The sequence below is a fragment of the Streptomyces capparidis genome (assembly GCF_054782095.1).
The window spans coordinates 112,870-159,865 of record NZ_BAAGTD010000014.1; the positions used below are offsets into that span (position 1 = coordinate 112,870).

The 46,996-nt window shown below is 74.0% G+C and carries 31 protein-coding genes and 1 tRNA gene; 13 read left to right on the forward strand and 19 right to left on the reverse strand.

The window, feature by feature from the left end; all coding sequences use genetic code 11:
- Positions 1-580: 580 nt before the first annotated feature.
- From ACYVO2_RS14170 to ACYVO2_RS14185, 4 genes are all read right to left on the reverse strand, one after another.
- The gene (locus ACYVO2_RS14170; protein WP_461008111.1) at positions 581-1,279 is read right to left on the reverse strand and encodes an O-methyltransferase; all 699 of its coding nucleotides are present in this window, start codon (positions 1,277-1,279) and stop codon (positions 581-583) included.
- Positions 1,280-1,585: 306 nt separating this feature from the next.
- Positions 1,586-1,658: transfer RNA gene (locus ACYVO2_RS14175), tRNA-His, on the reverse strand.
- A gap of 136 nt (positions 1,659-1,794) precedes the next feature.
- Positions 1,795-2,397: an oligoribonuclease gene (orn, locus tag ACYVO2_RS14180; protein ID WP_461008112.1), complete on the reverse strand. Its 603-nt coding sequence runs from the start codon at positions 2,395-2,397 to the stop codon at positions 1,795-1,797.
- A 5-nt stretch (positions 2,398-2,402) separates the two neighbouring features.
- Entirely contained in the window at positions 2,403-3,695 is a 1,293-nt protein-coding gene (locus tag ACYVO2_RS14185) for a GlxA family transcriptional regulator (protein ID WP_461008113.1), read from the reverse strand.
- Positions 3,696-5,006: 1,311 nt separating this feature from the next.
- Here ACYVO2_RS14185 and ACYVO2_RS14190 point away from each other — a divergent pair.
- On the forward strand, positions 5,007-5,540 hold the full coding sequence (locus tag ACYVO2_RS14190) for a universal stress protein (protein ID WP_461008114.1): 534 nt from the start codon (positions 5,007-5,009) through the stop codon (positions 5,538-5,540).
- Positions 5,541-6,536: 996 nt separating this feature from the next.
- On the opposite strand, the gene ACYVO2_RS14195 is transcribed toward ACYVO2_RS14190, so the two are convergent.
- The 4 genes from ACYVO2_RS14195 to ACYVO2_RS14210 all read right to left on the reverse strand — a co-directional run bounded on the left by ACYVO2_RS14195 (position 6,537) and on the right by ACYVO2_RS14210 (position 12,517).
- The gene (locus ACYVO2_RS14195; RefSeq protein WP_461008145.1) at positions 6,537-7,700 is read right to left on the reverse strand and encodes an acyl-CoA dehydrogenase family protein; all 1,164 of its coding nucleotides are present in this window, start codon (positions 7,698-7,700) and stop codon (positions 6,537-6,539) included.
- A 2-nt stretch (positions 7,701-7,702) separates the two neighbouring features.
- Positions 7,703-8,665, reverse strand: coding sequence for a hydroxymethylglutaryl-CoA lyase (locus ACYVO2_RS14200; protein WP_461008115.1), 963 nt, complete (start codon positions 8,663-8,665; stop codon positions 7,703-7,705).
- Positions 8,662-10,728, reverse strand: a complete 2,067-nt coding sequence (locus ACYVO2_RS14205) for an acetyl/propionyl/methylcrotonyl-CoA carboxylase subunit alpha (RefSeq protein ID WP_461008146.1) — start codon at positions 10,726-10,728, stop codon at positions 8,662-8,664. The genes ACYVO2_RS14200 and ACYVO2_RS14205 overlap by 4 nt, the downstream gene beginning before the upstream one ends.
- Before the next feature lie 127 nt (positions 10,729-10,855).
- A complete protein-coding gene (locus ACYVO2_RS14210) occupies positions 10,856-12,517 on the reverse strand; it encodes a carboxyl transferase domain-containing protein (protein ID WP_461008116.1) in 1,662 nt (553 codons plus the stop codon).
- A 203-nt stretch (positions 12,518-12,720) separates the two neighbouring features.
- On the opposite strand from ACYVO2_RS14210, the gene ACYVO2_RS14215 reads away from it, so the two are divergent.
- Complete coding sequence (locus ACYVO2_RS14215) at positions 12,721-13,347, forward strand: SACE_7040 family transcriptional regulator (protein WP_461008117.1); 627 nt, start codon at positions 12,721-12,723, stop codon at positions 13,345-13,347.
- A 101-nt stretch (positions 13,348-13,448) separates the two neighbouring features.
- On the opposite strand, the gene ACYVO2_RS14220 is transcribed toward ACYVO2_RS14215, so the two are convergent.
- The gene (locus ACYVO2_RS14220; protein ID WP_461008118.1) at positions 13,449-14,255 is read right to left on the reverse strand and encodes a phosphatase; all 807 of its coding nucleotides are present in this window, start codon (positions 14,253-14,255) and stop codon (positions 13,449-13,451) included.
- A gap of 95 nt (positions 14,256-14,350) precedes the next feature.
- Positions 14,351-15,901, reverse strand: a complete 1,551-nt coding sequence (locus tag ACYVO2_RS14225) for a helix-turn-helix domain-containing protein (RefSeq protein ID WP_461008119.1) — start codon at positions 15,899-15,901, stop codon at positions 14,351-14,353.
- Positions 15,902-16,322: 421 nt separating this feature from the next.
- On the opposite strand from ACYVO2_RS14225, the gene speB reads away from it, so the two are divergent.
- Both speB and ACYVO2_RS14235 read left to right on the forward strand, forming a co-directional pair.
- The gene (speB, locus tag ACYVO2_RS14230) at positions 16,323-17,291 is read left to right on the forward strand and encodes an agmatinase (protein ID WP_461008120.1); all 969 of its coding nucleotides are present in this window, start codon (positions 16,323-16,325) and stop codon (positions 17,289-17,291) included.
- A 140-nt stretch (positions 17,292-17,431) separates the two neighbouring features.
- Positions 17,432-21,295, forward strand: coding sequence for an ABC transporter ATP-binding protein (locus ACYVO2_RS14235; RefSeq protein WP_461008121.1), 3,864 nt, complete (start codon positions 17,432-17,434; stop codon positions 21,293-21,295).
- A 121-nt stretch (positions 21,296-21,416) separates the two neighbouring features.
- Here ACYVO2_RS14235 and ACYVO2_RS14240 read toward each other — a convergent pair whose 3' ends face one another.
- The gene (locus ACYVO2_RS14240; RefSeq protein ID WP_461008122.1) at positions 21,417-23,261 is read right to left on the reverse strand and encodes a glycoside hydrolase family 3 protein; all 1,845 of its coding nucleotides are present in this window, start codon (positions 23,259-23,261) and stop codon (positions 21,417-21,419) included.
- A 496-nt stretch (positions 23,262-23,757) separates the two neighbouring features.
- On the opposite strand from ACYVO2_RS14240, the gene ACYVO2_RS14245 reads away from it, so the two are divergent.
- Positions 23,758-24,699 carry a hypothetical protein gene (locus ACYVO2_RS14245; RefSeq protein ID WP_461008123.1) on the forward strand — a complete coding sequence of 314 codons (942 nt, stop codon included), beginning with the start codon at positions 23,758-23,760 and terminating at the stop codon, positions 24,697-24,699.
- Between the two features lie 102 nt (positions 24,700-24,801).
- Here ACYVO2_RS14245 and ACYVO2_RS14250 read toward each other — a convergent pair whose 3' ends face one another.
- Positions 24,802-25,713 (reverse strand): bifunctional helix-turn-helix transcriptional regulator/GNAT family N-acetyltransferase, encoded by a 912-nt coding sequence (locus ACYVO2_RS14250; protein ID WP_461008124.1) that lies wholly within the window; start codon positions 25,711-25,713, stop codon positions 24,802-24,804.
- Between the two features lie 395 nt (positions 25,714-26,108).
- On the reverse strand, positions 26,109-27,182 hold the full coding sequence (locus tag ACYVO2_RS14255; protein WP_461008125.1) for a LacI family DNA-binding transcriptional regulator: 1,074 nt from the start codon (positions 27,180-27,182) through the stop codon (positions 26,109-26,111).
- A gap of 248 nt (positions 27,183-27,430) precedes the next feature.
- Here ACYVO2_RS14255 and ACYVO2_RS14260 point away from each other — a divergent pair, with 248 nt between their 5' ends.
- Genes ACYVO2_RS14260 through ACYVO2_RS14270 form a run of 3 tightly spaced genes read left to right on the forward strand, consistent with a single transcriptional unit; the run spans position 27,431 to position 30,621 of the window.
- Positions 27,431-28,582, forward strand: coding sequence for a Gfo/Idh/MocA family protein (locus tag ACYVO2_RS14260; protein WP_461008126.1), 1,152 nt, complete (start codon positions 27,431-27,433; stop codon positions 28,580-28,582).
- Positions 28,583-28,615: 33 nt separating this feature from the next.
- A complete protein-coding gene (locus ACYVO2_RS14265; RefSeq protein WP_461008127.1) occupies positions 28,616-29,794 on the forward strand; it encodes a dihydrodipicolinate synthase family protein in 1,179 nt (392 codons plus the stop codon).
- Positions 29,791-30,621, forward strand: a complete 831-nt coding sequence (locus ACYVO2_RS14270; protein WP_461008128.1) for a sugar phosphate isomerase/epimerase family protein — start codon at positions 29,791-29,793, stop codon at positions 30,619-30,621. Before ACYVO2_RS14265 ends, ACYVO2_RS14270 begins: the two co-directional genes overlap by 4 nt.
- Positions 30,622-30,711: 90 nt before the next feature.
- On the opposite strand, the gene ACYVO2_RS14275 is transcribed toward ACYVO2_RS14270, so the two are convergent.
- The gene (locus tag ACYVO2_RS14275) at positions 30,712-31,500 is read right to left on the reverse strand and encodes a sugar phosphate isomerase/epimerase family protein (RefSeq protein ID WP_461008129.1); all 789 of its coding nucleotides are present in this window, start codon (positions 31,498-31,500) and stop codon (positions 30,712-30,714) included.
- Positions 31,501-31,662: 162 nt separating this feature from the next.
- On the opposite strand from ACYVO2_RS14275, the gene recD2 reads away from it, so the two are divergent.
- From recD2 to ACYVO2_RS14290, 3 genes are all read left to right on the forward strand, one after another.
- Positions 31,663-33,981, forward strand: coding sequence for an SF1B family DNA helicase RecD2 (recD2, locus tag ACYVO2_RS14280; RefSeq protein ID WP_461008130.1), 2,319 nt, complete (start codon positions 31,663-31,665; stop codon positions 33,979-33,981).
- 158 nt (positions 33,982-34,139) lie between these two features.
- On the forward strand, positions 34,140-35,429 hold the full coding sequence (locus ACYVO2_RS14285) for a citrate synthase (RefSeq protein ID WP_461008131.1): 1,290 nt from the start codon (positions 34,140-34,142) through the stop codon (positions 35,427-35,429).
- Between the two features lie 734 nt (positions 35,430-36,163).
- Entirely contained in the window at positions 36,164-36,907 is a 744-nt protein-coding gene (locus ACYVO2_RS14290) for an SDR family NAD(P)-dependent oxidoreductase (RefSeq protein WP_461008132.1), read from the forward strand.
- A gap of 36 nt (positions 36,908-36,943) precedes the next feature.
- On the opposite strand, the gene ACYVO2_RS14295 is transcribed toward ACYVO2_RS14290, so the two are convergent.
- Positions 36,944-37,204 carry a heavy-metal-associated domain-containing protein gene (locus ACYVO2_RS14295; protein WP_461008133.1) on the reverse strand — a complete coding sequence of 87 codons (261 nt, stop codon included), beginning with the start codon at positions 37,202-37,204 and terminating at the stop codon, positions 36,944-36,946.
- A 306-nt stretch (positions 37,205-37,510) separates the two neighbouring features.
- On the opposite strand from ACYVO2_RS14295, the gene ACYVO2_RS14300 reads away from it, so the two are divergent.
- On the forward strand, positions 37,511-38,314 hold the full coding sequence (locus ACYVO2_RS14300) for a DedA family protein (protein ID WP_461008134.1): 804 nt from the start codon (positions 37,511-37,513) through the stop codon (positions 38,312-38,314).
- Here the strand turns inward: ACYVO2_RS14300 and ACYVO2_RS14305 are convergent.
- Positions 38,277-38,936: a TetR/AcrR family transcriptional regulator gene (locus ACYVO2_RS14305; RefSeq protein ID WP_461008135.1), complete on the reverse strand. Its 660-nt coding sequence runs from the start codon at positions 38,934-38,936 to the stop codon at positions 38,277-38,279. The two genes, ACYVO2_RS14300 and ACYVO2_RS14305, sit on opposite strands and share 38 nt — an antisense overlap.
- 179 nt (positions 38,937-39,115) lie before the next feature.
- On the opposite strand from ACYVO2_RS14305, the gene ACYVO2_RS14310 reads away from it, so the two are divergent.
- Entirely contained in the window at positions 39,116-41,419 is a 2,304-nt protein-coding gene (locus ACYVO2_RS14310; RefSeq protein ID WP_461008136.1) for an MMPL family transporter, read from the forward strand.
- 124 nt (positions 41,420-41,543) lie between these two features.
- Here ACYVO2_RS14310 and ACYVO2_RS14315 read toward each other — a convergent pair whose 3' ends face one another.
- The 3 genes from ACYVO2_RS14315 to ACYVO2_RS14325 form a co-directional block, all read right to left on the reverse strand.
- Entirely contained in the window at positions 41,544-41,753 is a 210-nt protein-coding gene (locus ACYVO2_RS14315; protein ID WP_461008137.1) for a MarR family transcriptional regulator, read from the reverse strand.
- Between the two features lie 293 nt (positions 41,754-42,046).
- Positions 42,047-45,982, reverse strand: a complete 3,936-nt coding sequence (gene hrpA, locus ACYVO2_RS14320; protein ID WP_461008138.1) for an ATP-dependent RNA helicase HrpA — start codon at positions 45,980-45,982, stop codon at positions 42,047-42,049.
- 712 nt (positions 45,983-46,694) lie between these two features.
- Positions 46,695-46,996: aldehyde dehydrogenase family protein (locus ACYVO2_RS14325; RefSeq protein ID WP_461008139.1), on the reverse strand; the 302-nt coding region annotated here is incomplete at its 5' end.

The window sequence follows — 46,996 nt, forward strand, 5'->3', positions numbered from 1 at the left end:
TCGGTTGGCCCCTTCAGAAGTCGTATAAGGACCCTCGCAAAGCCTTCACATCTTCGTGCTCGGTCCGGAATCAGCCGCTGGTATAAAACCGCGCGCCGCGCCGCCCGGGGCACCCCACCGGACGCCGACCGCTCCTCCCGGCGGACCCGGGTCGCGGACCGGGAGCGGCCGTCGCCCCGATCGCGGCGGCGGGGACGGCGGCGACGGGCGTCCGCCCGTGCCACCGCGGCGGCTCCCGGTGCCGTCCGCCGCGCGACCGACTCGCCGTCAGCGCCCGCGGGCGACGATCGCGGCGGAATCCGCATCCCCGGCGAACGCGATGCCGCCAATCTCGCCGCTCCGCCCCGCCCAGCCCGTCCGTTCCGGGCGCGGCGGCCCGTCCGGGGGAGGGGGGAGCGTGTCCGCGACCCTCGTCACGGAGGAGCCGGGCCCGCGCCTACGCCGGTTCGGCGGGGCTGCGACGGCCGCGCGCCCGCGCCTCGGCGCCGGGCGACCTGATGGCGGGCGTCGGGGCCCACCCGGCTCAACCCTCCACGGACCGCGCCGGGGGCCGCCCTGACGCCCTGTAAGCCCGTCCGCCCTACTCCCCGGACTCCCCGGACTCCCCGGGCTCCCCGGTGACGAGGGCCAGCACGAACCCGTCCCACCCCTTGCCGCCCACCGTCTGCACCGCCGTGGCGGTCAGCCGCTTCTCCGCCGCGACCAGTTCGGTGAACCGCCGCACCCCCTGCACCCTGGGGTCGTCGCTCCCCGGGTCCACGACGGCGCCCTCGCGCACCACGTTGTCCGCGACGATGACGCTGCCCGCCCGGGTGAGCCTCAGCGCCCAGGCGAGGTAGTCGGGGTTGCTGGGCTTGTCGGCGTCGATGAAGACGAAGTCGAACGGGCCCGCGCCCTCGGCGGCGAGCCGCGACAGCGTGTCCAGCGCCCTGCCGACGCGCAGGTCGACGGTGCAGGCGAGCTCGGCACGGGCGATGGTGGCGCGCGCCACCTCGGCGTGCGCGGGGTCGGCCTCCAGCGTGACCAGCCGCCCGCCCTCGGGCAGCGCCCTGGCGAGCCAGATCGTGCTGTAGCCGCCGAGCGTGCCGATCTCGAGCACCGAGCGCGCCCCGCGGATCCGTGCCAGCAGGTGCAGCAGCTTGCCCTGGTTCGGGGCGACGCTGTGCGCGGGCAGGCCGGCCGCGTCCCCGGCCCGCAGGGCCTCGTCCAGCACGGGGTCGCCCGGCACCAGCAGCTCTTCGAACCAGTTGTCGACGTCGGTCCACAGGTCCTGGTGCATGGATCCCCCGCCTCACTCGCCGCCGCGCAATGTTCCGGCAGCGAACATACCGTTTGCCGACGCGCCCGCACAGGAGTTCCCGCGCGGCGTTGTTCGGTGCGGGTGCGGGTGCGGGTGCGGGTGCGGGTGCGGGTGCGGGTGCGGGCAAGGCGGGTGCGGGGGTGCCGTCGCGGCGTGGCGCGGCGCTCGTCGGCGCCCGGCGGTGACCCCGGGCCGAAAAAGCCGATGCGGCGTTCCTGCGGACCCGACGCCCGCACATGAGTCCGGCCCCGGACAGCTCGCGCTGTCCGGGGCCGGACCTCTCGGGGTGAGCGACGGGACTCGAACCCGCGGCCACCTGGACCACAACCAGGTGCTCTACCAACTGAGCTACGCCCACCATCGCCGGTGTCGTCTCCGCACCGGCTTCGAAAACTATACAGGGAACCGGGGGGTGCTCGTCGCCAGGTTTCCCGGGCCGCGCCCTCCGGCCGGCGGGACCGGCCGAAGGGCGCGGCGGGACCCGGGGCCGCCGGTCAACCCGGAGGCAGCACGTACTTGGCCGCGGTGGCCCGGCACGTGTCGGTGTCCGGGCCGGGCTGCGGCACGAAGATCGCCTCCCGGTAGTACTTCAGCTCCGCGATCGACTCCCTGATGTCCGCGAGAGCCCGGTGGTTCCCGTTCTTCTCCGGGCTGTTGTAGTACGCCCGCGGGTACCAGCGGCGCGCCAGCTCCTTGATCGAGGACACGTCCACGATCCGGTAGTGCAGGTGCGCCTCGAGCTCCGGCATGTCCCGGGCCAGGAAGCCCCGGTCCGTGGCCACCGAGTTGCCGCACAGCGGCGCCCGGCGCGGGTCGGCCACGTGTTCGCGCACATAGCCCAGAAGCTGTGCCTCGGCCTCGGCGAGGGTGACCCCCGACTCCAGCTCCTCCAGCAGCCCGGACGCGGTGTGCATCTCGCGCACCACGTCCGGCATCTGGCGCAACGCCTCGGCGGGAGGGCGGATCACGATGTCCACCCCCTCGCCGAGCACGTTCAGCTCGGAGTCGGTGACCAGGGCGGCCACCTCCACCAGAGCGTCGTGGTGCAGGGACAGCCCTGTCATCTCGCAGTCGATCCAGACCATCCGGTCGTTCATGTGTCTCACCCTACGGCGCGATCACGCTGCCCCGGGACCACGGGGCCGCGCGCGGATCGCGCCGGGACCTGCCGGCCCTGCGGCATCGGCTCGGCCCGGCCGCGCTGCCTGCTGCCTCCCTCCTGCTGCTCGCCCCGGCCCACGGCCGAGTCCGCCCGCGCGTGCTGCTCCTGCGGGCGGGAGGCGTACATGTCCGACGGCGGCTTGCCGAGCCCCGGGCCCTCCGCGCGCTCCACCGGCTCCTCCTGCCCCCGCCGGGCCCGGTAGGCCGCCCGGTAGGAGGCGGGGGAGGAGCCGAGCTGGCGGCGGAAGTGCCCGCGCAGCGCCACCGGCGAACGGAAGCCGCAGCGCTGGGCGACCTCGTCCACCGAGTAGTCGGACGTCTCCAGCAGCCGCTGTGCCTGGAGCACCCGCTGGGTGATCAGCCACTGGAGAGGAGCGCTCCCAGTCAGCGAGCGGAACCGGCGGTCGAACGTCCTGCGGCTCATGTAGGCGCGCGCCGCGAGGGTCTCGACGTCGAACTGCTCGTTGATGTGCTCCAGCGCCCAGGCGACGACCTCCGCGAGGGGGTCGCCGCCGATCTCCTCTGGTAATGACCTGTCGAGGTAGCGCTCCTGTCCTCCCTGGCGCCGCGGCGGCACGACGAGCCTGCGGGCCAGCGCGGTCGCCGCCTCGGCGCCGTGGTCGGTGCGCACCACGTGCAGGCACAGGTCGATCCCGGCGGCCGTGCCCGCGCTGGTGAGCACGTCGCCGTCGTCCACGAACAGCTCCCTCGGGTCCACATGGACCGTCGGGTACCGCTTGGCCAGCGTGGGCGCGTACATCCAGTGCGTCGTCGCGGGGCGGCCGTCCAGCAGCCCCGCGGCGGCGAGCACGAACGCGCCCGTGCACAGCCCTATGATCCGTGCCCCCTCCTCGTGCGCCCGGCGCAGCGCGGTGAGCGCCTCCGCCGGGGGCGACTGGGAGATCGACCGCCAGGCCGGGACGACGACCGTGCCCGCGCGGGCGACGGCGTCCAGGCCGTGCGGAGCGGTGAGCTCCAGACCGCCCGTGGTGCGCAGCGGTCCTTCCTCGCCCGCGCACACCAGGAGGCGGTAGCGCGGCACCCCGGCGTCCTGGCGGTCGACGCCGAAGACGGACAGGGGAATGGAGCTCTCGAAAATGGGTCCGCCGCTGAACAGCACCACCGCGACCACCTCGCGGCGTCGGCGTGCGGAGAGCTTGCGTCCCGCGGTGCCGATCGCTGATGTCACGGGGCGGGGAGACGCAACCGCACCATCCGGTGCAAGACCGGTCATGGAGTCCTGGCTCATGGCCCTAAAGCCCCCCTCGCTTGTTCCGCCCTCCAGCGCCGGTGGGCCCGTTTATCCGGGACGCCGGCGACTGGCTCTCCAGTTCTGCATCTGTGTTCTCCCCCGACGTGTTGCCCAAGATCGAATCTACTGCGTTCGAAGAGGCTGGTGTGACAAGTTCACCACTCGCTGCAACGTCCACATGAACACGTGGCGTAAAGCATTCGATCACGAACTGTTGCATTGGTGGGGCTTCGAGGGAAGTGCGCCTTACCTCGTCTTCCGTGGTTTCTAGGGACCTGACGCCGTCCTCGTGCCGGTTGGCCAGGGCAGTACCCCTGTTCGGGCCGTGTGCGCGCGAAGGTTGCGGATGCTTGAGAAGTTGGCCGAAAAGTGACGGGTGGGGGCGGGGTTCTGTCGTTCAGCGCCGGGTGGTGCGCCTCGCCGCATGCCGTCCACCTCGGTGCGCCCCTGCCTCGGCGGCGGGCGGGGACGCCGAAGCCGGACGTGCGGGCAGGCGGTTCCGGCCGTCTCGGTGCGAGGGGGGCGGCGGGTTCACGGCGCCGGGGGCGTGGCGCGCGCCGGGTGGTGCGACGCGGGGTCCGCGCGGGGTTCGCAGCGACCGGCGCAGCAGGGCCCGGCACACCACCGCCACCAGCGCGAGACCGGCTCCCGGGGCCAGGGCTCGGGAGAGCGGCACACCGCACAGCGCGAGCGCGGCCGGCACCAGCGCGGAGGCGAACAGCCCCCACCGCACCACCTCTCCCGCGGACGCGCGGGGGCTTGCGGACGCCCGGGGCAGCGGAGCGGGCCGCGGCCGGGGGAGGGGGCGGGGCGGCGCCGGGCGGGGGCGCGGCACGGTGGGGCGGCCGGGGAGTGGGGAGTCGGGCCAAGGGGGCCGGTAACCGGACAGGGTGGCACCTTCCCTCCGTGTTCCGCCCGTCGCGCGGGGCCCTCGGCCCCGGCGCGGGGCGGCGGGCCGGACCTCGTGGACGCGCGAGAGTGTGTCCCGTGGCACAACGCGCGGACGGGCCCGAGGTCACGCCGCCCGTGCGGGCGGGACCGGACAACCAGCCCATTGCGGAATGGGCCGACCTCCGGCATGCTCCCTCCACGGCCCGGCTCGGGGCGGCGGGAAGCGCCTCGTGTCTCCGCAAAGCGGGAGGAATCGCGAGATTTGTACGCTATGCGCCTGTGCCGGGACGTTGCGTCGCCGTACCCTGGGGGTAGTAGCCCAGGTAAGGCGATTCCACGCCCTTTCATTTTCAACATTCCAGTTCCGCCGAGACATCGGCCTTGACGCCGAAGCGACCAGAGATGGCCGGTAACGAGATCCCCGAGCCCGCAGAAGGCAACAAGCCCCTCAAGCCCCTCGCCGGTCCGGCGTCGGACGCGGAGGCGGCCAGTCAGTCCCGCCCAGCCTGCGACCCCGCCTTCCAGCACGGAGTGGTGGTCGGTTTCGACGGTTCCATGTCGAGCGAGCGCGCACTCGCGTACGCGATCGGCATGGCCCGGCGGTCCGGGTCGGGCCTGGTGATCGTCCACGTCGCCAACCGTCTGCCCGCCACGGTGTGGGCGGGCTGCGAACCCCCGGTCTTCGTGGACGTCCCCGACCACCGCACGGAGGTGCTGGGCCTGGAACTGGCCTGCTCCGACTATCTGGAGGACGTGCCGTGGATCCTGGTGGAGCGCGGCGGTGACATCTGCCACGAACTGGAGGAGGTCGGCCGGGAGTACGCGGCCGACGCCATCGTGGTGGGCAGCACCCACGGCGTCATCGGCAAGATCTTCGGCTCGGTGGCGGGCCGCCTCGCCCGCAGGGCGCAACGACCGGTGGTCGTGGTCCCGTAGCGGCTCAGCGGCGAGCGCCGGGCTGACGGACGGGCGGCCCGCGGCAGCCGGGTGAGGGCGAGGTCCGAGCCCCCGCCCGCCGCGCGTGCCGGTGCGGCCTGCCGTGTGTTGTGGCGCGGCCCGTGCAGGGTCGGCGAGACGGCTTGTGAGCCTCTTGGGCGGGCTCCGGGGTGTTGGAGGCGGGGAGATGGCCTCAGAGCCCCGCTGCGGCCCGTCTGAGGGGATGGGAAGGCTTTCTGACGGGTGGTCGGCGCCCCTCGGCCCTTGCGGTGGTCGGAGTGAGGCCGACGTAGCCTGAGCGGCGGCTTCAGCGCCTGTGCGCGGGGCGGTGGCCTGGGCGGCCGGTGGACGGGTGCATGGGAGCGCGTGGAGGGCAGCCGGCCTCCTGGGGCGTCCCGCGCCGCGCTGCCGCCCCCGCCGGCGGCGTGCGCGGCACCGGGGGAGCCGACGGAGCCGATGGGCCTGCTGGTCGCCCATGGCGAGCACCGGGACGGCGCGCGACCGCTCTCCCGGGTCTCCGACCGGGCCCACGGACAGGCGGGACCCTTGCACGGGGGTGAGCGGCCCCTGTGCACCCCTGTTCGCCTCGGAGCCTGCCCGGGGCCCGCCCGGGCCTGCCCGGGGCCGGGGCCGACATCAACCAAGCCCCGCCCCGCCGATCCCCGCCCCGCCGAGCCCAACCTCGTCAGCAGCGCCCACCCGAGCCGGGGGCCAGCCCCGTCGGATCTCAGCACCCGACCGGGCCCCGGGGCGCCGGGGGCGGGCTGCTCCTCCGTTCTGTGTCCTCTGCCCCGTTGGATGCCTGTGCCCTGTTCCCCGTGCTCCGTGCTCTGGCGCAGTGCCGGCCCGCTCCGGCGCCCGCCGCAGCGGGGTGCGGGCAGCTCCGGCGCCCGCCGCAGCGGAGTGCGGGCAGCTCTGGTGCCCGCCGCAGCAGGGTGCGGGCCTCTCCGGGGTCCGCCGCCGCGGCCAGCCCTCCCCCCGGACGCGGGTGGTCGTTCAGTCCGCTGCCAGGCCCAGTTCGCGGGCGATCAGCATGCGCTGGACCTCGCTGGTGCCCTCCCCGATTTCCAGGATCTTGGAGTCCCGCCACATCCGGGCCACCGGGTACTCGTTCATGAAGCCGTAGCCGCCGTGGATCTGGGTCGCCTCGCGGGCGTTGGTGACGGCGATCTCCGAGGAGTACAGCTTCGCGAGCGCCGCCTCCTTCTTGAACGGCTCCCCGTGCAGCATCCGGGACGCCGCGTCGCGCCAGGCCAGCCGGGCCGTGTGCGCGCGCATCTCCATGTCGGCGATCTTGAATTGGATGGCCTGGTTGGCGCCGATCGGGCGGCCGAACGCCTGCCTGGTCCTGGCGTACTCCACCGACTCGTCCACACAGCCCTGGGCGAGCCCGGTGGCCAGGGCCGCGATGGCGATCCGGCCCTCGTCCAGGATCCGCAGGAACTGGGCGTAGCCGCGGCCGGGCTCACCCAGCAGGTTGGTCGCCGGGACCCGGCAGTCGGTGAAGGACAGCTCACGGGTGTCGGAGGCGTTCCACCCGACCTTGCTGTACTTCTTCGAGACGGTGAAGCCGGGCGTGCCGGTCGGCACGATGATGGACGAGATCAGCGGGCGGCCGTCGGGCTTGCGGCCGGTGACCGCGGTGACCGTGACCAGCCCGGTGATGTCCGTGCCCGAGTTGGTGATGAAACACTTCGTGCCGTTGATCACCCACTCGTCGGTCTCGGGGTCGAGGCGGGCGGTGGTCCTGGTGCCGCCCGCGTCGGAGCCGCACTCCGGCTCGGTCAGGCCGAACGCGCCGAGCATCTCGCCCGAGCACAGCTTCGGCAGCCAGGTGCGCTTCTGCTCCTCGGTGCCGAAGCGGTGGATCGGCATCGCGCCCAGCGAGACCGCGGCCTCCAGGGTGATCGCCACCGAGGAGTCCACCCTGGCCAGTTCCTCCAGGGCCAGGCAGAGCGCGAAGTAGTCGCCGCCCATGCCGCCGTACTCCTCGGGGAAGGGCAGCCCGAACAGGCCCATGCGGCCCATCTCGCGGATGATCTCGTAGGGGAACTCGTCGTGCTCGTAGTACTCGCCGATCTTGGGGGCGACCACCTCGTGGGCGAACCGCTCCACGGTGCGGCGGAGCTCCTCGTACTCGGCGTCCAGCCGGTGATCGATCGTCATGACTGCTCCTTGTGGGAGAGGGCGCGGACGGTGCGGGACGGGCTGGGCCGGCCCAACCGGTCGGCCATCCACTCGCTTGTGGCGACGAGACGGCCGAGATCGACCCCGGTGGCGATGCCCAGGCCCTGGAGCATCCACACGAGGTCTTCGGTGGCGAGGTTGCCGGTGGCGCTCTTGGCGTAGGGGCAGCCGCCGAGGCCGCCGGCGGAGGCGTCCACCGTGGTCACGCCGCGCCGGAGCGCGGCGAGGGTGTTGGACAGGGCCTGGCCGTAGGTGTCGTGGAAGTGCACCGCGATGCGGGTGACCGGCACGCCGGCGGCGGTGAGCGCGTCGATCAGGGCGGTGACGTGGCCGGGGGTGGCCACGCCGATGGTGTCGCCGAGGGACAGCTCGTCGCAGCCGAGGTCGAGCAGGCGGCGGCTGACGCCGGTGACCCGCTCCAGCGGCACCGGGCCCTCCCAGGGGTCGCCGAAGCACATGGACAGATAGCCGCGCACCCGCGCACCGGCCTCCTTGGCCCTGGCCACCACCGGCGCGAACATCGCCAGCGCCTCGTCGACCGTGCGGTTCAGGTTGGCCTTGGCGAAGGACTCGGTGGCGCTGCCGAACACGGCGATCTCGGTGGCGCCGAGGGCCAGCGCCCGCTCCAGGCCGCGCTCGTTGGGCACCAGGACGGGCAGCCGTGTCCCGGCGGCGGCCAGCGGCGTCAGCCGGGGCATCAGTTCCTCGGCGTCCGCGAGCTGGGGCACCCACTTGGGGTGGACGAAGCTGGTGGCCTCCACCGTGTCGAGTCCGGCCGCGGCGAGCCGCTCGATGAACTCGGCCTTCACCTCGACCGGAACGATGCCCTTCTCGTTCTGGAGGCCGTCGCGGGGGCCCACTTCGTGGATGCGCACCCGTGGAGGCAGCCCCTCGAGAGGGAAGGCCATGGGCAGGCCGGTGACGGGCGTGTCGGTCATCGCCGGGCCTCCTCGCCGCCGCCCCCGGACTCCGGGCCCGGGGTCCCGCCCTGCGGCGTCTGCTCGCCCTCCGCCTCCCGGGGGGTGACGACCGCGAGCAGCTCGTCCATGGCGACGGTGGCGCCCGGGGCGACGGTGATCCGGCTGACCGTGCCGTCGTGGGGCGCGGTGATGACGTGCTCCATCTTCATCGCCTCCACCACCAGCAGCCCTTGCCCCGCGGTGACCTCGTCGCCGACCGCCGCCTTGACGACGGTGACGGTGCCGGGCATGGGGGCGGTGAGGGTGTCCTCGCCCTTGGCCGCCGCTCCCCGCAGGGCGGCCTCCACCGGGTCGTAGGGGTGCAGGGCCCAGGCGTCGCCGTCCCTGCCCAGCCAGTCGCCCGTGTGGTGGAAGGTGTGGGTGACGCCGTCCCACACCAGGTGCAGCCGCCCGTCCTCGCCGCGGTCCAGGGCGGCGGGCACGGGAGCGGCGTCGCCCACCGCCACCTCGGCGGCGTTCGCCCGGCCGCGGACCCGCACCTCCACCGGCTCGCCGCCCGGCGGGCGCAGCCGGTGCACCGTCCAGGCGGGCTCGCCCAGGCGCCATCCGCTCGGCACGTCGAACGGGTCGGTCCATCCCTCGCCGGCCGGTTCCAGCGCCAGTTGCCGGGCCAGCGCCGCGGCGCCGAGCACCTCGGCGGGGACGGCGGGCTCCGCCAGCCGCTCGGCCTCGCGCTCCACCAGGCCGGTGTCCAGGTTCCCGGAGACCACGTCGGGGTGGGCGAGCAGCCGCCGCAGGAAACCGGTGTTGGTCGGCACGCCGAGGATCACCGTCTCGGCGAGCGCGGCCCGCAGGCGCCGCAGCGCGGTCGGCCGGTCGGGGCCGTACGCGACGACCTTGGACAGCATCGGGTCGTAGGCGGTGCCGACCTCCGTGCCCACGGCGAGGCCGGAGTCGGTGCGGACGTGCTCCCCCTGCGGCTCGCGCAGGGCCAGGACGGTGCCGCCGGAGGGCAGGAAGGAGCGGCCGCCGTCCCGTGCGGAGACGGTCTCGGCGCACACGCGGGCCTCCACGGCGTGCCCGGTGAGGGTGACCTGCTCCTGCCGCAGCGACAGCCGCTCGCCCGCGGCCACGCGCAACTGCCACTCCACCAGGTCCAGTCCGGTCACGTACTCGGTGACCGGGTGCTCGACCTGGAGACGGGTGTTCATCTCCATGAAGTAGTAGGCGGCCGGGTCGTCGCCGGGGACGATGAACTCCACGGTCCCCACGCCCGCGTAGCCGCACGCCTCGGCGGCCCGCACCGCCGCGGCGCCCATGGCCTGGCGGGTGGCCTCGTCCAGCAGGACGGAGGGCGCCTCCTCGATGATCTTCTGGTGGCGGCGCTGGAGGCTGCACTCGCGCTCGCCCAGGTGGACGGCGTGGCCGTGGCCGTCGGCGAGCACCTGGATCTCGATGTGGCGGGGCCGGTCGATCCACCGCTCCAGCAGCAGGGTGTCGTCGCCGAACGCGCCGCGCGCCTCGCGCCGGGCCGCCGCGATCTCCTCCGGCAGGGCGGCGGCGTCCCGCACCAGGCGCATGCCCTTGCCGCCGCCGCCCGCGGAGGGCTTGAGCAGCACCGGGGTGCCGATCTCGGCCGCGGCGTCGATCAGTTGGGCGTCGGTGAGCCCGGAGCCGCTGCTGCCGGGCACCACGGGCACCCCCGCGGCCTCGACGGTCTCCTTCGCCCGGATCTTGTCGCCCATCAGCTCGATGGCGTCGGCCGGAGGGCCGATGAAGACCAGGCCGGCCTCGGCGCAGGCGCGGGCGAAGTCCGCGTTCTCGGCGAGGAAGCCGTAGCCGGGGTGGACGGCCTGCGCGCCGGTGCGCCGCGCGGCGTCCAGCAGGCGCTCCGCCGACAGGTAGCTCTCGGCCGCCGCCGCCGGCCCGATGCGCACGGCGGTGTCGGCCTCCCGCACGTGCCTGGCACCGGCGTCCGCGTCGCTGTACACGGCGACCGAGCGGATCCCGAGCCGCCGCAGGGTGCGGCAGACCCGGACCGCGATCTCGCCGCGGTTGGCCACCAGGACGGTGTCGAACATGGCGGGCGCGCCCTGCGCGGGGGAACCGGCCGGGCGGGCGCCCTCCCGGGGCAGGGGCGCACCGGCGGCCCCGGCCGCGCCGGTGCCGTGGGTGTCGAAGGCGGTGTTGCTCATGAGTGCGTTCCCCTCACATCCGGAAGACGCCGTAGCCGGGGGCGGCCGGATCCCGCTGCGGGATCGGCGCGTTGGCGCACGCGGTCAGGGCCAGGCCCAGGACGGTACGGGTGTCCATCGGGTCGATCACACCGTCGTCCCACAGCCGGGCCGTGGCGTAGTAGGCGTTCCCCTGGGTCTCGTACTGGGCGCGGATCGGGGCCTTGAACGCCTCCTCGTCCTCCGCGGCCCACTGCTCCCCCCGGGCCTCCAACTGGTCCCGCTTGACCGTGGCGAGCACGGAGGCGGCCTGCTCGCCGCCCATCACCGAGATCTTGGCGTTGGGCCACATCCACAGGAACCGGGGGGAGTAGGCGCGTCCGCACATCGAGTAGTTGCCCGCGCCGTAGGACCCGCCGACGACCACGGTGAGCTTCGGCACCCGGGCGCAGGCCACGGCGGTGACCATCTTGGCGCCGTGCTTGGCGATGCCCCCGGCCTCGTACTGGCGGCCGACCATGAAGCCGGAGATGTTCTGGAGGAACAGCAGCGGCACGCCGCGCTGGTCGCACAGCTCTATGAAGTGGGCGCCCTTCTGGGCGGACTCGCTGAACAGGATGCCGTTGTTGGCGACGATCCCCACCGGGTGGCCGTGGATCCGGGCGAAGCCGGTGACCAGCGTCTGCCCGTACTCGGCCTTGAACTCCGCGAACCGGCTGCCGTCCACGATCCTCGCGATCACCTCCCGCACGTCGTACGGGGTGCGGGAGTCCACCGGCACCGCGCCGTACAGGCCCGCCGGGTCGACCACCGGTTCCTCGGCCGGTGCCACGTCCCAGGGGCGCGGGGCGCGCGGGGCCAGGGTGGAGACGATGCCGCGGACGACGCGCAGCGCGTGCTCGTCGTTCTCCGCGAGGTGGTCGGTGACGCCGGAGACCCGCGAGTGCACCTCGCCGCCACCGAGCTCCTCGGCGGTGACGACCTCGCCGGTGGCGGCCTTCACCAGCGGCGGGCCGCCGAGGAAGATCGTGCCCTGGTCGCGGACGATGACCGCCTCGTCGCTCATCGCCGGGACGTACGCCCCGCCCGCGGTGCAGGAGCCCAGGACGGCGGCGATCTGCGGGATGCCGCGCGCGGACATGGTGGCCTGGTTGTAGAAGATGCGGCCGAAGTGCTCGCGGTCGGGGAACACCTCGTCCTGCATGGGCAGGAACGCGCCCCCGGAGTCCACCAGGTACACGCACGGCAGCCGGTTCTCCAGGGCCACCTCCTGGGCGCGCAGGTGCTTCTTCACCGTCATCGGGTAGTAGGTGCCGCCCTTGACCGTGGCGTCGTTGGCCACGACGACGACCTCGCGGCCCGCGACCCGGCCGATTCCGGCGATCACCCCGGCGGCCGGGGCATCGCCCCCGTACAGCCCGTCGGCGGCCAGCGGGGCCAGCTCGAGGAAGGGGGAGCCGGGGTCGAGCAGGGTGTCCACCCGGTCCCTGGGCAGCAGCTTGCCGCGGGCGGTGTGCCGGGCGCGGGCCCGCTCGCCCCCGCCGAGCCGGGCGGCGGCGAGCTTGGCGCGCAGTTCGGTGACCAGGGCCGTGTGGGCCTCGGCGTTGCTCCGGTAGGAGTCGGAGGCCGGGTCCGCGGCGGTGCCGAGGACGGGGGCCCGGGCGTCCGCGGGCGCGATGACGGTCTGCTGTCCCATCGCCTGGAAGCTCCTTTGCCCCCGGAGGTGGGCCGGGGTGGTGACGGATCCGGTGGGCGGGCGGCGCCGTGGCGGTCGCCCCGGCACCCATGCGTCCACGATCGCGCACACCGGTGATCGACCCGCGTGTTAGCGATCGTTAACGTGACTCCACGTTAACGCCTGCTAACGCCGCTGTCTAGAATGGCCGGGTGTCCGATGCCATGACCGAGCGAGCAGACGGGGCCGACAGGGGCGAAGGCGCCGACAGAGCCGCCGGGTCGCGCCGGGAGCAGATCCTGCGCGAGGCGGCCAGGCTGTTCGCCTCCCGCGGCTTCCACGGCGTGGGCGTGGACGAGATAGGCGCCGCCGTCGGCATCAGCGGGCCCGGCCTGTACCGGCACTTCGCGGGCAAGGACGCGATGCTCGCCGAGCTGCTCGTCGGGATCAGCGGGCGGCTGCTCGCCGAGGGCAGGCGCCGCAGGGACAGCGCCGCGGGCGCCGCGGAGGCGCTGGACTCGCTGGTCCGCGGGCACATCGAGTTCGCGCTGGACGACCGCCCGCTGATCGTGCTGCACGACCGCGAGCTCGACCGGCTGCGGGAGTCGGACCGCAAGCTGGTGCGGCAGCTCCAGCGGCAGTACGTGGAGCTGTGGGTGGAGGTGGTCGCGCAGGTGCATCCGCGGGTGCCCCGGCCCCGGGTCCGCGCGGCCGTCCACGCCGTCTTCGGCCTGCTGAACTCCACCCCGCACAGCGCCGCCCCGCGCGGTGCCGCGCTGGACCGCGCCGCCATGGCCGATCTGCTGCACCGGCTGGCGCTGGGGGCGTTCGGGGCCGTGGCGACGGCGTGAGCGGCGAGGCCCCCCACTCGAACGGGTGACGAAGGGGCGGGCGGCCGCGGAAGACCACGCCGCTCGCCCCGACCGGCACCCCCGCGGAGCGGGAGGGCCCGCTACTCCGGCCGGCCCAGCCCCGCCGCGTCCAGCAGGTACGCCGTCATCGGCGCGTAGTGGTGCGGCGGCACGTTGTCGTCCAGCGGCACCACCGCCACCAGCGTGCCCTCCGCCTCCCCCAGGAACAGCGCCGGGTCGTTGCTGTCGGCGAAGCCCACCGCGTCCACACCGCGCTGACCCGCGCAGCCCGCCCACCCGTGGTCGGCGAAGACCAGGTCCGGCAGGGGCCGGCCGTCCCGCTCCAGGGCGTCGAGGATGGCGGTCATCGGCTCGGGGGAGTGCGTGTGCACCAGGCTGCCGCCGCGGTGCACCATGGCCACCCCGCCCACGTGCCGGATGTCCCCGCCGTCCGCGTACAGCCGCTCGGCGGGCAGGACGATCTCGCAACCCGCAGCGCGGAGCGCGTCGGCCACCGCCTGGTGGACGGGCAGCAGCCCGCCCGGGTGCCCGGTGGCGACCAGCACCCGCTGCCGGCTCTCCGCGGCCTTGCGCAGGGCCACCGCCATCCGGTCCAGCCCGTCCACCGTCAGCTCCGGGTCGATGGTGTCCTGTCCCGCCCGGTGCTCGGGGTCGGCGACCACGCCGACGCGTTCGGCCATGACCGCCAGGATCGCCCGCTCGTCGGTCCAGCGGTCGCCGAACTCCAGACCGAGCCAGAAGTGGCGGTTGCCGTCGGCCAGCTCCTGGTAGTGGGAGCGGTTGTTGTCGCGGGGCGTGGCCACGTCGCCCGCGATGCGGGTCTCGACCAGGTGGGCGATGAGCTGGGAACGGGTGGGCACGGGGGCAGGCATGGAGTCTGTCGGCATGGCGACATTGTCCAACGTGTGACGACACCGCCCGCGGAACGGCGTCGAACACGTGTCGTGGCACATGTCACGCCGGACCCGGGCGCGCCGGGGTTTCAGCCCGCGCCGTCCCCCTGCCCGGGCAGCCAGCTCAGGGCGAACCACAGCTCCATGCGCACGTCCGCGTCCCCCAGGTCGCAGTCGAGCAGGGCGCCGATCCGGGCGATCCGCTGCCGCACCGTGTTGCGGTGCACCCCGAGGGCGGCGGCGGTGTGGTCCCACCCGCCGTGCAGCGACAGCCAGGTGCGCAGCGTCTCCACCAGGGCGGGGGAGCCGGCGAGCGGGGCCAGGCGCTCCCGGGCCAGCGCCGCCGCCTCGGCGGGGGACACCAGCGCGGACACCCCGCGGTCGCCGGCGCGGTGACGGGCCACCGGCACCCCGGTGCCCAGGGCGCGCCGCAACGCCCGCTCGGCCTGCCCGTCGGCGCCGGCCAGCCCGTCGGGCGAGGCGGGGGCGCTCACCCCGAGCGTCCAGCCGGGCTGCGCGGACACCTCGGCGCCGGCGGGCAGCAGCGCGCGCAGCTCCGTGCCGTCCACGTCGACGAACGGCGTGCCGAGGGCGGCGCCCAGCGCGGTGGCCGCGGCACCGGCGTCCTGCGGCCGCGCCCCGCGCCCGCGCACCACCGTCCACGGGCCCTCGCCGAGCAGCGGCGCCGCCTCCCGCGGCGGCGTGCCGAGCAGCAGCCTGACCAGGGCGCCCGCCGCCCCCTCGGCCGCGGCCACGCCCCGCCGCGGCCCCGTGAGCAGCGACAGCAGCACCGCGGCGACCCCGGCCACCGACCGGTCCACCGCGTCCTGGCGGGACGCCGCCACACCGAGCGCCAGGCCGGAGCCGGGCAGCGCGTGGACGGCCAGGTGCCGGCCCCGGGCGTGGTCCGCCGCCGTGGCCCGACCGCCGCGCAGCTCGGCGGCCAGCGCCACCAGGTCCGCGGGCACCGGGTCGCCGGGCCTGGCCCCCGCCGTGTGCAGCTCCCGCCCCCGCTCGTCCAGCAGCACCACCCACGCGTCCAGGGTCCCCGCGAGCCTGCGCAGCACCGCGGGCACCGGGTCGGGGCCGCCCGCCGCCGTCGCCAGACCGCGCTGGGCCTCCGCCATGCGGCGCAGCTCCTGGTGCCTGGCCTCGGAAACGGCCAGCCACACCGCTCGCGCCACCGCGACGAACGGGGTGCGCGGCGGCACCTCGAGCAGCGGCAGCCCGTACCGTTCGCAGGCCGCGACCAGCGCCCGCGGGACGGTGTCGTGCAGCGGCGCCACCCCGAACCCGAGCGCCGCCGCGCCCGCCCGCGCGACCCGCGCCGCGTAGCGGTCCAGGTAGGCGTCGGTGCCCTCGACGGGGACGTGCACGCCCGCGGTGAGCAGCAGCTCCCCGCCCAGCAGGTACGGGGCCGGGTCCTCCAGCTCGCTGGTGTGCACCCAGTGGACGGGCACCCCGGCGGCGTCGGGCCCGGCGAGCTGCCGCAGCCCCAGCCCTCCGCGGGCGGCGCCCTCCGCTCGGCCGCTCCCGGCGCAGGGGCCGTCCAGCAGCGACGCCAGGGGCACGGCAGGGGTGGCGGACGCGGGGTCGCGCCCGGTGTGCACGGCGCCACCACCGGTGGTGGGATCGGTCATGGGCATTCCGTGCGGTCAGGGGCGGCGGACGGGCCCGGACCGGATGGTTCCTCCACCGCGAGCCGGGCCAAGTGGATGAAACGTACACTTCTTCGACCTCCGTGGGCCACCTACAGTCGATCCGTCCCCCCGCCTCCCCTGCTCCGGAGGCCGGATGGCCCTCGACCGCGCCGTGGTCGCCGCGCCTCCGGCCGGGACGCCCGCCACGGGCCGGTGGCGCATCCGCCGCGCCCGGCCCACCGGCGCGTCCACCGCGGGGCGAGGGGGCGTCCCGCGGACGCGCCGTGCGGCGGCGCCCGCGCCGACACCGAGAGGACGGCGGGCGGACGAAGAAGACCAGCAGGCGGACGAACGGACGGCGGTGCCCGGGACGGAGCGCCGCCCCCGGCGCCGCCCCGAGCCGCACCGAAAGGCAGCCACGATGACCACCACCGAGCCGCGCGGCCCCGTCGACTCCTCCCGGATCCCGCGCTACGCCGGTCCCGCCACCTTCGCCCGGCTGCCCCGCCTCGACGAGGTGGGCACGGCGGACGTCGCCGTGGTCGGGGTGCCGTTCGACGCCGGGGTCTCCTACCGGCCCGGGGCACGCTTCGGCGGCAACGCGATACGCGAGGCGTCCCGCCTGCTGCGCCCCTACAACCCGGCGCAGGACGCCTCCCCGTTCGCGCTCGCCCAGGTCGCCGACGCCGGGGACGTGGCCGCCAACCCGTTCGACATCGGCGAGGCCGTGGAGACCATCGAGGCCGCGGCCGGCGAGCTGCTGGACACGGGCGCCCGGCTGATGACCCTCGGCGGCGACCACACCGTCGCCCTGCCGCTGCTGCGGGCCGTCGCCCGCAGGCACGGTCCGGTGGCGCTGCTGCACTTCGACGCCCACCTGGACACCTGGGACACCTACTTCGGCGCCGAGTACACCCACGGCACCCCCTTCCGGCGGGCCTTCGAGGAGGGGCTGCTGGACACCGAGGCGCTCTCCCACGTGGGCATCCGCGGCCCGCTGTACGGCAGGAAGGATCTGGACGAGGACGAGAGGATGGGCTTCGGCATCGTCACCAGCGCGGACGTGATGCGGCGCGGTGTGGACGAGGTCGCGGCGCAACTGCGCGAGCGCGTCGGCGACCGGCCGCTGTACATCTCCATCGACATCGACGTCCTGGACCCGGCGCACGCCCCCGGCACGGGCACCCCGGAGGCGGGCGGGCTCACCTCCCGCGAGCTGCTGGAGATCCTGCGCGGGCTCGCGTCCTGCCGCCTGGTCTCCGCGGACGTGGTGGAGGTCGCCCCGGCGTACGACCACGCCGAGATCACCTCGGTCGCCGCGTCCCACACCGCGTACGAGCTGACCACGATCATGTCGCGGCAGATCGCCGCCGCGCGGGCGGAGGGCTGACCGCGCCGGACGCCTCGGCCGCGCACCGGAGGCGACCTGGCCGCCGGGTCGCCGACCGCACCCGGCGCCCCGGCGGGAATCAAAGATCCGTTCGGTGGGTTGCAGTCCGTTGACGGCTGAAAGCTTTCCGGAGGTAGCGGGTGTCTGATCAGGGCCAGGGCTGGTTGCGGCGGCTTTCCCGCCACTGTTGGCGCTACCGGCGCAATGTGCTGCTCGCTTTCGGCGCCTCGCTCGCCGGGATGGCCGTCACCGCGCTGGTGCCGCTCATCCCCAAGCTGATCATCGACGACGTGATCGTGGACGGCTCCCGTCCGCTCGCGCCGTGGGCGGTGCTGCTGGTCGTCGCCGCGCTGGCCGTCTACGGGCTGACGTACGTGCGCCGCTACTACGGCGGGCGGCTCGCCCTCGACGTCCAGCACGACCTGCGGACGGACATGTTCCGCTCGCTGACCCGCCTGGACGGCGCCCGGCAGGACGAGATCGACACCGGCCAGGTCGTCGGCCGGGCCACCTCCGACCTCCAGCTCATCCAGGGCCTGCTGTTCATGCTGCCGATGACGATCGGCAACGTGCTGCTGTTCGTCCTCTCCCTGGTGGTCATGCTGACGCTCTCGCCGCTGCTGACCCTGGTCGCCCTCGCCGTCGCGCCCGCGCTGTGGTTCATCGCCGACCGCAGCCGCACCCGCCTGTACCCCGCCACCTGGTACGCCCAGGGCCAGGCCGCCGCCGTCGCCGGGATCGTGGACGGCGCCGTGACCGGGGTCCGGGTGGTGAAGGGCTTCGGCCAGGAAGAGCAGGAGATGGCCAAGCTGCGGCGGGTCAGCCGCAAGCTGTTCGCCGCCCGGATGCGGACCGTCCGGCTCAACAGCCACTACAACCCCGCCCTCCAGGCCGTGCCGTCCCTGGGCCAGGTGGGCATGCTGGCGCTCGGCGGCTGGATGGCCACGCGCGGCCAGATCACCCTGGGCACCTTCGTCGCCTTCTCCACCTACCTGGCCCAGCTCACCGGCCCGGTGCGGATGCTCACCATGATCCTCACCGTCGGCCAGCAGGCCAGGGCGGGCGTGGAGCGCGTCTACGAGCTGATCGACACTGAGCCGCTGATCCGCGAGCGCCCCGACGCCCGCGCGCTGCCCGAGGACGCTCCGGCCACCGTCGAGTTCGACGACGTGACGTTCGGGTACGACGCCGAGCAGCCCGTGATCAAGGGGCTCAGTCTCCGCATCGACCAGGGTGAGACGCTCGCCGTGGTCGGCACCTCCGGCTCCGGCAAGTCCACCCTGTCGCTGCTGCTGCCCCGGTACTACGACGCGGCCTCCGGCTCCGTGCGGGTCGGCGGGCACGACGTGCGGGAGCTGACGTTCGACTCGCTGCGGTCCGCGATCGGCATCGTGCCCGAGGACAGCTTCCTGTTCTCCGACACGGTGCGGGCCAACATCCTCTACGGGCGGCCCGACGCCACCGAGGAGCAACTGCTCGCCGCCGCCCGCGCCGCCCGCGCCGACGGGTTCATCCGCGAGCTGCCCGACGGGTACGACACCGTCGTCGGCGAGCAGGGCCTGACGCTGTCCGGCGGGCAGCGGCAGCGCATGGCCCTGGCCCGGGCGATCCTCACCGACCCCCGCCTGCTCGTGCTCGACGACGCCACCTCCGCCGTGGACGCGCGGGTGGAGGCGGAGATCCACGAGGCGCTGCGCACGGTGATGTGCGGACGGACCACCCTGCTCATCGCCCACCGGCGCTCGACGCTGCTGCTGGCCGACCGCATCGCCGTGCTCGACGCGGGACGCCTGGTGGACCTCGGCACCCACGAGGAGCTGGAGGAGCGGTGCCCGCTGTACCGGCGGCTGCTCACCGACCCCGAGGCGCTCGCCGGAGAGGTGAGGAAGGCCGACCCGGCGGGCCTCGCCCTGCGGGACGGGAACGGCGACGGAAAGGGCGCGCCCGTGGACGGGGCGCGGATACGCGCCCTGGTGGACGGGCACGCGCGCGACGGCGGCACCGGGACCGGGGGGCCCGCCGCCTCCGGCGGCGGAATCACTCCCGAGCTGTGGCGGCGCGACCTGCACCAGCCGGACGGCCAGCGGCCCGCGGCCGGGACCGCCGCGGGCCCGGCCCCCGGCGGAGGCATGGCCGCGGCCATGTCCGGGATGCCGGCGACGCCGGAGCTGCTGACCAAGGTGGCGGCGCTGCCACCGGCGACCGACACGCCGAAGGTGGACGAGGAGGCCGCGCTCACGCCCGACCCGGAGTTCGGCCTGCGTCGCATCCTGCGCGACTTCCGCCGTCCGCTGCTGGCCGGCCTGGCGCTCGTCCTGGTGGACGCCTCCGCCGGGCTGCTGCTGCCCGTGCTGATCCGGCACGGCATCGACGAGGGCGTGCAGCGCCTCGCCCTCGGCGCGGTGTGGGTGGCCTCCCTCGCCGCGCTCGCGATCGTCCTCATCCAGTGGGCCGCGCAGGTCGGCGAGACCCGGATGACCGGCAGGACCGGCGAGCGCATCCTGTACACGCTGCGGGTGAAGATCTTCGCGCAGTTGCAGCGCCTCGGCCTGGACTACTACGAGCGCGAGCTGACCGGCCGGGTGATGACCCGGATGACCACCGATGTGGACGCGCTCTCGACATTCCTCCAGACCGGCCTGGTCACGGCGGTGGTCAGCCTCTTCACCTTCTTCGGCATCTTCGTGGCCCTGCTGGTCATCGACGTGGAGCTGGCCCTGCTGGTCTTCGCGACGCTGCCGTTCCTGATCGTCGGGACGTACGTGTTCCGGCGGAAGGCGTCGCGCGCGTACGAGCTGGCCAGGGAGCGGGTGGCGGTCGTCAACGCCGGGCTCCAGGAGAACGTCGCCGGGCTGCGCGTGGTGCAGGCGTTCCGCCGTGAGCGGGGCAGCCTGGCCGTGTTCGAGGCCGGCAGCGACGACTACCGCCGGGCCCGGGTGCGCGGTCAGTGGTACATCTCCGTCTACTTCCCCTTCGTGCAGTTGCTGTCCTCGGTGGCGGCGGCGCTGGTGCTGATCGTCGGCGCCGGCCGGGTCGGCGACGGGACGCTGACCGCGGGCGCCCTGGTGGCGTACCTGCTGTACATCGACCTGTTCTTCGCTCCCGTGCAGCAGCTCTCCCAGGTGTTCGACGGCTACCAGCAGGCCGCGGTCTCCCTGGGCCGGATCCGCGAGCTGCTGCGGCTGCCGACCGGCACCCCGCAGGCGGAGCGGCCCGTCCCGGTCACCCGGCTGCGGGGCGAGGTGGTGTTCGACGACGTCCACTTCAGCTACCGCGGCGAGGACGGCACGCTTACCGAGCAGGAGGCGCTGTCCGGGATCAGCCTGCGCATCCCCGCCGGGCAGACCGTGGCGTTCGTCGGCGAGACCGGCGCGGGCAAGTCCACGCTGGTCAAGCTGGTGGCCCGGTTCTACGACGCGACCGCGGGCGCCGTGCGGGTGGACGGCACGGACGTGCGCGAGCTGGACCTGACCGGGTACCGGCAGCGCCTGGGGGTGGTGCCCCAGGAGCCGTACCTGTTCCCGGGGACGATCCGGGACGCCATCGCGTACGGCCGCCCGGACGCCACCGACGAGGAGGTGGAGGCCGCCGCCCGCGCGGTGGGCGCCCACGCGATGATCGCCTCGCTGGACGGCGGCTACCTGCACCGCGTCGCCGAGCGGGGACGCAACCTCTCCGCCGGCCAGCGGCAGCTCGTGGCCCTGGCCCGCGCCGAGCTGGTCGACCCCGATCTGCTGCTGCTGGACGAGGCCACGGCCGCCCTTGACCTGGCCACGGAGGGTCTGGTCAACCAGGCCACCGAGCGCCTCGCCGGACGCCGCACCACGCTGGTGGTGGCGCACCGCCTCACCACCGCGGCCCGAGCGGACCGGGTGGTGGTGATGGACCACGGGCGCGTCGTGGAGGACGGCACCCACGAGCAGTTGCTGGCCATGGACGGGCGCTACGCGCAGTTGTGGCGCACCTTCACCGGCGAGGCCGAGCAGGCCACGGCGATAGCCTGACCGGGCCCCGCGGCCGGCACCCCGGTCCCGGCCGGCTCACCCCGCCCGGGCTCGCCGTGCCCGGGTCCGCTCCGGCCCGCCCCGATCGGCTCCGGCCGGCCGGGGCGGGCCGGCTCTCGGCTCAGTAGCCGAGCCCGTGCCCCATCGGGTACAGCACCGCCGCCGGGTCGTCCGCCCGCGGCACGGGGACCGGCAGCCTGCCGGACGGCGAGACCTCGCCCGCGATCACCCGCGCGGCGGCCCGTATCGCCACGTCCGTCCACGAGTAGGTGGCCAGGCCGGCGCGGACCTGAGGCAGATGCGCCACGTCGTACGGGTTGCGGATCGCCACCTGGACGACCGGGGTGCCGGTGGCCGCCAGCGCCCGGACCAGCGCGCCCTGCGGCGACGTCGCCGTGACGTTGGCCGTGGTGACCACGACCACGTCGTGGGACCCGGCAGCGGCCACCGCCTTGTCGATCACCGCCTGGCCGGGCGAGGTGCCCGTGGACAGCGCGGTGGCCGGGTGGCCTAGGTCGGTCAGCGCCCGGGCCAGGACGGTGGTCGGCGGGCCGCCCGTGCCGGACGGTGCCGCCGGGTCCGCGCCGACCACGAGGACGCCGCGCGGGGTGGCGCCCAGCGGCAGCAGTCCGCCCTCGTTGCGCAGCAGGGTGGTGGTGCGCTCGGTGATCCGGTCGGCGGCGGCCAGGTGCCGCGGGGTGCCCACCGCCCGGTCCACGCCCTTGGGCGTGACGTAGGGGTCCCGGAACAGGCCCCGGCGGAGCTTCAGCTCCACGATGCGCACCAGGGACTCGTCCAGGCGCTCCTCGGTGAGCTCGCCGCTCTTGACCGCGTCCAGCACGGCGTGCCACGCCAGGTCCAGGTCCGGCGGGTTGAGGAGCTGGTCGCAGCCCGCCCTGAGGGCGAGCACCGGGACGCGGTCGTCGCCGTACTTCTGCCGCACTCCGGCCATGGCCAGGGAGTCCGTGACGACCACGCCGTCGTAGCCGAGCCGCTCGCGCAGCACTCCGGTGAGGATGGGCCGGGACAGCGTCGCCGGGTCGCCCGAGTCGTCCAGGGCGGGGACCACGATGTGCGCCGTCATGATGCTGTCGATGTGCTGGGCCACGGCCGCGCGGAACGGCGGGGCGTCCACCCGCTCCCACTCGCTGAGCGTGTGCTTGATGACGGGCAGCCCGTAGTGGCTGTCGGTGTCCGTGTCGCCGTGGCCGGGGAAGTGCTTGGCGCAGGAGACCACGCCCGCGCGCTGGTAGCCGCTCACCTGCGCGGCGACGAGGCGGGCCACGGCCTGCGGGTCGGCGCCGAAGGAGCGGATGTTGATCACCGGGTTGGCCGGGTTGACGTTCACGTCGGCGACCGGGGCGTAGTTCTGGTTCACCCCCATGGCGGCCAGCTCGGTGCCGGCGACCTGCGCCGCGGTCCGGGCGTCCCGCGCGCTGCCGCCCGCGCCCAGTGCCATGCTGCCGGGGAACAGCGTGGCGGGCGCCCCTATCCGGGCCACCGAGCCGTGCTCCTGGTCCACCGAGATCAGCAGGGGGACCGGGGTGGGCTGGGCCAGGCCCGCCTTCTGGATGCCGTTGGACAGCTCGGCGATCTGGTGCGGGTCGCGCGTGTTGTGCGCCCAGGCGAAGTAGATGATGCCGCCGACGTGGTACTTGGCGACCAGCTCGGCCGCGTTGGCCACGCCGATCTCCTTCTGGTTCGCCGCGACGTCCTCGGGCGCGGGGTCGGCGGCGGAGGTGCCGTAGACCCGCATCACGAACAGTTGGCCGACCTTCTCCTCCAGGCTCATGCGGCGCACGATCGCCGCCGCTCTGGTGCGATGGCCGCTCCGCGTCCGCGCCGGTGCGGCGGAGGCGGCCGAGGCGAAGGCCGCAGAACCCGAGGCGAGCGCCGCGGAGGCGACGGCACCGGCGGTGAGGAGGGCGCGGCGGCTGGGCCCGCGGAGTCGGGAGGTGTCGTGCACTGGTGCTCCTTCCGGCCATGAGGAGGAGTACGCCCGGTGCGAATCGTCGGTGGTCCCGATGCGCAGGCGTTCTGAAGGAAACTTCCAAGACCGCCGATGGGTCCGGCGTTGCTCGAAAGTATTTTCCGTCACTTTTTCCGCGTCAATGCCCTGTGGAAAACCTCGCCCGGAAGCCCTCGGGGGCCATCCGCCCGGCCCACCGCCTGCCCACCGCCCGGCGCGCCCGCCACCGCCCCGTCCGGCCTCGCGCCCCGTCCCGCTCACCCGAGCGCGCAGGCGACGGCGCCTGACGGTCCCCGCCCGCCCCGAGGGGCCCGCCGTCCGCCGTCCCCCGGCGCGACCGCTCGCCGGAAAGCCGTGTGACCAGGGACAGGCGCCGGAGTGTGCCGTGGTGGCGGGCGCCGCGTTCCTGCGTCCGGGTGCCGCCTCGTGCCGTTCGCTCCTCCCACGCCTGCCAGCGCTTACCGTGCGACAGGTGGGTGATCACCCGGAAGGCATGGCCATGTTGAACACCGAGGAGTGCCAGGACCAGGAGGCCGTCGTCCCGCCGCGCCGGCCGTGGGCCGGGGGAGCGCAGTGGCGGGCGGCCGGGGTGCTGACGGCGCTGTTCTGCGCGGTGTGGGCGTACATGTCGCTGCGCGCGACCGGCCTGGAGCGCACCGCGCTGTGCTTCGTCGGGCTGCCCGCCTCCCTCGCCATGGTCGTCGGCATCCTCGTGCCGCAGCGCCGCGCCGTGCTGACCACGGCCGTCGCGGTCACCTGCGGGCTCGCCGTCGCCGGGCCGGTGTTCAACGAGAGTGCGGCGTCGCTGCTCCTGGTGGCGCCGCTGGCGTACGTCGTCGCGCTGGCGGTGGCCCTCTGCTCGGGCACGCCGCGGGGGCGGGTGCTGGTGGTGGTGGCGCTGCTGGGTCTGTGTGCGGAGGGAGTCGTCGCCTCGCTGCCGCGCGACGGGTCGGTGACGGTGACCCGGGTGGTGCGGGTCGCCCCCGAGGAGATGCACCGGGTGCTGGCGGGGGCGCCCGAGTTCTCCGCGCGCCCCCCGCTGTTCCTCCGGCTCGGGTTCCCGCTGCCGCGTCAGGTGACGGTGGACGGGGCGAGCGGCGCGCTGGCGGTCGGGGACGAGCGCGTGGTGTCGTTCACCTCGCGGATGCCGCTGGGGATCGGCGTGCAACCCGAGCCCCGCGTCCTGCGGCTGCGAGTGACGGAGCGCGAGGAGCGCCGAGTGGTGTTCCAGGTGGTGCGGGACACCGCTCTGCACCGCTGGGTGCGCCTGCGCTACACCGAGGTGAGCTGGCGCGCCTCGGCCGCCGGCCACTCGGAGGTCGAGTGGAAGCTGGGCTACCGCAGGACGTTCGACCCGGCCTGGTACTTCGGCCCGCTCCAGGGATACGGCGCGGAGCGGGCCGCCGACTACCTGGCGGACGCGTTCCGGCCGTGACGGGCAGGGGCCCGAGGGGGCGAGGGGCGCGGCCGGGGAGCGGGCGTCCCCGGCCGGTCGTCACCCGGTGGCCGTGGCGGGTCGGCCGTCTCGGGGCGGCCGTCACAGGGTGAGCGACCACTCCTGCGCGGTCAGCCGCCTGCCGAACGCCTCGTGCGGATAGCTGTGGGTCATGACGAACCCGGCCCGTCGGTAAAGGTGATGGGCGGCGTCCAGCCCCTGGAACGTCCACAGCCGCATCGCGCGGTATCCGGCGCCGCGGGCGAAGCCGAGGCACTCCTCCAGCAGCCGCGAACCGATGCCCAACCCGCGCGCCTTCGGCTCCACCAGGAAGAACCGCAGCTTGGCGACGCCCTCCTCCGTGCCGCGGGTGCAGAAGACGCAGCCGGCGGGCTCGCCGTCCACCTCGGCGATCCAGCCCCGCTCCCGCCGCGGGTCCCGCCCGCGGGCGTAGGTGCCGACGTCCGCGGCCACGCCCGCCTCGAAGTCGCTGTCGCAGCCGTGCTCCGCCGCGTACAGCGCGCCGTGCCGCTGGACCACCCAGCCCAGGTCCCCGGGGCCCGGCTCGCGCAGCAGGTAGGAGCGCGGACGGGAGCGGCCCTCCAGCATCTCCCGGACGGTGCGCATCCCGGCCGCGAGGCGCTCCTGGTCGGCGGGGCTCAGACGGGCGACGAGCGCGCCCACGGCCTCGTTCGACCGCTCGGTGAGCATCCGGGCCTCGGCCCGCCCGTCCTCGGTCGCGGTGACGACCTGCTGGCGCGCGTCCTTGGCCGAGCGCTCCCGGGTGACCAGCCCCCGCTCCTCGAAGCGGGCGAGGATCCGGCTGAGGTATCCGGCGTCCAGGGACAGCGCCGCGCGCAGCTCGGTCACCTCCACCCCCTCGTGCTGGGCCAGCTCGTACAGGAGCCTGGCCTCGGTGAGGGAGTAGGGGGTGCCCAGGTACGTCTGGTAGTCGAGGGCGCCGATGACGCCCGTGTAGAAGCGGCTGAACTCTCGAACATCGTGAACGATCATTGCCCACCTCAAGTTGTTCTTTGACTCAGTCAAAGGTATGGGTGAGGGTGGGTCAGGGGAAAGGGGGCGTCCATCATTCGGGCGCCCGGCCCGGGTGCCGGCCGGACGTCCGCGGATGCCGTCGGCCGCCTGGGAGCGCGGGCAGGCGTCCCTCGCGTGAGGGATGCGAAGCGTATGGGGTTCCGGAGCGCGCTGCGGCGTACGAGCGCACGGACCGCGGCCGGATGCTTCCGGTGGCGAGCCGTGAGCCCGCGTGCCCGCGGTGAGAGCCCGTGCGCCCCCGGCATGCCCGTGCGCCGCCGGGCGGGCCGGTGCGCCGCCGGGTGGGCGGATGCGCGCGGGCGCCTCAGCCCCGGCGGTCCGCGCCCCGCGTGACGCCCCCGCGCGCCGGGGCGTCAGGCCCGCGCGGGTGGCGCCGTCGAGTCGCGCACCACCAGTTCCGCCTCGATGGTGACGACGCCGTCCGCCGGAGGCTGCTCGGCGCCCAGCACCAGGCGCCCGGCCCGCGCGCCGGCGTCGTACAGCGGCAGCCGCACGGTGGTCAGCGACGGCACGGCGTCCACGCTGAACGGCAGGTCGTCGAAGCCCGCCACCGAGATGTCATCGGGGACGCGCAGCCCGCGCTCGCGAAGCGCCGCGCACACGCCGAGCGCCGTGGTGTCGTTCGCGGCGGCGATCGCGGTCAGCCCGGGGGCGGCGTCCAGCAGGGCGAGCGTCGCCTGGTGGCCCGCCGTGCGGTCGTAGCCGCCGTGGACGATCAGCCGCTCGTCGCGGTCGGCGTCCGGGTGGGCGGCGAGGGCCGCGCGGTGACCCTCGATGCGGTGGCGGGTGGTGGTGCGGTTCGCGGGGCCGCCGATGTAGCCGATGCGGCGGTGGCCGAGCGCCAGCAGGTGCTCGGTCAGGGCCCGTGCGCCGTCCCGGTTGGCGAACGCGACCGTGGCCGTCGAGGTGCCGGTCACGCCGTCGGAGCCCACTCCCTCGGGTCCGCCCGGGGAGGGCAGGGGCGGGCGGCCGCAGAGCACCACACGGGTGCCCGCCGCGGCGAGCTTGCCGAGCCGGGTGGTGACCGCGTGGATGTGCTCGGGGTCCTCGATGGCGCCGCCGGTGAGGACCACGCCGGCCGCGCGCTGCCGCTGGAGCAGGGTGAGGTAGTTCAGCTCCCGCTCGGGCGAGCCGCCGGTGTTGCAGACGACGGCGAGCTTGTCCTCGCCGGTCTGGCTCTGGATACCGCTCGCCATGAGGCCGAAGAACGGGTCGGCGACATCGTTGACCAGCACGCCGATCAGGTCGGACGTGCTCGCGGCGAGGGCGCGCGCGTTGCCGTTCACCACGTATTCCAGGTCGCGCACGGCGCGCAGGACGCGCTCGCGGGTGTCCGGCGCTACGGGGTAGTTGCCGTTGAGGACGCGGGAGACCGTGGCCGCGGAGACTCCGGCCCGGTGCGCTACGTCGGCCAGGGTTGCTGCCACTGCCCTACCTGCCCTTTCCTCCGGTCGTTCGGCTGAGGTCATGCTCTCACCCCGGCGGGTCGTGACGGGAGGCACTTGTGGGAGGTGTGCACGGACGGTTACCTTTACCACCGTAGTAAGCGCTTTCTTCGCCCATTTCGAACGCCGTCATTCCGGTGGGGTGCATTTCGGGCGCACGTTGGTCGCGTGTCATGCCGGAGAAGGCGCGGGGTCGGGTCGTACTGGGCTAGTGGTGAAGGGGAAAGCCCGTGAATCGGAGAACAGTCGGAATTGCCATGAACGGCGTGACCGGGCGCATGGGCTATCGCCAGCACCTGGTCCGCTCCATCCTCGCCATCAGGGAGCAGGGGGGACTGGACCTCGGGGACGGCAACGTGCTCTGGCCCGAGCCGGTGCTCGTGGGCCGCAGCGAGGCCAAGCTGAGGGCGATGGCGGAGCGGCACGGCCTCACCCGCTGGACGACCAGCCTGGACGAGGCTCTCACCGACCCGGACGTGGAGATCTACTTCGACGCCCAGGTCACCTCCGCGCGTGAGCCCGCCGTCCGGCAGGCCGTCGCCGCGGGCAAGCACATCTACTGCGAGAAGCCCACCGCCACGGACCTGGACGGCGCGCTGGAGCTCGCCCGGCTGGCCCGCGACGCCGGGGTGAAGAACGGGGTGGTGCAGGACAAGCTGTTCCTGCCGGGGCTGCGCAAGCTCAAGCGGCTGATCGAGGGCGGCTTCTTCGGCCGGATCCTCTCCGTGCGCGGCGAATTCGGCTACTGGGTGTTCGAGGGCGACTGGCAGCAGGCGCAGCGCCCGTCGTGGAACTACCGCGCGGAGGACGGCGGCGGCATCACCGTCGACATGTTCCCCCACTGGGAGTACGTGCTGCACGACCTGTTCGGGCCCGTCAGGTCGGTGCAGGCGCTGGTCACCACGCATGTGCCGGTCCGCTGGGACGAGCAGGGCAAGCCGTACGACGCCACGGCCGACGACGCCGCCTACGGCGTGTTCGAGCTCGAGGGCGGCACCGTCGCGCAGATCAACTCCTCCTGGGCGGTGCGGGTGAACCGGGACGAGCTGGTGGAGTTCCAGGTGGACGGCACCCACGGCAGCGCGGTGGCGGGGCTGCGCGAGTGCCGGGTGCAGCACCGTTCGGCCACGCCCAAGCCCGTGTGGAACCCGGACCTGCCCGCCACCGAGCGGTTCCGCGAGCAGTGGGCGCAGGTGCCCGACAACGAGGAGTTCGACAACGGTTTCAAGGCGCAGTGGGAGCTGTTCCTGCGGCATGTGGTCCTGGACGAGCCGTGGGCCTGGGATCTGCTGGCCGGAGCCCGGGGAGTGCAGTTGGCCCGGCTCGGCCTGGAGTCCTCCGCGACGGGCCGCCGCCTCGACGTGCCCGAGCTGGCGCTCTGAGCACCGGACCGATCTGGCGAGGGGAGCGGAACGATGATCAGACTGCCCAATGACGGCGGCGGGTTCGACGACTACCAGCCGAGCGGACGGACGCCGGCGCGTCCCGGGGAGGAGGCCGGCGCGCCGCGCAGCCGCAAGGTGTTCGCGGCGGCGCACGTGGTCGCGGACCCGCTGGGCGACGTGGCGTTCGGGGGTGGTGCGCCGGGGGCGCGCGCCGCCGTCGACTGGGACGCCACGCTGGCCTTCCGGCGTCACCTGTGGGAGCACGGCCTGGCCGTGGCCGAGGCGATGGACACGGCGCAGCGCGGCATGGGCCTGGACTGGGCCGGCGCGGCCGAGCTGATCCGGCGCTCGTGCGCGGAGGCGGCGGCGGTGGGGGCGCGGGACGCGATCGCGTGCGGCGTCGGCACCGACCAGTTGACCTCCGCGAGCGACCTGCGCCAGGTGCGCCAGGCGTACGAGGAGCAACTCGCCGTGGTGGAGGAGGCGGGCGCGCAGGCCATCCTCATGGCCAGCCGCCAGCTCGCCGCCGTGGCGCGCGGGCCCGAGGACTACGCCGAGATCTACGGCGAGTTGCTGCGCCAGGCTGCCGAACCGGTGATCCTGCACTGGCTCGGCCCCATGTTCGACCCGGCGCTCGAGGGTTACTGGGGCAGCGGGGACCTGGACGAGGCGACGAAAACGTTTCTTCAGATCATCTCGGACCACCCGGACAAGGTGGACGGGGTGAAGATCTCGCTCCTCGACGCGGGGCGCGAGGTGGACCTGCGGCGGCGGCTGCCGCGCGGGGTGCGCTGCTACACCGGCGACGACTTCCACTACCCGGAGCTGATCGAGGGCGACGAGCGCGGCTTCAGCCACGCCCTGCTCGGCGTCTTCGACCCGCTCGCCTCCGTCGCCGCCGCCGCGGTGCGCGAGCTGGACCGCGGGGACGCGGCGGCCTTCCGGCGACTGCTCGACCCGACCGTGGAGCTGGCCAGGCACCTGTTCGGGGCGCCCACCCGGTACTACAAGACGGGCGTGGTCTTCCTCGCCTGGCTGGCCGGGCACCAGGAGCACTTCCGGATGGTGGGCGGCCTGGAGAGCGCCCGTTCGGTGCCGCACCTGGCCCGCGCCTACCGGCTCGCGGACGAGCTCGGCCTGTTCCCCGACCCGCAGCTCGCCGAGCGGCGGATGCGGGCGCTGCTGGCGGTGGCGGGGGTGGACGCGTGAGCGCGCAGGACCTCGCCCGGCTCAGCCTGAACCAGGAGACCATCAAGCAGTGGTCGCTGCCCGAGCTGGCCGACGGCTGCGCGGCCGCCGGGGTGCCCGGGGTCGGCCTCTGGCGGGAGCCGGTGCGCTCCTACGGGCTGGAGCGCACGGCGAAGCTCGTCCGCGACGCCGGACTGACCGTCACCAGCCTGTGCCGGGGCGGCTTCTTCACCGCGGCCGACCCCGCGGAGCGGGCCAGGGCCCTGGACGACAACCGGGCCGCCATCGACGAGGCCGCCACCCTCGGCACGCAGACGCTGGTGCTGGTCAGCGGCGGCCTCCCGGAGGGCAGCCGGGACCTGGCCGGGGCGCGGGAGCGGGTCGCCGACGCGCTCGCCGAGCTGGCCCCGTACGCCGCCGAGCGCGGGGTGCGGCTCGCCGTGGAGCCGCTGCACCCGATGTTCGCCTCGGACCGCTGCGTCGTCTCCACGCTGGCGCAGGCCCTCGACCTGGCCGAGCGGTTCCCCGCCGACCGGGTGGGCGTGGTCGTGGACACCTACCACCTGTGGTGGGACGACACGGTGGGCGACCTGATCGCCCGGGCGGGCGACCGGATCGCTGCCTTCCAGCTCGCGGACTGGGTCACTCCGCTGCCCGAGGGCGTCCTGCTGGGCCGGGGGCAGCTCGGCGACGGGTCGGTGGACTTCCGGTGGTTCCGCGAGCGGGTGGAACGGACGGGCTACCGGGGGCCGGTCGAGGTGGAGATCTTCAGCCCGGCGTTGTGGGAGCGCGACGGTGCGGAGGTCCTCGCGGAGATCGTGGACCGGTACCGGCGCCTGGTGCTCTGACGGGCCGGGCACGGGGGCGGGGGCGCGCCGCACGGGGCGCCCCCGCCCCCTCAGCCCGCCCGGTGCTCCCCGGGCCCGCCCCGTGGGCGCTCAGGGCATCAGCGACCGCAGATACCTCGCCCCGTCCGGCAGCAGCTCCGGGAACGCGGCCGCCTCCGGGTACCAGGCCGCCTCGTACTCCCAGCACACCCAGCCCTCGAACCCGCCCGAGCCCAGCGCCGCCACGCAGTCGCCGAGCGGCAGCACTCCGGCGCCGAGCGGCAGCGGCGTGGTGTCGTCCCGGCCGGCTATGTCCTTGACCTGGACGTATCCGAGGTAGGGAGCCGCGGCGGTGAAGGAGTCCTGCGGCGCCTCGCCCGCGCGCCAGGTGTGCATCACATCCCAGATCACGCCCGCGCCCTCGTACCCCAGCCGGGCCAGGACCCGGGCGGCGTCGGCGGCGCGCGGGTGCGAGTCGTGCGTCTCGAGCAGCACCCGCACCCCGAGGTCCGCGGCGAACGGGGCCACCTCGGCCAGACGGCGCACCGCGTTGTCGTCGGCCTTCGCCGCGGGCAGGTCGCCCCCGCCGGGGAAGACCCGCACGAACGCCGCGCCGATGTCCGCGGCCAGCCGGACGTGCTCGCGTATCTCCGCCACCAGTGACGCGTCGTCACCCTCGGCGGCGACGCGGGTGTACGAGGCGATCGTGAGCGGCACCAGGCCGGCCCCGGCGAACCGCCCGGCGACGGCGGACCGCGCCGCGGTGTCGAGACCGGTGGTGACGGGCTCGCCCTCGCTCGCCCGCAACTCGACGCCCTGGAACCCGCTGTCGGCGGCCAGCCGCAGTACCTGCTCCAGGGCCATCCCGGGCACGCCGAGGGTGGAGAACGCGAGCTTCATGCCGCGAATCTAGCTCCGGCCCCGGCGGGCTGGGAAGGGATCTTCCGGTTGTCCACAGGCCCGCCCGGCCGGGCCCGCGGGGTTTTCCACAGGCCGGAACGGGCTGTCGTGCGCGGGAGGTAACGTCGGACCACCAGTCGCCGGAACGAGGGGGGAGCGGCGATGCGACCAGCCGGCAGCCGCGGCGCGGACACGCCGGGCCGGGATCCCGGGTCCGCCCGGACGCCCGCCCAGGGCCCGCCCGACGGCGGGCAGGCGGGCGGGGCCCAGCCGGTGCGCCTGTCCGTGCTGGAGGGCGTCCTGGAGCGGATCACGTACGCCAACGAGGAGACGGGGTACACCGTCGCCCGCGTGGACACCGGCCGCGGCGGGGGCGACCTGCTCACGGTGGTCGGCGCGTTGCTCGGCGCCCAGCCGGGCGAGTCCCTGCGGCTGCACGGCCGCTGGACGTCGCACCCGCAGTACGGCAAGCAGTTCTCGGTGGAGAACTACACCACGGTGTTGCCCGCCACCGTCCAGGGCATCCGGCGGTACCTCGGCTCGGGCCTGATCAAGGGCATCGGGCCCCGCATCGCCGAGCGGATCGTGGACCACTTCGGCACCGACACCCTGGAGATCATCGAGAAGGAGCCGGAGCGGCTCGTCGAGGTCCCCGGCCTCGGCCCCAAGCGCACCAGGATGATCGGCGCGGCGTGGGAGGAGCAGAAGGCCATCAAGGAGGTGATGGTCTTCCTCCAGGGCGTCGGCGTCTCCACCTCCCTGGCCGTGCGCATCTACAAGAGCTACGGCGACTCCTCGACCTCCGTGGTGCGCAACGAGCCCTACCGGCTGGCCGCCGACGTGTGGGGCATCGGCTTCCTCACCGCGGACAGGATCGCCCAGGCCGTCGGCATACCGCACGACAGCCCGCAGCGGGTGAAGGCCGGATTGCAGTACGCGCTGTCGCAGTCCACCGACAGCGGGCACTGCTACCTGCCCGAGGAGAAGCTGATCGCGGACTCGGTCAAGCTCCTCCAGGTGGACACCGGCCTGGTCATCGAGTGCCTGGCCGAGCTGGTGGCGGAGGAGGGCGTGATCCGCGAGACCGTCCCCGACCGGGACGGGCAGCCGGTGAACGCCGTGTACCTGGTGCCCTTCCACCGGGCGGAGCTCTCCCTGGCCGGGCAGTTGCTGCGGCTGCTGCGGGCCGAGCACGACCGCATGCCCGCCTTCGCCGACGTGGACTGGGACCGCGCGCTGGCCTGGCTGCGCTCGCAGACCGGCGCCGACCTCGCCCCGGAGCAGGAGGCGGCGGTGCGCCTGGCGCTGACGCGCAGGGTCGCGGTGCTCACCGGGGGCCCGGGGTGCGGCAAGTCCTTCACGGTCCGGTCCATCGTCACCCTGGCGCGCGCCAAGCACGCCAAGGTGGTGCTCGCCGCTCCCACCGGGCGGGCGGCCAAGCGGCTGTCGGAGCTCACCGGCTGCGACGCCTCGACGGTGCACCGCCTGCTGGAGCTCAAGCCCGGGGGCGACGCCGCCTACGACCGGGAACGGCCGCTGGACGCCGACCTGGTCGTGGTCGACGAGGCCTCCATGCTGGACCTGCTGCTGGCGAACAAGCTGGTCAAGGCGGTGCCGCCGGGGGCGCACCTGGTGTTCGTCGGGGATGTGGACCAGCTCCCGAGCGTCGGGGCGGGCGAGGTCCTGCGGGACCTGCTCGCCGACGGCAGCCCGGTGCCCTCGGTGCGGCTGACGAGGATCTTCCGCCAGGCCCAGCAGTCCGGGGTGGTCACCAACGCGCACCGGATCAACGCGGGCCTGCCGCCGGTCACCGAGGGCCTGTCCGACTTCTTCCTCTTCGTGGAGGACGACACGGAGGAGGCGGGCAGGCTTACGGTGGATGTGGCGGCTCGTCGCATTCCCGCGAGGTTCGGCCTGGACCCGCGGCGGGACGTGCAGGTGCTCGCCCCGATGCACCGGGGCCCCGCGGGTGCCGGTGCGCTCAACGGGCTGCTGCAACAGGCGGTCACCCCGGCCCGCCCCGACGTTCCGGAGCGGCGGTTCGGCGGCCGCGTCTTCCGGGTCGGCGACAAAGTGACGCAGATCCGCAACAACTACGACAAGGGCCAAAACGGCGTCTTCAACGGCACGGTCGGCATCGTGACCGCGCTCGACACGGAGAACCAGAGGCTCACCGTCCGCACCGACGAGGACGAGGAGGTGCCCTACGACTTCGACGAACTGGACGAGCTGGCGCACGCCTACGCCGTCACCATCCACCGCTCCCAGGGGAGCGAGTACCCGGCGGTCGTGATTCCGGTCACCACAGGGGCCTGGATGATGCTTCAGCGAAATCTGCTGTATACGGCCGTAACCCGGGCGAAACGGCTGGTCGTGCTGGTCGGCTCGCGGCGGGCGCTCGGCCAGGCGGTCCGCACCGTCTCCGCAGGTCGGCGCTGTACCGCCCTGGACCACCGGCTCTCCGGCGCCCTGCGGGGCTGAGAGCGGACCGCTTGGACGGCGGCGTAGTCAAGTGGGCACTGGGTGCCAGCAAACCTTGGTTTTGGCGACCCCGGGTGCACACTTCGCTGCCAAATGGGGGAAGGTAGTAATCAGTCAGGGCACCTCGACAATGAGGCATACCGTCGGTGAGGGATCACGTGAGCGACAACTCTGTAGTACTTCGGTACGGGGACGGCGAGTACACCTATCCGGTGGTCGAGAGCACGGTCGGTGACACGGGCTTCGACATCGGCAAGCTGCGGGCGCAGACGGGCCTGGTCACACTGGACAGCGGCTACGGCAACACCGCCGCCTACAAGTCCGCGATCACGTACCTCGACGGCGAGGAGGGCATCCTCCGCTACCGGGGCTACCCGATCGAGCAGATCGCCGAGCGCGGCACCTTCCTGGAGACCGCCTACCTGCTCATCAACGGCGAGCTGCCGACCGTGGACCAGCTCGCGGCGTTCCAGAACGAGATCACCCAGCACACCCTGCTGCACGAGGACGTCAAACGCTTCTACGACGGGTTCCCGCGGGACGCCCACCCGATGGCGATGCTGTCCTCCGTCGTCAGCGCTCTGTCCACCTTCTACCAGGACAGCCACAACCCCTTCGACGAGGAGCAGCGCCACCTGTCGACGGTCCGGCTGCTCGCCAAGCTGCCGACGATCGCCGCCTACGCGTACAAGAAGGCCGTGGGCCACCCGTTCGTCTACCCGCGCAACGACCTGGGCTACGTCGAGAACTTCCTGCGCATGACCTTCTCGGTGCCCGCCCAGGACTACGAGCTCGACCCGGTCGTGGTCGGCGCGCTCGACAAGCTCCTCATCCTGCACGCCGACCACGAGCAGAACTGCTCCACCTCCACCGTCCGCCTCGTCGGCTCCAGCCAGGCCAACCTGTTCGCGTCGATCTCCGCGGGCATCAACGCGCTGTGGGGACCCCTGCACGGCGGCGCCAACCAGGCCGTGCTGGAGATGCTCCAGGGCATCAAGGCCTCCGGCGGCGACGTGGACGCGTTCATCCGCAAGGTGAAGAACCGCGAGGACGGCGCGAAGCTGATGGGCTTCGGTCACCGCGTCTACAAGAACTTCGACCCCCGGGCGAAGATCATCAAGGCCGCCGCGCACGACGTGCTCTCCGCCCTCGGCAAGACCGACGAGCTGCTCGACATCGCGCTCGCCCTGGAGGAGCACGCGCTGGCCGACGACTACTTCGTCGAGCGCAAGCTCTACCCGAACGTGGACTTCTACACCGGCCTGATCTACCGGGCCATGGGCTTCCCGACCACCATGTTCACCGTGCTGTTCGCGCTCGGCCGGCTCCCCGGCTGGATCGCCCACTGGCACGAGATGATCAAGGAGCCGGGCAGCCGGATCGGCCGTCCGCGCCAGGTGTACACCGGCATCGAGTACCGGGACTACGTGTCCGTCGAGGCGCGCTGACCTTCCGGGCCGCCGGGCCCTCGTCCGGCGGCCCTTTCGGCCTGCCCCCTCGGTGGGGCGGGGCCGTCTCGCGCGTGTCCTGCCCGTGCCTGTGCGCCCGTCGTGGGCCGCCGCACGGCCGGTCATCGCCCTCGGGCGCCCGTCCCGTGATTCCCGCGGCGGAGCCGCCCTGCGCGCGGCCCGCGCGGTGGGCCCGCCGCGACGCCACCTCCGCGCTGTCCCTTCACGGCACTCGGACACGCGGGTTGGCCGGGAGCGCTCCCATGGCGAAAGCGCCCCGCACCGGATCCCCCCACGGGTCCAGTGCGGGGCGCCTTTCAATCCCCGGACACGGATCCCCCCACGGGTCCGTACCGGGAGTCCGGAAAGCGCCACCCCGCACGCCGCCGGGACGGGAGCGTCCGGGAAGGCCGCTCAAGCTTCCCGGGGTCTTCCGTCCCGGCTACTGCGCGTGTGAACCGTCCCCCAAGACAGCTCACGCCACCTCACCGGGTCCGCCGGGGTCCCGATGGCAGGCCGGGCCGTGTTCGGCGTCGGTCGCACGACAAGCCTGCACCACGTAAGACCCTTCAAACGCCCCTCTGGTTACGTTTATCGGTATGTGATCTGCGTCTCTCCCGTTCCGGGGCGGGGCCGCTGCGAGCAGTGTGTTTCGCATCGCGTAGCGTGGTCTGCCCCAGGGCGCGAACCGACGTGCCCGGCAAGGGCGTTGTACGGCAGACAGGCGAGGTGCGATGGGCGAGGCGGCTGGCCGCAGCGTCGTGGTGACCGGTGGGGGGACGGGCATCGGGCGGGCGGTGGCGCGGAAGTTCGCGGAGGCGGGGGACCGGGTCACGATCATGGGCCGCCGCCGCGAGGTGCTCCAGGCCACCGCCGACGAACTGCGGGCCGCGGGCGGCCCGGAGGTCACGCCCGTGGTCTGCGACCTGGCGGACCCCGACGCGGTCGAGGCCGCCCTGGAAACGCTGCCCGAGCGCATCGACGTCCTGGTCAACAGCGCGGGCAGCCGCGAGATCGCGGTCGGCACCGGGCCCCACGGGGTGCTGGCGCGCTGGCGCGGCGACTTCGAGCGGAACGTGCTGACGGCCGTGCTGCTCACCGACTCGGTGCGGGACCGGCTCACCCCGGACGGCGGGCGGGTGATCACCGTCTCCTCGATCGCGGCGCTGCGCGGCGGCGGGTCCTACGGCGCGTCCAAGGCCGCGCTGCACGCGTGGAACCACTCGCTGGCCGCCCAGCTCGGCCACCAGGGGATCACGGCGAACGTGGTCGCCCCCGGCACCGTCGCGGGCACCGGCTTCTTCGGCGACCGGCTGAACGAGGCCGAGCTGACCCGGCGCGCCGGGCGCACCCTGATCGGCCGGGTCGGCACGCCCGAGGACGTGGCGTCCGCCGTGCTGTACCTCGCCTCGCCGGAGGCGGGCTTCATCACCGGCGAGATCCTCAACTGCAACGGCGGCGAGCTGCTCGGCAGGTGACCGACCGCGCGGGGCCGGCCCCGCGCGGGGCGCGGCTCAGGCCCGGCCGACCAGCTCGTAACCCGCCTCGTCCACGGCCGCGCGCACGGCCTCGACGTCCGGCTCGGCCGTCGCGGTCACGGTGACCCGGCCGTCGGCCGCGTCCGCCGCCACCTCGGTGACGCCCGGCAGCGCGGACAGCTCCTCGGCGACGGCCTTCTCGCAGTGGCCGCAGGTCATTCCGGCGACCGTGTAGACGAACGTCCCGCCCTGGGCCGTGTCCGCGGTGTGCTCGGTGCCGGGGGAGGAAGATGACATGGGTGCCTCCGTGGTCCGTCGGGAGCCGTCCCTGGTGGGCGTGCTCGGTGGCGCCGGCCCGCGGCGCGCGCGGGTCGCGCGGCTCTCCTCGGTCGGGTCCGACAACGAAACTATACCCCTGTGGGGTATGAAATCGCTTGAGGTGCCGTACGCCGTCCGGGGAGTGGGAATACGACCGGGGGAGGAGGGGTTGGCGACGGAGTACGGCCCCAGGAGGTCACCGCCGTCCTTCCCGAGTAGGGAATCGGCCGCGGCCCCCCGGAACCCGCGAAATCCGATTGACGTGCCGTTTTCGCGACTGTCAGCGTGAGCTCCACGGGCAGGCTGCTGAAGGAGGCGGGGGATGTGAGCTGGCTCTCGGCGCTGTCCGGGCTGTCGGCGGTGGACATCACCGAGCCACTCGCCGCGCACCTGTCGGGCAGCGCGCTGCTGGCCTACGGCATCCTCGGCGCCACCACGCTGCCGCCGCTCGTGCCCAACTCCGCGATCCTGGTCACCGGCGGGGTGCTGGCCGCCAGGGGGCAGTTGAACATCGTCGCCGTCCTGGCCGTGGTCGCGCTCAGCGCCCTCCTCGGCGACATGCTGATCCACCGCGGCGGTGCCGCCGCGAGCGGGCGCGTGCTGGGCCGGCTCTACCGCCGCCCCCGGCGCCGGGCGCTGATCGAGTGGACGGCGCTGCGCATCCGGCGGCACGGGATCCCGTTCGTCATCGCCTGCCGCTTCCTGCCCAGCGGGCGGCTGTTCGGCGGCCTGACCGCGGGCATCGTGCGCTATCCCGCCTCCCACTACCTGGCCGGCGCGTTCGTCGCCGAGGCGGTGTGGGCGAGCTATTCGGTGGGCCTGGGCTACTTCGGCGGCCAGGCCACCTCCAACTCCCTGTACGCGGTGGGCATCGGCCTGGGGGTCTCCACGCTCGTCGCCACCCTCGGCGGGCTCGTCCAGTGGGCGGCGCGCCGCCGGGACCGGGCGCGTCCGGTGTCCGTGGCGGACCACCCCCTGCCCGGCCCCGCGGGCGCCGGTGCGCTGGGCGCGGGGGCGGCGCACGGCGCGGTGCCCCCGCAGCGCGAACGGGTCAGGTGCGGCGGGTGGCCGGGGCGTCCTCGCCCATGATCGGCGCCAGGTAGGCGTGCAGGAGCTTCTTCAGCTCCACCACCAGCGCCGCCTGCTCCTCCTCGTCCTCCTTCTCCAGCAGCGCGTGCAGGACCCCGAAGAACGCGGACCAGCAGATGTCCGTGGTCCTGGCCAGCGCCTTCTCGTCCAAGTGCGGGGCCCGGGCGGCGATCAGCGCCTTGAGCTTGGCCAGCATCGAGGTGTGCAGCACGTCGTGGTCCTCGGTGAGCCGCTGCGGCCGCTCCGGACCGTGCAGCAGGGTGAAGCACACCGGGTTGGCCAACTGGAACTCCACCATCGGGTCGATCACGCGGTCGATCAGCTCGGGCAGGGTGAGCAGTTCGTGGTCGAGGGACAGGGCGGTGCCGTGCACGTTCTCCATCTGGACGACCAGGCGCTCGGACAGGGCGTCGCCGATGGCCTCCTTGTTCGGGAAGAACTGGTAGAGCGTGCCGGGGGAGACCCCGGCCTCACGGGCGATTGCGTTGGTGCTCGCGGACTGGTAGCCGACGGTGCAGAACACGCTCGCCGCGGCGTCGAGCAACTGGGCGATGCGGCGCTCGCCGCGCGCCTGGCGGCGGCGCGGCCTGACGGTCTCGGGTGCCGGCTGGCGGGCTGTCACTCGAACTCCTGAAGGCGATTGACAAACATGAGCGACCGCTCGCATTCTGAGAACGCGAGAGGTCGCTCGCGTTTCGTGGCGACCACGGCACCGCGGCGTCCGCTGCGCCCTGCCGCGGCGTGCCTGTCACGCCGCCGGGCTGCGGATGTCACGGCCCCAGTGGGAGGGGACACCGAAAGATGCCCGAAGTCAACCAGCCGCCCTCCGGCGAGCCCGTGACGGCCGCGACCGCCGCCGGGCGGGCGCGGTTGCGGGGGTGGAGCCGTGTGGCGACCGCCCGGCCCTGGCTGAGCCTGGTGCTGGCCCTGGTGTTCGTCGTGCTCGCGGTCGTCGCGGGCCGCGGTGTCGAGGACCGCATGGCCGCGGGCGGCTGGGCGGCGGACGGGGCGGAGTCCTCCCGCGCCGGCGAGGTGCTCGACCGCGAGTTCCCCGCCGCCCGGCCCAACCTGCTCCTCCTGGTGCGCGCCGAGCCCGGCGTGGACGACCCGGCGGCCGCCGCCGAGGGCCGCGCCCTCGCCCGCGGCCTGGCCGGGGAGCGCGGGGTGGCCGGGGCCACCTCCTACTGGGAGACCGGTTCTCCCGGGCTGCGCTCCGACGACGGGCGGCAGGCGCTGATCGCCGCCCGGGTCGAGGGCGACGAGAAGCAGGCGCAGGAGGTCCTGGAGCGGATCGCGCCCCGCTACCGGGGCGGGCACGGCCCCGTGGAGGTGTCCGTCGGCGGCTCCCTGGCCGTCGGCCACGAGATGACGGAGGTCATCCAGGAGGACCTGGTGCGCGCCGAGCTGATCGCGCTGCCCATCACCCTCCTGCTGCTGGTGATGGTCTTCGGCAGCGCGGTCGCGGCCCTGCTCCCGCTGGCCGTCGGCATCGTCGCGATCCTGGGCACCAGCGCCATCCTGCGCGGGCTGACCGAGGTCACCGAGGTCTCGGTCTTCGCGCAGAACCTGACCACCGCCCTCGGCCTGGGCCTGGCCATCGACTACGCGCTGTTCATCGTGCGGCGCTTCCGCGAGGAGCTCCCGGGCGCCGCCTCCCCGCGCGAGGCGGTCGCGGCCACCCTGCGCACCGCGGGGCGCACCGTGCTGTTCTCCGCGTTGACCGTCGCGGTGTCGCTGGCCGCGATGATGGTCTTCCCGCAGTACTTCCTGCGGTCCTTCGCGTACGCGGGCATCGCCGTGGTGCTCCTCGCCGCCCTGGCCGCGCTGGTCGTGCTGCCCGCCGCCCTGGTCCTGCTCGGAGACCGGGTCAACGCCTGGGATCTGCGCCGCCTGCTGCGGCGCGGGGCCGCGCCTGGCGACGGCCGGGAGCCGGGGCAGGGGTACGCGCGTCTGGCGCGCACGGTGATGCGACGGGCGCCGCTGTTCGCGGTCGGCACGGCCACCGTGCTGGTGGTTCTGGGCCTGCCCTTCCTCGGGGTGCGGTTCGGCAGCGCGGACGCCAGGGAACTGCCCGGCGGCGCCGAGTCCCGGGTGGTCCAGGAGCAGGTGGAGGGTGCCTTCTCCGGCAGCCCGGGCGGCGCCGTCGAGGTCCTCGCCACGGGAGCGGTCGACGAGGGCATGGCCGGCTACGTCGAGCGGCTGTCGGCGCTGCCCGGGGTGCTGCGGGTGGACAGCCCCGCGGGAGAGTTCCGCGGCGGCGAGCTCACCGGGCGGCCCGGGCCCGCGGAGCAGGCCAGGCTCTCCGGCCGGACGGCCCATCTGACCGTGCACCCCAGCGGGCAGGCCACCGACTCCTCCGCCCAGGACTTGGTCCGCGCGGTGCGCGCGGCGGACGGGGACACCCCGTTCGAGACGCTCGTGGCCGGGGACGCCGCGGTCCTGGTGGACACCAAGGACTCCATAGCCGACCGGCTGCCCTACGCCCTGGCGATGATCGTGCTCACCACGCTGGTGCTGGTCTTCCTGCTCACCGGCAGCGTGCTCATCCCCGTTCAGGCCGTGGTGCTGAACGCGCTCAGCCTGACGGCGATGTTCGGGGCTGTGGTGTGGGTCTTCCAGGACGGCAACCTCTCCGGCCTGCTGGGCTTCACCCCGACCGGCTTCATCGAGACCACTCTGCCCGTGCTGATGTTCTGCCTGGCCTTCGGCCTGTCCATGGACTACGGGGTGTTCCTGCTGTCCCGGATCAAGGAGGAGCACGAGCGCACCGGGGACCACACCGGGGCGGTCGTCTTCGGGGTGCAGCGCACCGGGGGGTTGATCACCGCGGCCGCCGTGATCCTCGCCGTGGTCCTCACCGCGATAGGCACCTCCCGGGTCACCAACACCAAGATGCTCGGCCTCGGGGTGGCGCTGGCGGTGCTCATGGACGCGATGGTGGTGCGCGGCCTGCTCGTCCCGGCGGTGATGCGGCTGACGGGCGAGGCCACCTGGTGGGCGCCGCGGAGCCTGCGCCGACTGCACCGCAGGTTCGGCATCAGCGAGGGCCCGCGGCCGGAGCCCCGGCCCCGCGCCGAGGACCGCGAGCCGGCCCGGACGGGATGAGCGGGCCCGGCGGTCCGAACGGGAAGCCGTCCGGACCGCCGCGGAGGCCGGAGCCCGCGGGGGACGCCGCGGCCCCGCCCGCGGACCCCGGCCCGGCGGGGCGCCGGCCCGCCGTACCCGCCTCTCAGTCCTCGTCCGGTGTGCGGCGGCCGCGGTTGCCCGGCCGCTGGGCGCTCCAGGTCCGGATGGTGTCGGCGTACCAGTACGGTTTGCCGCCCTCCACCACGTCCGGCGGTGGCAGATGCCCGTGCTTGCGGTACGAGCGGACCGTGTCCGTCCGCACCCGGATATGAGCGGCGATCTCGGCGTACGTCCACAGAGACCGGTCGATCAATTCACGCACCTCCCAGTGGTGCCGCAGAGACGGCGGACGGCCGTCGGGGGGACTGCGGCGCGCAGGGCGGCGGGACCGTCACGCAAATCTCACGGCCCGCTGCTTTCGGTGAGCAAGACTGCACCGGCCGCCCGGGGGATTCGATCTCCCGCGCATCCTGTACCGGGGCTGTGACGCTACGCCTGCGTAACGGTGACAAATCCGAGGAAAGGAGGGGAACGCCCGTGCGGTGTCCAATCCGAACGCGTGCCCTCGCGGCGGCGCCGACGCCCGGCGGCGCGCCTGCCGCGCCGTCAGCCCCGCAGTTGCTCGATCGCCTTCAGGATCCGCTTGTCCGACACCGGGTACGGGGTGCCCAGCGGCTGCGCGAAGTAGCTCACCCGCAGCTCCTCGATCATCCAGCGGATCCTGGTCAGCTCGGGACCGGGCGGGGTGCCCGGGGGCAGCGCGTCCACCAGCCGCTGGTACTCCCGTCGCATCTCCGCCACCCTGGCCGTCTGCTCCCGGTCGCGCTGCGGCGCGTTCGGCAGGCGCTCCAGGCGGTACTCCACCGCCTTCAGGTAGCGCAGCACGTCCGGCAGCCGCTCCCACCCGGTGCCCGTCACGAACCCCGGGTACACCAGCCCGGCCAACTGTTCCTTGACGTCGGTCAGCGCCGGAACCAGCGCCAGGCTGGCCGAGCCCTTCACCCGCCGGTCCACCCGGTGCGCCACCGCCAGGATGTTGGCGGCCTTCACCACCGTGTCGGCCGTGACGCCGTACAGCTCCGACCGCACGTGGTCGCGCAGCTTCGCGAAGCCCTCCTGGTCCCAGGCGGGGCCGCCGCGGTCGGCCATCAGCCGGTCCGCCGCGCACGAGACGCAGTCGTCGAACAGGGCGGTGGTGCTCGCGTGCGGGCTGTGGCTGAGCGCCAGCTTCGCCTGGGTGCCCAGCCGCCCCTGGATCGACTTGACCGGGGAGTTCACGCCGAGCAGCAGCAGCCTCCTGGTGCCCTCCCACATGGCCCGGGCCTGCTCCGCCTCGCTCTCGAAGATCCGCACGGCCACGCTGTCGCCCTCGTCCACCAGCGCGGGGAAGCCCTTCACCACATGGCCCCCGCGCCGCTCCTCGAAGGTGCGGGGCAGCTCGCCGAGGTCCCAGGCGCGCAACCCGGAGCGTTCGATGCCCCGGCCGGCCGCCGACATCGCCTCCCGGGTCCGGGGCCTCAGCCGCAGCTTCAGCGCCTCCAGGTCCTTGTCCTCGGCGATCCGGCGCTGCTTGCCGTCGACCACCCGGAAGGTGATCCGCAGATGGTCGGGCACCCGCTCGTGGTCCCACGCCTCCGGCGGCACCACCGCCCCGCGCAGCCGCCTCAGCTCCCGCGCCAGCGCCTCCGTCAGCGGCTCGTCGCCCGGCGTGATCCTGGCCAGGGCCTCCCTGGCCACGTCGGGCGCGGGCACCAGGGAGCGGCGTATCGGCTTGGGCAGCGATCTGATCAGCGCGGTCACCAGCTCCTCGCGCAGACCGGGGATCTGCCAGTCGAACCCGTCGGCGGACACCTGGTTCAGCACCGGCAGCGGGATGTGCACGGTCACGCCGTCCGCCTCGGTGCCCGGCTCGAACTGGTACGACAGCGGCAGCCGCAGCTCGCCCTGCTGCCAGAAGTCCGGGTAGTCCGCCTCGGTGATCCCGCCCGCCCGCTCGTTGATGAGCATGGACTTCTCGAAGCTGAGCAGGTCGGGCTGCTCCCGCCGGACCTTCTTCCACCAGGCGTCGAAGTGCCGGGCCGAGACCACCTCACGGTCGACGCGCTGGTCGTAGAAGTCGAACAGCGTCTCGTCGTCCACGAGGATGTCGCGCCTGCGGGCGCGGTGCTCCAGATCCTCGACCTCCTCGAGCAGCGCCCGGTTCTCGTGGAAGAAGCGGTGGTGGGTGCGCCACTCGCCCTGGACCAGGGCGTGCCGGATGAACAGCTCACGGCTCAGCTCGGGGTCGATGCGGCCGTAGGACACCTTCCGGTCCGCCACCAGCGGCACCCCGTACAGCGTGACCTTCTCGTACGCCATGACGGCGCCGCGGTCCTTCTCCCAGTGCGGCTCGCTGTAGGAGCGCTTGACCAGGTGCTGCGCGAGGGACTCGGCCCACTCCGGCTCGATGCGCGCGTTGACCCTGGCCCACAGCCGGGAGGTCTCCACCAGTTCGGCGGCCATCACCCAGCGCGGCGGCTTCTTGAACAGCGAGGAGCCGGGGAAGACCGCGAACCGGGCGCCGCGCGCCCCGATGTACTCGCGCTTCTCCGGGTCCATCAGGCCGATGTGCGACAGCAGCCCGGCCAGCAGCGACATGTGCACCCGCTGCGGGTCCGCCGGGGCGCCCTCGTTCAGCGCCACGCCCATCGTCTTCACCGTCGTCCGCAGTTGGCTGTAGATGTCCTGCCACTCCCGCACCCGCAGGTAGTTCAGGAACTCCGCCTTGCACATCTTGCGGAACTGGTTGGACGACAGCTCCTTCTGCCGCTCCCGCAGGTACTGCCACAGGTTGAGGAACGCCATGAAGTCGGACGCCTCGCCGTCCCCGGCCGCGCTGAACCGGCGGTGCTTCTCGTCGGCGGCCTGCTGCTTGTCCGCCGGGCGCTCGCGCGGGTCCTGGATGGACAGGGCCGCGACGATCACCATCACCTCGCGCACGCAGCCGTTGCGGTCGGCCTCCATCACCATCCGGGCCAGGCGCGGGTCCACCGGCAACTGGGCGAGCTTGCGGCCCAGCGGGGTCAGCCGCTTGCGGGCGTCCTGCTGCTTGGGGTCGAGCGCCCCGAGCTCCTCGAGCAGTTGCACGCCGTCCTTGATGTTGCGCCGGTCCGGCGGCTCCACGAACGGGAACGCGGCGATGTCGCCGAGCCCGATCGCGGTCATCTGGAGAATGACGGACGCCAGGTTGGTGCGCAGGATCTCCGGGTCGGTGAACTCCGGCCGGGACAGGAAGTCCTCCTCGGAGTACAGCCGGACGCAGATGCCCTCCGAGACGCGGCCGCAGCGGCCCTTGCGCTGGTTGGCGGACGCCTGGGAGACCGGCTCGATCGGCAGCCGCTGCACCTTCAGCCGGTGGCTGTAGCGGGAGATGCGCGCCGTGCCCGGGTCGATCACGTACTTGATGCCCGGCACGGTCAGCGAGGTCTCGGCCACGTTGGTGGCGAGCACCACCCGCCGCCCGGTGTGCCGCTGGAACACCCGGTGCTGCTCGGCCGACGACAGCCGGGCGTACAGCGGCAGCACGTCGGCGCCGCGCAGCCGGTGCCGGGAGGCGATGTGCTTGTTCAGGGCGTCGGCGGTGTCGCGGATCTCCCGCTCGCCGGAGAGGAACACCAGGATGTCGCCGGGGCCCTCCGCGCACAGCTCGTCCACGGCGTCGAGGATCGCCTGGACCTGGTCGCGGTCCTCCTCGCCCTCCTCCTCCGCGACCAGTGGGCGGTAGCGCACCTCCACCGGGTAGGTCCGCCCGGACACCTCGACCACGGGCGCGTCGTCGAAGTGCCGGGAGAACCGCTGCGGGTCGATCGTCGCGGAGGTGATGACGACCTTCATATCGGGGCGCCTGGGCAGGAGCTGCTTGAGATAGCCCAGGATGAAGTCGATGTTCAGGCTGCGCTCGTGCGCCTCGTCGATGATCAGCGTGTCGTACTGGCTGAGCAGCCGGTCCTGCTGGATCTCGGCGAGCAGGATGCCGTCCGTCATCAGCTTCACCAGGGTGTCGTCGCCCACCTGGTCGGTGAACCGCACCTTCCAGCCGACCGCGCCTCCCAGCGGGGTGTTCAGCTCCTCGGCGATGCGCTCGGCGACCGTGCGGGCGGCGATGCGGCGCGGCTGCGTGTGGCCGACCAGCCCCCGCACCCCCCGGCCCAGCTCCAGGCAGATCTTGGGCAACTGGGTGGTCTTGCCGGAGCCGGTCTCGCCCGCGACGATCACCACTTGGTGGTCGCGGATCGCCGCCAGGATCTCGTCCTTCTTCTGGCTGACCGGCAGCGCCTGCGGATAGGTGATGTCCGGGACGGCGGCGCGGCGCTGCTCTAGGCGCAGCTCGGCCTCGTCCACGGCGGAGGCGATCCGCTCCGCGGCGGTCTGCTGCTCCTCGGGGTCCCGCATCCTGCGGACGCCGTGTATCCGGCGCTCCAGGCGGCGCTGGTCGCGCGGCATCAGGCCGGGAAGACGTGACTGGAGGTCGGCGAGCAAGGAGCTGGCGAGCGGGGTACCCATATTGAGGCAAGGATAGGCATGCGGCCGCGGGTTCTGGCCACCGGATATCGGCCGACGGCGCGGGAACGGAGCCGGCGGGGGCGCGGAAAACGGCTGGGCCGGAGCGGAGATGGGCGGGCCGGATTCCATTCCCCGAACGGGCCGGGGAGTGGCGGCCGGGATCTCCGGGCCGGTGCGGGCGGGCCGGCGAAGGGGGCGCGGGATCGGCGCGGAGAACGGAAAGCGCAGATGGGGTTGGGTGCCCGGTTTTCCGCGGCGGGGAATTCCGGGGATTTCGGCGGGAGTTCCCCGTGGGGGAGCGGGCCTTGCCGGGCCGGGGGTGAAGACGATGCCGTCGGTGGGTGAACGGTGTCCGAACGGATAAGGAGGGCCGGTTTTCCGCGGGGCGGCCGGGGCGTTCGGGAAGCGGTGTTTCTCGCGTGTGCCCGGCTCCGTGGCCGTAACGCGCCGGTGGGCGCGCGGGCCCCGGACCGGCGTGTTCGGGTCGGGTGCCGCGGCCGTCGCCGCGGCGGAGGTCATGGAGCGGGGCGTGGAGCGGGGTACGGGTGTCCCGCTGGGTGGCAGCGGCGGAGCGGTCCGCCCGGTGCCGGCGGGGGGCCGTCGTCCGCCGCTGCCACCCCCGGCGGCCGCCGGACCGGTCCCGTGGGCCGACGTCAGACGGTCGTCGGCCCACGGGGGCCCGGCTGAGGGTTCGCCGCCGGCAGGGGGTGGGTTAGCCCATGTGGGGGTAGCGGTGGTCGGTGGGTGGGGTGAAGGTCTCCTTGATGGAGCGGGTGGAGGTCCACCGCTGGAGGTTCTGCCTGGCCCCGGCCTTGTCGTTGGTGCCCGAGGCGCGCCCGCCGCCGAACGGCTGCTGCCCGACCACGGCGCCGGTGGGCTTGTCGTTGACGTAGAAGTTGCCGGCGGCGAACCGCAGCACCTGCCCCGCCCGCGCGACCGCCGCCCGGTCCCGCGCGATCACCGCGCCCGTCAGGGCGTAGTCGGAGGCCGCGTCGACCTGGGCGAGGGTCTGCT

Excerpts from the sequence above, each read along its gene's own strand:
- ACYVO2_RS14170 (WP_461008111.1), bottom strand. The coding sequence starts at position 1,279 with ATGCACCAGGACCTGTGGACCGACGTCGACAACTGGTTCGAAGAGCTG.
- orn (WP_461008112.1), bottom strand. The coding sequence starts at position 2,397 with ATGAACGACCGGATGGTCTGGATCGACTGCGAGATGACAGGGCTGTCC.
- ACYVO2_RS14185 (WP_461008113.1), bottom strand. The coding sequence starts at position 3,695 with ATGACCGGTCTTGCACCGGATGGTGCGGTTGCGTCTCCCCGCCCCGTG.
- ACYVO2_RS14190 (WP_461008114.1), top strand. The coding sequence starts at position 5,007 with ATGGCCGGTAACGAGATCCCCGAGCCCGCAGAAGGCAACAAGCCCCTC.
- ACYVO2_RS14200 (WP_461008115.1), bottom strand. The coding sequence starts at position 8,665 with ATGACCGACACGCCCGTCACCGGCCTGCCCATGGCCTTCCCTCTCGAG.
- ACYVO2_RS14205 (WP_461008146.1), bottom strand. The coding sequence starts at position 10,728 with ATGTTCGACACCGTCCTGGTGGCCAACCGCGGCGAGATCGCGGTCCGG.
- ACYVO2_RS14210 (WP_461008116.1), bottom strand. The coding sequence starts at position 12,517 with ATGGGACAGCAGACCGTCATCGCGCCCGCGGACGCCCGGGCCCCCGTC.
- ACYVO2_RS14215 (WP_461008117.1), top strand. The coding sequence starts at position 12,721 with ATGACCGAGCGAGCAGACGGGGCCGACAGGGGCGAAGGCGCCGACAGA.
- ACYVO2_RS14220 (WP_461008118.1), bottom strand. The coding sequence starts at position 14,255 with ATGCCGACAGACTCCATGCCTGCCCCCGTGCCCACCCGTTCCCAGCTC.
- ACYVO2_RS14225 (WP_461008119.1), bottom strand. The coding sequence starts at position 15,901 with ATGACCGATCCCACCACCGGTGGTGGCGCCGTGCACACCGGGCGCGAC.
- speB (WP_461008120.1), top strand. The coding sequence starts at position 16,323 with ATGACCACCACCGAGCCGCGCGGCCCCGTCGACTCCTCCCGGATCCCG.
- ACYVO2_RS14245 (WP_461008123.1), top strand. The coding sequence starts at position 23,758 with ATGGCCATGTTGAACACCGAGGAGTGCCAGGACCAGGAGGCCGTCGTC.
- ACYVO2_RS14250 (WP_461008124.1), bottom strand. The coding sequence starts at position 25,713 with ATGATCGTTCACGATGTTCGAGAGTTCAGCCGCTTCTACACGGGCGTC.
- ACYVO2_RS14265 (WP_461008127.1), top strand. The coding sequence starts at position 28,616 with ATGATCAGACTGCCCAATGACGGCGGCGGGTTCGACGACTACCAGCCG.
- ACYVO2_RS14275 (WP_461008129.1), bottom strand. The coding sequence starts at position 31,500 with ATGAAGCTCGCGTTCTCCACCCTCGGCGTGCCCGGGATGGCCCTGGAG.
- recD2 (WP_461008130.1), top strand. The coding sequence starts at position 31,663 with ATGCGACCAGCCGGCAGCCGCGGCGCGGACACGCCGGGCCGGGATCCC.
- ACYVO2_RS14290 (WP_461008132.1), top strand. The coding sequence starts at position 36,164 with ATGGGCGAGGCGGCTGGCCGCAGCGTCGTGGTGACCGGTGGGGGGACG.
- ACYVO2_RS14295 (WP_461008133.1), bottom strand. The coding sequence starts at position 37,204 with ATGTCATCTTCCTCCCCCGGCACCGAGCACACCGCGGACACGGCCCAG.
- ACYVO2_RS14310 (WP_461008136.1), top strand. The coding sequence starts at position 39,116 with ATGCCCGAAGTCAACCAGCCGCCCTCCGGCGAGCCCGTGACGGCCGCG.
- hrpA (WP_461008138.1), bottom strand. The coding sequence starts at position 45,982 with ATGGGTACCCCGCTCGCCAGCTCCTTGCTCGCCGACCTCCAGTCACGT.